This window comes from Parapedobacter sp. SGR-10, assembly GCF_011030405.1.
In the GTDB taxonomy this organism is placed as follows: domain Bacteria; phylum Bacteroidota; class Bacteroidia; order Sphingobacteriales; family Sphingobacteriaceae; genus Sphingobacterium.
The window spans coordinates 115,343-173,013 of sequence record NZ_JAAJTJ010000003.1 but is presented as its reverse complement, the minus strand read 5'-3'; the positions used below and the strand labels follow the sequence as shown (position 1 = coordinate 173,013).

Annotated in this window: 62 protein-coding genes, 1 tRNA gene and 1 riboswitch (2 of these 64 running past the window's edge); of the genes, 25 read left to right on the top strand and 38 right to left on the bottom strand. The window is 41.6% G+C overall.

Annotation, left to right across the window (positions count from 1 at the left end; all coding sequences use genetic code 11):
• From G5B00_RS04830 to G5B00_RS04820, 3 genes are all read left to right on the top strand, one after another.
• Positions 1–1,165: the 3' portion of a RagB/SusD family nutrient uptake outer membrane protein gene (locus G5B00_RS04830; protein ID WP_163872119.1), read on the top strand. The gene continues 323 nt to the left of window position 1, outside the view; 1,165 of the gene's 1,488 nt are visible here — the last part of the coding sequence; its start codon lies off the left edge, out of view; the stop codon is at positions 1,163–1,165.
• Positions 1,166–1,276: 111 nt separating this feature from the next.
• Positions 1,277–2,719: a hypothetical protein gene (locus G5B00_RS04825; protein WP_163872118.1), complete on the top strand. Its 1,443-nt coding sequence runs from the start codon at positions 1,277–1,279 to the stop codon at positions 2,717–2,719.
• A 427-nt stretch (positions 2,720–3,146) separates the two neighbouring features.
• The gene (locus tag G5B00_RS04820) at positions 3,147–3,596 is read left to right on the top strand and encodes an SRPBCC domain-containing protein (protein WP_163872117.1); all 450 of its coding nucleotides are present in this window, start codon (positions 3,147–3,149) and stop codon (positions 3,594–3,596) included.
• Between the two features lie 273 nt (positions 3,597–3,869).
• Here the strand turns inward: G5B00_RS04820 and G5B00_RS04815 are convergent, their stop codons facing one another.
• Both G5B00_RS04815 and G5B00_RS04810 read right to left on the bottom strand, forming a co-directional pair.
• On the bottom strand, positions 3,870–5,666 hold the full coding sequence (locus tag G5B00_RS04815; protein WP_163872116.1) for a chloride channel protein: 1,797 nt from the start codon (positions 5,664–5,666) through the stop codon (positions 3,870–3,872).
• A 347-nt stretch (positions 5,667–6,013) separates the two neighbouring features.
• Positions 6,014–6,214, bottom strand: a complete 201-nt coding sequence (locus G5B00_RS04810) for a hypothetical protein (RefSeq protein WP_205966305.1) — start codon at positions 6,212–6,214, stop codon at positions 6,014–6,016.
• Positions 6,215–6,585: 371 nt separating this feature from the next.
• Here G5B00_RS04810 and G5B00_RS04805 point away from each other — a divergent pair, with 371 nt between their 5' ends.
• From G5B00_RS04805 to G5B00_RS04795, 3 genes are all read left to right on the top strand, one after another.
• Positions 6,586–6,972 carry an OmpA family protein gene (locus G5B00_RS04805; RefSeq protein ID WP_163872115.1) on the top strand — a complete coding sequence of 129 codons (387 nt, stop codon included), beginning with the start codon at positions 6,586–6,588 and terminating at the stop codon, positions 6,970–6,972.
• Positions 6,973–7,007: 35 nt separating this feature from the next.
• A complete protein-coding gene (locus G5B00_RS04800; RefSeq protein ID WP_163872114.1) occupies positions 7,008–7,664 on the top strand; it encodes a hypothetical protein in 657 nt (218 codons plus the stop codon).
• Positions 7,665–8,007: 343 nt separating this feature from the next.
• Positions 8,008–8,394: an HU family DNA-binding protein gene (locus G5B00_RS04795; protein ID WP_163872113.1), complete on the top strand. Its 387-nt coding sequence runs from the start codon at positions 8,008–8,010 to the stop codon at positions 8,392–8,394.
• Between the two features lie 255 nt (positions 8,395–8,649).
• Here G5B00_RS04795 and G5B00_RS04790 read toward each other — a convergent pair whose 3' ends face one another.
• On the bottom strand, positions 8,650–8,961 hold the full coding sequence (locus tag G5B00_RS04790; RefSeq protein WP_163872112.1) for a hypothetical protein: 312 nt from the start codon (positions 8,959–8,961) through the stop codon (positions 8,650–8,652).
• A 10-nt stretch (positions 8,962–8,971) separates the two neighbouring features.
• Positions 8,972–9,313 carry a hypothetical protein gene (locus G5B00_RS04785; protein WP_163872111.1) on the bottom strand — a complete coding sequence of 114 codons (342 nt, stop codon included), beginning with the start codon at positions 9,311–9,313 and terminating at the stop codon, positions 8,972–8,974.
• Between the two features lie 313 nt (positions 9,314–9,626).
• Between G5B00_RS04785 and G5B00_RS04780 the strand changes: the two genes are divergently transcribed.
• Entirely contained in the window at positions 9,627–10,898 is a 1,272-nt protein-coding gene (locus G5B00_RS04780) for a DUF6161 domain-containing protein (protein ID WP_163872110.1), read from the top strand.
• Positions 10,899–10,954: 56 nt separating this feature from the next.
• Here the strand turns inward: G5B00_RS04780 and G5B00_RS04775 are convergent, their stop codons facing one another.
• Together G5B00_RS04775 and G5B00_RS04770 are read right to left on the bottom strand one after the other, a co-directional pair.
• Positions 10,955–11,191: a hypothetical protein gene (locus G5B00_RS04775; protein ID WP_163872109.1), complete on the bottom strand. Its 237-nt coding sequence runs from the start codon at positions 11,189–11,191 to the stop codon at positions 10,955–10,957.
• Between the two features lie 227 nt (positions 11,192–11,418).
• A complete protein-coding gene (locus tag G5B00_RS04770) occupies positions 11,419–11,754 on the bottom strand; it encodes a virulence RhuM family protein (RefSeq protein ID WP_163872108.1) in 336 nt (111 codons plus the stop codon).
• A gap of 311 nt (positions 11,755–12,065) precedes the next feature.
• On the opposite strand from G5B00_RS04770, the gene G5B00_RS04765 reads away from it, so the two are divergent.
• Entirely contained in the window at positions 12,066–12,329 is a 264-nt protein-coding gene (locus tag G5B00_RS04765) for a DUF1456 family protein (protein ID WP_240894388.1), read from the top strand.
• Between the two features lie 22 nt (positions 12,330–12,351).
• Here G5B00_RS04765 and G5B00_RS04760 read toward each other — a convergent pair whose 3' ends face one another.
• Positions 12,352–13,026, bottom strand: coding sequence for a DUF2490 domain-containing protein (locus G5B00_RS04760; RefSeq protein WP_163872107.1), 675 nt, complete (start codon positions 13,024–13,026; stop codon positions 12,352–12,354).
• 122 nt (positions 13,027–13,148) lie between these two features.
• Positions 13,149–13,616, bottom strand: coding sequence for a DUF2721 domain-containing protein (locus G5B00_RS04755; RefSeq protein ID WP_163872106.1), 468 nt, complete (start codon positions 13,614–13,616; stop codon positions 13,149–13,151).
• 234 nt (positions 13,617–13,850) lie between these two features.
• Between G5B00_RS04755 and G5B00_RS04750 the strand changes: the two genes are divergently transcribed.
• A complete protein-coding gene (locus G5B00_RS04750; protein WP_163872105.1) occupies positions 13,851–14,210 on the top strand; it encodes a DUF2200 domain-containing protein in 360 nt (119 codons plus the stop codon).
• 17 nt (positions 14,211–14,227) lie between these two features.
• Positions 14,228–14,761 carry a dihydrofolate reductase family protein gene (locus G5B00_RS04745; RefSeq protein WP_163872104.1) on the top strand — a complete coding sequence of 178 codons (534 nt, stop codon included), beginning with the start codon at positions 14,228–14,230 and terminating at the stop codon, positions 14,759–14,761.
• Positions 14,762–15,137: 376 nt separating this feature from the next.
• Here the strand turns inward: G5B00_RS04745 and G5B00_RS04740 are convergent.
• From G5B00_RS04740 to G5B00_RS04725, 4 genes are all read right to left on the bottom strand, one after another.
• Positions 15,138–15,211, bottom strand: a tRNA-His gene (locus G5B00_RS04740).
• A 137-nt stretch (positions 15,212–15,348) separates the two neighbouring features.
• Entirely contained in the window at positions 15,349–17,238 is a 1,890-nt protein-coding gene (htpG, locus tag G5B00_RS04735; RefSeq protein ID WP_163872103.1) for a molecular chaperone HtpG, read from the bottom strand.
• 125 nt (positions 17,239–17,363) lie between these two features.
• Complete coding sequence (locus G5B00_RS04730; protein ID WP_163872102.1) at positions 17,364–17,795, bottom strand: type II toxin-antitoxin system VapC family toxin; 432 nt, start codon at positions 17,793–17,795, stop codon at positions 17,364–17,366.
• Position 17,796: 1 nt separating this feature from the next.
• Positions 17,797–18,051, bottom strand: coding sequence for a DUF6364 family protein (locus G5B00_RS04725; protein ID WP_163872101.1), 255 nt, complete (start codon positions 18,049–18,051; stop codon positions 17,797–17,799).
• Between the two features lie 108 nt (positions 18,052–18,159).
• A riboswitch (SAM-I-IV-variant riboswitch) is annotated at positions 18,160–18,254 on the top strand.
• A gap of 69 nt (positions 18,255–18,323) precedes the next feature.
• Between G5B00_RS04725 and G5B00_RS04720 the strand changes: the two genes are divergently transcribed.
• On the top strand, positions 18,324–18,590 hold the full coding sequence (locus G5B00_RS04720) for a 5-oxoprolinase (protein WP_163872100.1): 267 nt from the start codon (positions 18,324–18,326) through the stop codon (positions 18,588–18,590).
• Positions 18,591–18,592: 2 nt separating this feature from the next.
• Here G5B00_RS04720 and map read toward each other — a convergent pair whose 3' ends face one another.
• The gene (gene map, locus G5B00_RS04715) at positions 18,593–19,351 is read right to left on the bottom strand and encodes a type I methionyl aminopeptidase (protein WP_163872099.1); all 759 of its coding nucleotides are present in this window, start codon (positions 19,349–19,351) and stop codon (positions 18,593–18,595) included.
• Between the two features lie 156 nt (positions 19,352–19,507).
• Positions 19,508–20,074 carry a Crp/Fnr family transcriptional regulator gene (locus G5B00_RS04710; RefSeq protein ID WP_163872098.1) on the bottom strand — a complete coding sequence of 189 codons (567 nt, stop codon included), beginning with the start codon at positions 20,072–20,074 and terminating at the stop codon, positions 19,508–19,510.
• Positions 20,075–20,220: 146 nt separating this feature from the next.
• Here G5B00_RS04710 and G5B00_RS04705 point away from each other — a divergent pair, with 146 nt between their 5' ends.
• A complete protein-coding gene (locus G5B00_RS04705) occupies positions 20,221–20,685 on the top strand; it encodes a universal stress protein (RefSeq protein ID WP_163872097.1) in 465 nt (154 codons plus the stop codon).
• 119 nt (positions 20,686–20,804) lie between these two features.
• On the opposite strand, the gene G5B00_RS04700 is transcribed toward G5B00_RS04705, so the two are convergent.
• The 4 genes from G5B00_RS04700 to G5B00_RS04685 form a co-directional block, all read right to left on the bottom strand.
• A complete protein-coding gene (locus G5B00_RS04700; protein WP_163872096.1) occupies positions 20,805–21,971 on the bottom strand; it encodes an RsmB/NOP family class I SAM-dependent RNA methyltransferase in 1,167 nt (388 codons plus the stop codon).
• An 8-nt stretch (positions 21,972–21,979) separates the two neighbouring features.
• Positions 21,980–23,224, bottom strand: a complete 1,245-nt coding sequence (locus G5B00_RS04695; RefSeq protein ID WP_163872095.1) for an ABC transporter substrate-binding protein — start codon at positions 23,222–23,224, stop codon at positions 21,980–21,982.
• Positions 23,225–23,227: 3 nt separating this feature from the next.
• Positions 23,228–24,778 (bottom strand): glutamine-hydrolyzing GMP synthase, encoded by a 1,551-nt coding sequence (gene guaA, locus G5B00_RS04690; protein ID WP_163872094.1) that lies wholly within the window; start codon positions 24,776–24,778, stop codon positions 23,228–23,230.
• 161 nt (positions 24,779–24,939) lie between these two features.
• Entirely contained in the window at positions 24,940–25,416 is a 477-nt protein-coding gene (locus tag G5B00_RS04685) for a DUF4268 domain-containing protein (RefSeq protein WP_317168828.1), read from the bottom strand.
• 60 nt (positions 25,417–25,476) lie between these two features.
• Here G5B00_RS04685 and G5B00_RS04680 point away from each other — a divergent pair, with 60 nt between their 5' ends.
• Complete coding sequence (locus G5B00_RS04680; RefSeq protein WP_240894387.1) at positions 25,477–26,019, top strand: lipocalin family protein; 543 nt, start codon at positions 25,477–25,479, stop codon at positions 26,017–26,019.
• Between the two features lie 8 nt (positions 26,020–26,027).
• Here G5B00_RS04680 and G5B00_RS04675 read toward each other — a convergent pair whose 3' ends face one another.
• Complete coding sequence (locus G5B00_RS04675) at positions 26,028–26,327, bottom strand: hypothetical protein (RefSeq protein ID WP_163872093.1); 300 nt, start codon at positions 26,325–26,327, stop codon at positions 26,028–26,030.
• 221 nt (positions 26,328–26,548) lie between these two features.
• Between G5B00_RS04675 and G5B00_RS04670 the strand changes: the two genes are divergently transcribed.
• On the top strand, positions 26,549–27,961 hold the full coding sequence (locus G5B00_RS04670; protein ID WP_205966304.1) for an alkaline phosphatase: 1,413 nt from the start codon (positions 26,549–26,551) through the stop codon (positions 27,959–27,961).
• A gap of 200 nt (positions 27,962–28,161) precedes the next feature.
• Here G5B00_RS04670 and G5B00_RS04665 read toward each other — a convergent pair whose 3' ends face one another.
• On the bottom strand, positions 28,162–28,533 hold the full coding sequence (locus G5B00_RS04665) for a single-stranded DNA-binding protein (protein ID WP_163872092.1): 372 nt from the start codon (positions 28,531–28,533) through the stop codon (positions 28,162–28,164).
• Between the two features lie 166 nt (positions 28,534–28,699).
• Between G5B00_RS04665 and G5B00_RS04660 the strand changes: the two genes are divergently transcribed.
• Positions 28,700–29,062, top strand: a complete 363-nt coding sequence (locus G5B00_RS04660; RefSeq protein WP_163872091.1) for a hypothetical protein — start codon at positions 28,700–28,702, stop codon at positions 29,060–29,062.
• Positions 29,063–29,253: 191 nt separating this feature from the next.
• Here G5B00_RS04660 and G5B00_RS04655 read toward each other — a convergent pair whose 3' ends face one another.
• Complete coding sequence (locus G5B00_RS04655) at positions 29,254–29,700, bottom strand: DoxX family protein (RefSeq protein ID WP_163872090.1); 447 nt, start codon at positions 29,698–29,700, stop codon at positions 29,254–29,256.
• A gap of 191 nt (positions 29,701–29,891) precedes the next feature.
• Between G5B00_RS04655 and G5B00_RS04650 the strand changes: the two genes are divergently transcribed.
• The gene (locus G5B00_RS04650; protein ID WP_163872089.1) at positions 29,892–30,377 is read left to right on the top strand and encodes a hypothetical protein; all 486 of its coding nucleotides are present in this window, start codon (positions 29,892–29,894) and stop codon (positions 30,375–30,377) included.
• Positions 30,378–30,648: 271 nt separating this feature from the next.
• Here the strand turns inward: G5B00_RS04650 and G5B00_RS18270 are convergent, their stop codons facing one another.
• Both G5B00_RS18270 and G5B00_RS04645 read right to left on the bottom strand, forming a co-directional pair.
• The gene (locus G5B00_RS18270) at positions 30,649–30,774 is read right to left on the bottom strand and encodes a hypothetical protein (protein ID WP_255453778.1); all 126 of its coding nucleotides are present in this window, start codon (positions 30,772–30,774) and stop codon (positions 30,649–30,651) included.
• Between the two features lie 121 nt (positions 30,775–30,895).
• Positions 30,896–32,116, bottom strand: a complete 1,221-nt coding sequence (locus tag G5B00_RS04645) for an MFS transporter (RefSeq protein WP_163872088.1) — start codon at positions 32,114–32,116, stop codon at positions 30,896–30,898.
• Between the two features lie 154 nt (positions 32,117–32,270).
• Between G5B00_RS04645 and G5B00_RS04640 the strand changes: the two genes are divergently transcribed.
• From G5B00_RS04640 to G5B00_RS04610, 7 genes are all read left to right on the top strand, one after another.
• Positions 32,271–32,699: a transposase gene (locus tag G5B00_RS04640; RefSeq protein ID WP_163872087.1), complete on the top strand. Its 429-nt coding sequence runs from the start codon at positions 32,271–32,273 to the stop codon at positions 32,697–32,699.
• A gap of 17 nt (positions 32,700–32,716) precedes the next feature.
• Positions 32,717–33,355, top strand: a complete 639-nt coding sequence (locus G5B00_RS04635; RefSeq protein ID WP_163872086.1) for an SCO family protein — start codon at positions 32,717–32,719, stop codon at positions 33,353–33,355.
• Between the two features lies 1 nt (position 33,356).
• Positions 33,357–33,785 carry a c-type cytochrome gene (locus G5B00_RS04630; RefSeq protein ID WP_163872085.1) on the top strand — a complete coding sequence of 143 codons (429 nt, stop codon included), beginning with the start codon at positions 33,357–33,359 and terminating at the stop codon, positions 33,783–33,785.
• 34 nt (positions 33,786–33,819) lie between these two features.
• Positions 33,820–34,587 (top strand): sulfite exporter TauE/SafE family protein, encoded by a 768-nt coding sequence (locus G5B00_RS04625; protein ID WP_163872084.1) that lies wholly within the window; start codon positions 33,820–33,822, stop codon positions 34,585–34,587.
• Positions 34,588–34,678: 91 nt separating this feature from the next.
• On the top strand, positions 34,679–35,803 hold the full coding sequence (gene mqnC, locus G5B00_RS04620) for a cyclic dehypoxanthinyl futalosine synthase (protein ID WP_163872083.1): 1,125 nt from the start codon (positions 34,679–34,681) through the stop codon (positions 35,801–35,803).
• 131 nt (positions 35,804–35,934) lie between these two features.
• Positions 35,935–36,495: an SMC-Scp complex subunit ScpB gene (gene scpB / locus G5B00_RS04615; RefSeq protein ID WP_163872082.1), complete on the top strand. Its 561-nt coding sequence runs from the start codon at positions 35,935–35,937 to the stop codon at positions 36,493–36,495.
• Positions 36,496–36,610: 115 nt separating this feature from the next.
• The gene (locus G5B00_RS04610) at positions 36,611–36,769 is read left to right on the top strand and encodes a hypothetical protein (RefSeq protein ID WP_163872081.1); all 159 of its coding nucleotides are present in this window, start codon (positions 36,611–36,613) and stop codon (positions 36,767–36,769) included.
• 348 nt (positions 36,770–37,117) lie between these two features.
• Here the strand turns inward: G5B00_RS04610 and G5B00_RS04605 are convergent, their stop codons facing one another.
• The 14 genes from G5B00_RS04605 to G5B00_RS04540 all read right to left on the bottom strand — a co-directional run bounded on the left by G5B00_RS04605 (position 37,118) and on the right by G5B00_RS04540 (position 52,975).
• The gene (locus G5B00_RS04605; RefSeq protein ID WP_163872080.1) at positions 37,118–37,453 is read right to left on the bottom strand and encodes a helix-turn-helix domain-containing protein; all 336 of its coding nucleotides are present in this window, start codon (positions 37,451–37,453) and stop codon (positions 37,118–37,120) included.
• A gap of 72 nt (positions 37,454–37,525) precedes the next feature.
• A complete protein-coding gene (locus tag G5B00_RS04600; RefSeq protein WP_163872079.1) occupies positions 37,526–38,899 on the bottom strand; it encodes a Mur ligase family protein in 1,374 nt (457 codons plus the stop codon).
• Between the two features lie 3 nt (positions 38,900–38,902).
• The gene (prmA, locus tag G5B00_RS04595; RefSeq protein WP_163872078.1) at positions 38,903–39,742 is read right to left on the bottom strand and encodes a 50S ribosomal protein L11 methyltransferase; all 840 of its coding nucleotides are present in this window, start codon (positions 39,740–39,742) and stop codon (positions 38,903–38,905) included.
• A 2-nt stretch (positions 39,743–39,744) separates the two neighbouring features.
• The gene (gene tpiA, locus G5B00_RS04590; RefSeq protein ID WP_163872077.1) at positions 39,745–40,512 is read right to left on the bottom strand and encodes a triose-phosphate isomerase; all 768 of its coding nucleotides are present in this window, start codon (positions 40,510–40,512) and stop codon (positions 39,745–39,747) included.
• 136 nt (positions 40,513–40,648) lie between these two features.
• Positions 40,649–41,086: a GNAT family N-acetyltransferase gene (locus G5B00_RS04585; RefSeq protein ID WP_163872076.1), complete on the bottom strand. Its 438-nt coding sequence runs from the start codon at positions 41,084–41,086 to the stop codon at positions 40,649–40,651.
• Between the two features lie 148 nt (positions 41,087–41,234).
• Positions 41,235–41,483, bottom strand: a complete 249-nt coding sequence (locus G5B00_RS04580; RefSeq protein ID WP_163872075.1) for a type B 50S ribosomal protein L31 — start codon at positions 41,481–41,483, stop codon at positions 41,235–41,237.
• Positions 41,484–41,584: 101 nt separating this feature from the next.
• Positions 41,585–43,189: a DUF4434 domain-containing protein gene (locus G5B00_RS04575; RefSeq protein WP_163872074.1), complete on the bottom strand. Its 1,605-nt coding sequence runs from the start codon at positions 43,187–43,189 to the stop codon at positions 41,585–41,587.
• Positions 43,190–43,340: 151 nt separating this feature from the next.
• Positions 43,341–44,336 carry a DUF5017 domain-containing protein gene (locus G5B00_RS04570; RefSeq protein ID WP_163872073.1) on the bottom strand — a complete coding sequence of 332 codons (996 nt, stop codon included), beginning with the start codon at positions 44,334–44,336 and terminating at the stop codon, positions 43,341–43,343.
• A 17-nt stretch (positions 44,337–44,353) separates the two neighbouring features.
• The gene (locus tag G5B00_RS04565) at positions 44,354–45,313 is read right to left on the bottom strand and encodes a DUF5017 domain-containing protein (protein ID WP_163872072.1); all 960 of its coding nucleotides are present in this window, start codon (positions 45,311–45,313) and stop codon (positions 44,354–44,356) included.
• A 25-nt stretch (positions 45,314–45,338) separates the two neighbouring features.
• On the bottom strand, positions 45,339–46,946 hold the full coding sequence (locus tag G5B00_RS04560) for a RagB/SusD family nutrient uptake outer membrane protein (protein WP_163872071.1): 1,608 nt from the start codon (positions 46,944–46,946) through the stop codon (positions 45,339–45,341).
• Positions 46,947–46,958: 12 nt separating this feature from the next.
• Complete coding sequence (locus tag G5B00_RS04555) at positions 46,959–50,342, bottom strand: SusC/RagA family TonB-linked outer membrane protein (protein ID WP_240894386.1); 3,384 nt, start codon at positions 50,340–50,342, stop codon at positions 46,959–46,961.
• Positions 50,343–50,540: 198 nt separating this feature from the next.
• Positions 50,541–51,662, bottom strand: coding sequence for a FecR family protein (locus G5B00_RS04550; RefSeq protein WP_163872070.1), 1,122 nt, complete (start codon positions 51,660–51,662; stop codon positions 50,541–50,543).
• A gap of 103 nt (positions 51,663–51,765) precedes the next feature.
• Positions 51,766–52,344: an RNA polymerase sigma factor gene (locus G5B00_RS04545; protein WP_163872069.1), complete on the bottom strand. Its 579-nt coding sequence runs from the start codon at positions 52,342–52,344 to the stop codon at positions 51,766–51,768.
• A 103-nt stretch (positions 52,345–52,447) separates the two neighbouring features.
• Positions 52,448–52,975, bottom strand: a complete 528-nt coding sequence (locus G5B00_RS04540) for a GNAT family N-acetyltransferase (protein WP_205966303.1) — start codon at positions 52,973–52,975, stop codon at positions 52,448–52,450.
• Positions 52,976–53,112: 137 nt separating this feature from the next.
• Here G5B00_RS04540 and G5B00_RS04535 point away from each other — a divergent pair, with 137 nt between their 5' ends.
• Together G5B00_RS04535 and G5B00_RS04530 are read left to right on the top strand one after the other, a co-directional pair.
• On the top strand, positions 53,113–54,321 hold the full coding sequence (locus tag G5B00_RS04535) for an exonuclease SbcCD subunit D (protein ID WP_163872068.1): 1,209 nt from the start codon (positions 53,113–53,115) through the stop codon (positions 54,319–54,321).
• Between the two features lie 36 nt (positions 54,322–54,357).
• The gene (locus tag G5B00_RS04530; protein ID WP_163872067.1) at positions 54,358–57,402 is read left to right on the top strand and encodes an AAA family ATPase; all 3,045 of its coding nucleotides are present in this window, start codon (positions 54,358–54,360) and stop codon (positions 57,400–57,402) included.
• 67 nt (positions 57,403–57,469) lie between these two features.
• Here G5B00_RS04530 and G5B00_RS04525 read toward each other — a convergent pair whose 3' ends face one another.
• A protein-coding gene (locus G5B00_RS04525; protein ID WP_205966302.1) for a four helix bundle protein crosses the window boundary here: on the bottom strand, positions 57,470–57,671 show its 3' portion. The gene runs 155 nt beyond the window's last position; 202 of the gene's 357 nt are visible here — the last part of the coding sequence; the start codon falls outside the window, past its right edge — the gene reads right to left on this strand; it ends in the stop codon at positions 57,470–57,472.

The window sequence follows — 57,671 nt, the reverse complement described above, 5'->3', positions numbered from 1 at the left end:
CTATAGGGTAGTACAGCAGTGCAACCTCATACTGAAATATGTACCCCTCATGCTGGAGCAGAATATCTATCAAAGTACATCGGCAGCCAGTCTCAAGGAATACAACCGGATAATGGGGCAAGCACACGCTTTGCGGGCATTGTGCTACTTCTATATGATACGCATATGGGGCGAAGTACCGTTGATAACCGAAGCTACAGAAGTGATCGAGGATATCAATGCACTCAAAACTCCCAGAACACCCATGGACGATATCTATACGCAGATAATCACCGATCTGGAGACAGCACGGGAGTTCTTGGCCGATCATGCCTCATATGATGCCAAACTCACGCGCTCGCATATCACCAGAGGCGGAGTAGATGCCCTATTCACGGATCTTTATCTATGGAAGGGTGATGTAGACCATGCGTTGACCTATGCTGGCAATCTGGTCAATGATAGTGGCGAGCCAACAAGTTCTGTGTACGGTTATACGGCATTGACAGGTACGACAGCAGCCGAAAGGTACACTTCTGAATACGCCCAGATGTTCTATAATGGCTATTCCAAAGAATCCATTTTTGAGATAGCCTTTAATATGGACGAAAATTCTACGTCCTCCCTGTGGGGTATATACGGCGGAAGCGGACAGGCACAGTTTGAAGCCAGTGAGATTGCACTGTCAAAATTAAGCGCCGCCGATCCCCGAAGGGACGTCGCTTTCAATACCGGATCCACCAAACGCTATGTACAAAAATTCTTTGAAAAAGATGGATCGTTTGATCGGACGACGATGAATGACAAAAACGTGATCATCTACAGGCTTGCCGATATATGCCTGCTAAAAGCGGAAGCATTGATCAAAAGAGGGCAAGGCAACGATTGGCAGACCGCACTGACCCTATTGAACAAAATAAAACAAAGAGCGGGCGTAGGGCAGATCGGTACAGAAGATTTTATGATCAAGACAGAAGAAGAAGCCATAGAAGAAGTGTTGGAGGAGAGAGCCAGAGAGCTTTCCTTTGAAGGAAAAAGATGGTTTGATCTGGTACGCAACAACAAAGCGATAGAAGTCATGCAACCCCTGAACGGATTATCGGATCCAAGGAATATCCTTTGGCCGATCAATCTTGGGATCATAAGGCAAAATCCAGCCATAGAACAGAACGAATATTATAAATAATTGATTAGAGTTATGAAAAAATTAGGCATTACATCTTTAAAACTTTTATCAATTTCTCTGTTATTACTTTTCATAGGGTGTGAGAAATTCAAGTTATTAAAGGACGAAGATATGGACTTGGTTCCTGCAGGTGAGAACACCAAAAATGCAACGTTTGCCGCATTTATCAAGTCTAATGACTATCAACAGTCAGACCGCTATAGCCAGTTGAAACTATATGCACAGGCTGTAAGACTAGCAGGGCTAGAAGAGTTCCTAGACAATCCGAACGACAATTTTACAATTGTGATTTTTAATGACGACGCCATGAACAGCCTGATTACCGGTTATGGCTATACTTCCCTGGAAGAAGTACCCCGTCCTGTTCTGCGGCATTTTATTCTGAATAATATAATCCAACACAAATATCAGGTGGCGGATTTTGAAGTTGGCAAAGATGAGGGATTTGAGTCCCTTACAGGAGACAGCTTGTTTTTCAGACGCGAAAGCTCGACGACCAATCCGTATGTTCTCCGGGTAAATGCCGTGAGCAGATATGCCTCTGCTTCTGTGACCGTAAGATCGCGGGATCTGCCTTTTAAAAATGCGATTGGCCATGTGGTTCCGATGCCGACCTATACCGTTCGGTCCAGCAGCCAAAAAGATCCCAAACCGGACGACCTAGAGCTCAGTAAAGACAGCGTATTTGTCGAAAAAGATGTCTTGTTACAGTTTGCCAGTTCGCAGGCAGGCTATCAAGTGATCAACCCTACAGGAGATAATTTTCAAACGAAGATGGCATCCACTATCAATAACACGGGAACGAGAAGATTGTACATGCAGTATAAAATCCGAGAACCGGAGTTTGAAGAAAGATTGGGAAGTGCTACGCTAATGCTCTATCATACCAGAACTTCCAATGCTAGTGGTGTAAGCGAAAGCCTCATCAATGTGTATGCCGATGCGTATACAGATTGGGAGGAAAGCACGACCAGTTACAGCGATTTGCCGGCAATGGGAGAACTCGAATCCAGTTTTTCGATACCGAGCACAGGCAACAGCAACAAATGGTTTGCCTCCGATGTGAGCCGTGCGGTATTGCAGGCGTTTGAAAACAATCAGGATTTTGTCAACATCGGTGTATGGAGCCAGTCTTCCCCCAACGTTTATTTCGGACACCTGGGACATGCCAATGCTGCTAACAATAAAAGTTACATCCTTTTCGAAAGTACCCCCGAAACTATTATCACAAACGTCACCGTCAACGCGGTAAATATAAGTTCAGCTGATTTTTTCAAGGTAATAGACAAAACCAACCTGCAAGGTACCGGGGCCAGTGATAAGAATATTTCCTATTTCCTTTCAGAAGACACTCAAAAGGGAGTTGTGTTGGTCAATGGGAGACCGCTTCGAAAGAGAGGCTCATTTACGCAAGAACAGTTACGACAGGGTGTAGTGAAATACTTGCGAAATCTGGATGTACAGCATACTACGGACGAGATTATTCTGGAAGTACAGGACTTTCAGGGAGGCTTCTACCCGGAAATAATCACATTACCGGTACAGATCAATTGATGTTTTTATACCTCCGTGTTGCTCCTTAGGCTATTACGCTACGGAGAGAATGTAACATAAATATACAATCTATAAAAAATGGAAGTGTCTCCTATGTTTGTTTCAAGCAAATGTAGGAGACTCCCTCTTCCATTGCTGCTGCCCGACAATACGGTTTACCTTGTCGAACTATCTTTTCTTGTCCTATGGCAATTTTTTATTCCGGATAAGTTGATAAATTTAGCTATTGAATTTTTTGTGTTTTTTAAAACAAAGTGACGGAGGTGATGATAGTGATGTAGTTATGAGGGCGGAAAGCATACCTTCATAACCTACTTCACCTTGATAACTTACATAACTTTAAAATAAAGTGACGGAGGCTCATGGCCTCTATAACCAATGTAACCTTTGTCACCACCATAACTTCGTAACTTTAAATTAGTACCCCATGGAACGACTGCAATATAAAATCGACATCAATGCTCCTGCCGCCAAAGTAACAGAACTCATGTTAGGCAAAGACACCTACAAACTCTGGACAGCGGAGTTTGAACCTACTTCCGATTTTGAAGGAAGTTGGGGCAAGGGAGATAAAATCTACTTTACCGGAATCGACGAAGAGGGCAAAAAGGGCGGCATGGTTTCTGAAATTGCCGAGCATATCCCCCATCGATTTGTCTCCATTCGCCATTACGGTATACTGGACGACGGCAAAGAAATCACGGAAGGAGAACAGGTCGAAAAATGGGCAGGTGGATTTGAAAACTATACGTATGAGGAAAAGGATGGCGTCACCACGGTTACCGTAGATTTAGACACCACACCCGATTTCATTGCTTATTTTGACAAGACCTATCCCAAAGCATTGAATCGTCTGAAGGAAATTTGCGAAAAGTAAAACTGTAAAAAAGTCACATCCTAATGGGGGTGGGCATCTTTGTTTTGGATTATTTTTGACAACAGACAATATTTTCCATTATAAAATAGCAAAGGTAATTATATACTTACCTACCAAACGGTATAAAACCCTATTAATTAAACCGTCATTTCGACGAGGTACGAGGAGAAATCTATGGTTAAGTAGAACGATTGGCCTTTCTATAGATTTCTCTCTTCGTTCGAAATGACGATAAAACTTAGTTACACCAATATATATCACCATAGCAAAAACTTATTGGTCAAAATACGCAGCTTGTCTCATCAATAAAGCCCTGTATTTATTAAATACCGCAGATTTAGAAACAAATCCTTTATAGATACCATCCCTATCGACAACAGGAAGTATCCATACATCTTCCCGATTCATTTTCTGCATGACATCTTCCATGTTGGCCTCTATAGTCACCATATCGGTAGGTTTTTCCATCAATTCACGCATGCTCTTGGCCTGACCTTCAGGTTTCTCACCGAGCAATACTTCAAATAAACGTTCGCTATAAATAATCCCCAATAATTTTCCTCCATCGTCCACTACAGGAAAAATATTTCTCTTGGTATGGATGATATCGTGCCGACGATCCACAGGAGTTTCCTCAGGCTTCAAGATCGTAAAATTGTTCTCCAATACGTACTTAAGTCTCATCATACTCAGCACGGTACGGTCTTTGTCTTCATGGCTTAGGAGATCTCCTTTTTCGGCCAAAACCTTCGTATAGATCGAATGCTTCATGACCACACGGTTGATCAGGTAAGCTATAGCTGTGACCAGCATCAAGGGAACCATCAGTGCGTATCCTCCCGTGATCTCTGCAATCAGAAATATAGCTGTCAGAGGAGCATGCATGATACCGCTCAATGCTGCCGCCATACCAGCGACCGTAAAATTGGCGATATTCAGCTCTACAAGACCTGTCAAGTTCACACCATACGCAAATGCAAACCCCAACAAGCCGCCCATGACCAGACTAGGTCCGAAGACGCCACCGTTGCCACCGCTATTCAATGTGATCAGCGAAGCAAAAGATTTGGCAAAAACAGTGACAATGACAAAGAGCAAAAGGAATGGCCCCGAATGGCTATACGCCGAAAAAATACTGTTTGAAATAATAGCCTGGTGTTTGCCATCCAAAATCTGCTGGATGGTCAGGTACCCTTCACCATACAATGCCGGAAACACGAAAATCAAAATCCCCAGACCGATACCACCAATCCATACTTTGCGATATGGATTGGTAATCTTGGCGTATATAGACCTTACCCATACCGTAAGACGCGCAAAATAAATAGAAAAACCTCCTATCAAGATAGCCAGGATCACATAAAACAATAGAGCCTGAAACACCCAGTCATCCGTGACCAAATGGAATAACGGCTCACTGTACAGCGAACGAGAGATAGCCGCCGCTGTAGCAGTCGATATCAGCAATGGGATAAAAGCAGGGATAGAAAACTCCGGCAGCAGGATTTCAATCGCAAAGATCATTCCCGCCACGGGGCTGTTGAATGCCCCGGCTATGCCTGCGGCCGCTCCACACGCCAACAATAAGGTAACCTCCCGATAACTTAAGCCAAAAAAACGTCCTGCATTGGAACCTATGGCTGCCCCACTATAAGCAATAGGCGCCTCCAACCCTGCCGAACCTCCAAAACCCACGGTAATAGCACTGGTAATGATCTGCGAATAGACATTGTGCGGCTCTATCTTACTGGAGTTTCTCGATATGGAATACATGATCGGCGTCATGCCGTGTTCAAATTTTCCTTTCCGGACAAACCGACGTACATAGATCACACTCAGCAAGATACCGATCAAAGGAAAAAGCAGATAGATGTAGTACTTATATTGCGACTGTACCTCATCCTGTAGAAAAGCGGCAATAGAATGTGTAAGACCTTTCAGGGCCGCAGCCGCCAGTCCACCGATCACACCTACCAGAACAGCAACGAGTACCAAAAAATTCCGATTGGATATCCGTTGCATTCTCCATTTGTTCAGTCGGTCGATATAACGATAATATTTACCTTGCATTGATTGCTCTTTTAACAAAAAAGCTAAAAACGAATAGTATTAATGTCACAAAGGTAAGCTATGCCTATATATTTTTCCCTATAAAAGCTAATCTATTTGCCTACTTTTTTCAGCTCCTCGATCAGTCAACACGATTCAAAAGTTTTCTAGCCACTGTAAAGCCAACTGTAGTTGTTAGAAATCCACCGCTTTTCCAGATATGAGTTTTGCCACCCACAGCATAAATATCTTTTTGGTAAGTCTATCTGCACGGTCTAATAGGAAAAGAACACAATAACCCTAAGGAATTGTGTTCTTTTCTTCCGTTCTTGCTGCCCGACAACACCGTTTGCCAGTATTTGGTTTTTTTAACGGATAAATCTCGACATGTCTACCACCGGAATACCAAGATACTCTGATGCCTGGTAGATGGTGACATGCTGACCTTTATCCAATCCAAACATATCCCGGATCTTATTGAGGAGACGTTGGCAGGTGCGGACACTCTGCCCCGTTATCCTTTGCAGATCCGAAGGATAAACAGCCAATCTTTTTAGAGATATTTCCATATCCTTAAAAAATCTACCCTAAGATAATTTATTATTTATAAAAAAGCAATTTTTGGTTATACATTACCAAAAACAACAGTTGCTTGCCTGCACTTTATGCGGTGTCTGCAACAGCTTTGTTAAATGCTATCCCTCTCTGGAGAGGGGTGCGCAGGGCGAAGGGATGGACAGGGAGAGGGAAGATTTTCAAAATAATGAAAATAAAACTCTTAATTCACATCCTCCCCCTACCCCCTCACAGAGGGGGACAACGTTCTACAAATGCAATTCGAAAACAAAGTTGTAGAACAAACAACAAGAGGACATACACAATGACGAAAAACTTTTTTTGTTATGTATTAAGTCAAAAATAAACACTCAAATATAAATACATGATACAAGAAGAACACGGCATAGAGATAGAACGCATGCTACATCACACGCTAATAAATCGATTAAGGAAAGTCAATACAGCTTTGTGTTGGCTTTTTTGTATTTTAGCTGTTGAGAAATATTTACAAATGTTTAAAACACAACTGCGAAAATTTGGGCTTGCCAGCCATACCATCAAAAAAATTATATACGGATACACTGACAATACGGGAACTAAAGAACATAACCAAAAATTATCAGAAAACAGGGCAAATGAAATTATAAAAATGGGTATAGGTAAAGACCGTTTAACATCCAAAGGATCTGGACAAGACAATCCGATAGCAGGCAACGATACGGAAGACGGAAAATCTCAAAACCGAAGAGTGGAACTTGTAAAAAACTGAAAAATAGGATAAATATAGAAAACAGAAGATATACGATGATACAAACAATCTTTACCAGACTTAACAAACTATCGGTTTTGTCATTTTCGTTAGGGGTAATTACAGGAAGCATTCTACTGTCTGCATGTAAGAATGACGATAAAGAACCAACGGAAATATCCGGTTCGGGCGTTCGGTTGAAACATCTTGTTACAGCTAATCAAGTTGCAAGCTCGCTTGGAGGATATATGCAGGGCTACGAGATACAGGGAACAGGTGGTTTCACAAATACAGGGTATTATCCCGAAGTACCACATATCTATTATTATACTGTCTATTTTCAAAAACACCTGCATTACGAACAATATGCCTCTCGTTCGATCAGTGCACAGACTGGTATGGGAAAAGACACCAAAGATGAAATATTGGAAATGTTCGATGATATAGAAGAAGTTGCAGACGGAAGATTGGGAAAAGCTCCCTATGAAAACGTATTTGCCCTACGTTACAAGGATAATGAAAAACGCGATTGGCGGTATGAACTACACATTAGGCTTGCCCATATCAATAATCAAGACAATCAGGTAATAACACTATCCGGAACTTTTGGCCCTAGTTCCCATCCAGATACGGAAGCAATCGCTCCGGAACCGATGAGCAGTAGTGAAGCCGTATCGGCTATGTTGACTTTGGTTGAGCAAATTTCTGAATAAAAAACGCTTTTTCGATAGACCAACCAAGTTTGATTGAAGGTGATGTAAAGACCAAATCAGTTATAAAGTAGGCAAATACAGGATTGTCAAGTATTATCTCAACTCTGACTATCAAAAGACAAAAGAAAATTTTAATGTCTATGCGGAGTTTGAAGTTCAGTAAAAATCCATTCACCTTCCCATCCACGATTTTTTCATAGAAAACGACAAAAACGCCAATTGCGACAAAAGCGTCAAAAACGACAGACCTATTTGCAGCATCACCTACCTTTATCCTGTCATCGGAAATGGTACCGTCCGGGACAAAGGACAATCATTTTATAAACGCTTAATTTTTACGATTATGGCAATTAAATTCAACATCCAGGAGATTGGCAATCCGGGGGATCCCAACGCTCCGAAAAAGTTTTACGCACGTCCTGTACATGCAGGCGAAATCAGTCTGGAAGAACTGGCGGAAGACATATCGCACGCTTCATCGATCACCGAAGCCGATGTATATGCCGTATTGCAGAGTCTGGTACGGGAGATCCCGCGCAACGTATCCAAAGGCTACATCGTACGCCTGGGCAATATGGGTTCGTTCCGTCTGAGCACCAAAAGTCAGGGCAGCCAGCTAGAGGAAGAAGTAACGGGCGCCAACATCACGAGCAGCCGATTGTTGTTCCATGCCGGAAAGCAGATCCGGACAGCGATGCAAAACTTAACTTTCAAGAAAAACAGCGTTTAACAGAAAACAGGCTGTTGTCTAATAGCGGATGCCTTATAGGGCATCCGCTATTTTTTTGCCCAAAAAACACGAAAAATAGCCGTGGTCAATTAAAATTTGGCTTCGGCAACTTTCCAAAAAGACTTCGGTGACTTCGGAAAGTCACCGAAGTCTTTTTAAAAACAGCTTTGGCTACTTTGAAAAACGTCCATTTTGGTGAATTCACCCTTTTTGTATTTTCATTTTAGTTAAACACCCCACTCTTTTATCCTCCGATCAGTCCTCTTTGTATACCCGTCTCTCGTGATCCCATGGGCTTTGCCGGGTGATGTGGTAGCCTTTGCAATAGGCACAGCCGTACGTATAACGTGCCGTTGGCTTCCTGCCCCATCGTTTGCGTGTCCGCTCGCCATCCTTCCTACTCAACCATCTCCGATATCGCCAATGTAGCCAGTGGATGAAAAACGTAGCTTCGACTTTAGATCCAAAGCGCACCTTGCCCGTAGCGCGGCATTTGGTACGTTCGACCAGCTCATTGATATCGATCTGCCACATGATGGCATCTACGTCCTTATCTGCTTTTTTCATCTCCTTCTAACTATCTGTAAGCCAATTGCCCCGATGCTCCTCCCAGTCCTCCCCATTTCTTGGTATCCTCCGGACAGAAACTGAGCATCTGCTCCTTCACCCACAATTGTACACCCGAATTACGGATCGCCGCAAATACCTGCTCCCTGTCATTACGATAACAGACGGCTGCCGTGACCACCTTATCCTCCGGTATACAGCGCCAGTCCTTGATCGTAAACCCTTCCCATCGGCTCATTTCCTCGACAAATGCCCTCAAGGGTATGTTGTCATAGCGGCGCACCACCTTGGTCCACACGATGGCCGATTCGAAATTTATGCCCTGCGCGGCGATCAATGTATCACGTACCACACCTGTCTGCCCGGTAGGAACCGTTGCACAACTCCGATTTTTAGAGAATTTTCAAAATATCTGACCTCGTTTAAGCCTTTTTAAGCGAGGTCTGTTGTTTTATGTGATTTGCTAATCTATATTTTGACAAGCTTATATCCAATTATTTGAAGGCTGTAAGCTGCATTTTCGACACACAAACAAATCACCGATATTCTCCGCCCACATAAATTTTCAGTATTTCCGATTAAAACATGAGATATTTTTTTAGTATCTTTATCAATAGGTTGTCCTCCAATAAAGCAAACCATTATCGAAGTAACTTTTATCAATTATGGCCTTACCCCTAAATGAAGCACGAGATATAATTTCAAATTCTCCGTTTGTAAAGGAACTAAGCAATTTGGCTTGTACAATTTCTTATCCCTATTTGAATATCCAATTCGAATTAAAAGGTCTTTACAACATATATAAGTATGTTCATGAACAGTTTGTCGGTTGGGAGAAACTGAAGTCAGAGGCACCAGATTATATAGTCAATCAGAGCCATAGATATTTTAGAAATATATTGATTGCTTTACAAAGGTTTATAAAGGAAGAATTAAATAATGCCGCTACGTCAGAGAATACTATCAATGTCTTATTTAGTAGGAATATATTAACTGCTATCAAAATTCAACCCAACATTTATCCGTTTCCATTTGATGAACCCGAAATCGATTTTTTAACGAAACTTCAGTCCAAGGATGAGAATCTAAGTAGAGCCGCTTTTAATTATTTGATCGGTAACAGTCTAAACATAAATTCGCCATATATTCTAGAAGGAGCTATTATGGCTTATGAATTTCGAAATAAGGAAAATTCAGACATCTTTAACCGCCGGGTAAAAGAAAAAAGATCATTGGACAAACTAAAATCTAAAATTGAGAGTCTTGCCGTTGAATACGAGAACGATTTGACTTCTTATATAGCTAAGTTAAAAGAAGACTTCAAGGAACATACAACGGCATTAGAAGATTTTAAAATAGCCAAAGAAAAATTAGTTATAGATTGGTTCATTACGGAAAAAGGAGAAGTTGAATCTTTTAAGAAAACGGCCAAAGATGATATTGATAATATACAGGCCAGTTACCGTGATAAATTGAAACTGGAAGAACCTATTAAATATTGGGCTGATAGAGCAACAGATTTAAGAAGAAAAGGTGACCAACTATTAGGGGGAATTATTATTACTTCACTCCTCTTTGCCGTTTGTGTATATTTCTTACTATGGCACACGCCAGCTGATATGTTAAATTCTATTTTCAATGGTGATCGCGCCGCCGCCATTCGTTGGTCTTTGGTTTTTGTGATTTTCGTATCTATATTTTTCGTAGTAGTAAGAGCGTTATTAAAATTTATGTTCAGTAATTTTCACTTGGCGCGTGATGCCGAAGAAAGAGAAAAACTCACCTATCTATACCTATCTATGATCGAGAAAGGTGCGCTCAACGAGGAAGAGCGGAAGATTATTCTCCAATCCTTGTTTAGCCGATCTGATACGGGGTTGCTGAAAGAAGATTCTTCACCGACAATGCCAAATATTGGAAATTTGATGAATAAATAATTTACGGTGTTGGTATGAAGATATTGCTAATCAGTGAAGAGATACGGCTGGCCCCTTCATATTTCAAAATGTTTGAGGGCGATAGCCTGCTCGGGATGGTTATGCGTATATGGAAAACGCTTTTCCAGCTTACCGTCTGAAATCATCTTTGCCAATATTTTATTTTTCAGATAATCTACAGATTTTCCGATGATCTTCGCAACCTCATCCATCTTTACATAATCATGCTTGCACGCGCGCATGATCGCTTGCTCGAGATCAGGTTTTGATAAACGATTTACTTTCTGTGACATGGAGGTGTCAACCCTTGTTGAGGTATCAACCTTAGCTGAATATTCTTCACACTCTGCCCCCTATCATACTTACTTTCAAAACGTTTCGAAAAGGTGTCAACCTTTGTAGAGGTGTCAACCATTTGCTTAAGTTTATATATTGTCTAGCGACCGTTATTATCGGATTCCAGATAGTCCAATGCACAAAGTTTTTTGAGCATGCCCGTTATTGCCTGAGCTGTGCATATTCATTGGCGGAACTTGGTACCCTGATGACTACTTACACGATAGCCTACGGAGATGATGACGTCGAGGTTGTAATATTTTACCTCGCGTTCTTGCGTTTTTTCACTGATTGCGCCATGTTGAGTGGTATGTCGGAATTTCCGACATACCACGTCTTCTTCCAATTCTCCTTCTTCAAAAATATGCTTGATGTGCTCCGTAATGGTCGTTCTACCCTTCTGAAAAAGCTCTGCCATCTGTGCCTGTGTCAGCCATACCGTCTCACCCTCCAGCCGGGTCTGGATACGGGTAACGCCGTCGTCGCTTTGATAAATAATAATGTCACTTTGTTGCTCCATAATCCAGAAAGTTTAAAACATCGTGCAATAGACCATATACCTGCTACTCCAAGACATAGACCTCTGCTTTGACTCGATCAATATCTCGAAGGTACTCATCGGCAATGGGCCACTAAAACTAACTGATGTATCATGAGAGGTATGAGTCATGCACTAAATAATCATGGTTTTCTCCGCAAAATAGCGATTTTATGGGGATTAATCAATATGGAAAACCGTAAAGATCAACCTTTTTCTTGATGACGGGAAGTGCTAGTAACAAATGATTATCTAATCCATAATTATTTTCATTCCTATTTGTTTTTGTAATCATGGATATTTCATACTTTTATACCATGAGCAACAATGATATCATGAAAAAGCTCCGCGTAGCTTTAAAATTTACCGATGACGATATAATTGAAGTATTGGCCCTGGTGGATTTCAGGGTGACGAAAACTGAACTGGGTGCAATATTCCGTAAGGAAGACCACCCTAATTTTAAACCTTGCGGTGATCAGTTGCTCCGCAACTTCCTTAATGGGTTGATTATCTATAAACGTGGCCCTAGACCTCGTCCTAATCCGAAGGATTAAATTGAATAAAAAGCTATCTCCCCTATTTCCATTTGATCTGATGATGTACCGATAGCACAGCGTGGTTGGTTCCGCTTGCCGATCCCACATTTTGGTACATATATCCCGCCTGTATGCCCAGAACATCCGATATTTTATAGCCTAATCCCAGATAAGCACGGTTTCTATCAAAAAAATCCATACCCTCATCATCCGACAGGTTTAAGAAAATCTCATCGTACAGGGCTGCATACCATCCCTTAGCACCCAATCCATGCGATGTAAATGGAATATCCACAAATAAGCAATAGCGAAAACGTCCCGAAAAATCCTTGTCTTCTATAAAACGTTCCTCCAGACGGAACCGATGTCGCATACCGGCACGCAACACCTTATGCGAAAAAAGTGCTTCCTGATATATTCTGTTTTCCTGAAAAGGCCGATTAGGACTTCCTGCCTGCTCGTTGTATATAAAACCATAGCCCACCGTTGTCCATAGATACGGTTTGGCCTGATATTGAAGTCCGACACGAAGAAGAGTCTGATTGTGATCGCCCATCAACTGATGATCCCGCAGTTGAAGTTCATGATGGATTGCAAATTTACCTGTTTTGATCCTAGTCTGGCCGAAATATATCAGCCAACCCTGTGGATCCTTTTGGGCAAAAGATACTGATGTAATAAAAATACCGATGAAGGTGGCGAAAAATACTCTCATCCGCTAAAAATAGTAGATGCAGTCCAAAATCTTATCTACTTCCCTGTAACAATACTTTGATACAGTTTTAAAAAGTATGATCCCTCCTATCTGTTGGACAATCTCTGCGCTAAACGAATAGCTTACTTTTCTTGGTTATCAACGGGTTTCTTTCGAGGATCAATTTTTTTCTTTATATACTGCACCAACGAAGGGTCGGGATGTTCTTCCATATCACTCAGCTCAAGCTCTAACGCTTTGTTGCTCAACTGAATTTCTACAAAAGAGATGACTAACGATGTGGTAAAGAACAAAAGGCTTAATGCAAAGGAAATCTCGGCGATCAGCATATTCTCCAGATAAATACCATACATACACAGGATGCAGGCTATAAAGCTCAACACACCCATACCCTGCATATGCCGCAGCAGTTTAAGCCTATAACGTAGATTACTTATCTGGCCTTTTATGACCCCACCTTTATGGTGTTCGAGATATTTGGCATGTAGATTCCGGACCAAAGCAGCCAGAGCCAGAAATCGATTCGTATAGGCCAGCATAATTAAACTGATGGCCGGGAAGAGCAGAGCGGCGGTGTTGTACGTGATCATGAGCTTGACAGTAATATGTTATCTCTTTGTAAAAGCAATTATCAAAGATATTAAGAGCATGTCTAAAATCCATATAATATTTTTGGTAATCGTCTTGCGATCCATAGCTATCGTCCGAAAGTTACTTAATAGAACAACCTAAAGTGTTCAATGTCGCATCGAGGTTGTAGCTTTGGGATATCTATTGATCTTAAAAAGTAAAAAGCCTAAATTTGAGAATTAAGCACAGGCAAAATGAACAATAAAAATATCGAACGTGTATACAAAATGTCTTTTGCAGGCGTCTATCCGCATTATATCGCAAAAGCAGAGAAAAAAGGACGCACCAAAGCCGAGGTAGATGAAATCATATGCTGGCTGACAGGATACAATGAAAAGGATCTGCAAAAGATCCTTGACGACAAAACCAACATAGAAACATTCTTTGCACAGGCTCCGCAACTGAATCCGAATGTTTCAAAAATCACAGGCGTGATCTGTGGTTACCGTATAGAAGAAATAGAAGATCCGGTCATGAAAAAAGTCCGCTATCTAGACAAACTGATCGATGAATTGGCGAAAGGCAGGACAATGGAAAAAATTTTAAGAAAATAAGTAATACACAGAGCACCATGCGAACATTATCACTCTTCATAGCCATGAGCCTGGACGGCTACATAGCAAAGCCGAACGATGACCTTAGTTTCTTGGAATTGGTAGAGAAAGAAGGCGAAGATTACGGCTATGCGGAATTTACGGCAAACATTGATACCATAATTCTCGGCAGAAAAACTTACGATTGGGTACTTAAAGAAATTGGTACGTCCCATTATGACAATGGGGAACGGGATGTATATGTCATCACGAGAAACGAAAGACCAAATGTAGGTAGAACCACCTTCTATACAGGAGACCTACACGACCTCGTGCAACAGCTCAAAAAAGGAACCGGAAAGAATATTTATTGTGACGGTGGCGCAGAGGTAATAAACGAGCTTTTGAAAAACGACTTGATTGACGAATTTATTATTTCGATTATTCCCGTATTGGTTGGCAGCGGAACTCGTCTTTTCAAAGATCACAGACCCGAACAATTACTTGAACTGATAAGCGCAAAAACTTTTGACACAGGATTAGCACAATTGCATTACAGACGAAAGAAATAAGCAAGAAAACGGCGGAGGTAGATCGTTCTTGTCAAAAGACCCGAAAACCGCCATCACAAAATCAACAGGAGTTACAAATTATGGTAATTGTATACTTATCTAACCAAACGACATAAACCCCTATTAATTAAACCGTCATTTCGACGAGGAACGAGGAGAAATCTATGGATAAGTAGAACGATAGTCTATCCATAGATTTTCCTTCGGAGCTGCTTCGCGGTCTCTCTTCGTTCGAAATGACGATAAAACTTGGCTACACAAATATATAATCACCAAAATTCTTTTTAAATATCCATGACTCTTTGAATTGCTATTTAAAACACTGATAATAAGCCACTAAAAACAAAAAAGCTTCTCATTTCTGAGAAGCTTCTTGGGTAAGCAATGGGGCTCGAACCCACGACCCCTAGAACCACAATCTAGTGCTCTAACCAACTGAGCTATGCCTACCGTGATTTTGTGACACAAAAGTAGTATAAAACTACATTAGCTCCAAATATTTTTGAACAAAAAAAGGGTTAAAAACAAAAGGAGTTCATTTATAGCGACATAAAAACACGGGAGTTTTGGACTCCCGTGTTTTTACTTTAAATCATCTCCACACTCCGCTTGATAAAGGAAGTCAGATCAGACCCTGTCAATAGCCCCCTAGATAGAAGTGCCAAGTCGAAAGCCTGCTTGGCCAGCTTCTCCCCTTCCCCATTCTCACTAGCCAATATACGTTTGACCAAAGGATGATTTCCGTTGACACTCACTTTGTAATTGTCCGGCAATGTACCGTAGAAGCCCATACCGCCACCTGTTTTGGCCATATCTTTCATCCGACGCATAAATTCGTCCAAAGTCACCGATACCGGCAATTCATCTTCATGCAAGGCCTCTATCTGCACATTCATATCTGTACGATCGATCGCTTTTTGGAAAAGTTCGCTGACCTTTTTGCTTTCTTCCTCGGTCAAGGTCAGTTCTATTTTTTCATCCTTTTGGATCAGCTTGTCGATCACGTCCGAGTCCACACGTTTCAATTGTACCTTCTCTCCTCCTTTTTGTTCGAGATAGCCTGTAAAGTGGCTATCCAAAGGCCCGTCCAATATCAAAACATCGTATCCCTTGCCTTTCGCTGCCGCGATATATCCATCCTGCTGGGCTGGATCACTGCTGTACAGATATACGATATTGCCATCCTTGTCCACTTGGATATCCTTTACTTTCTCATAATACTCCTTGAGGGTATAACTTTCGTTTTCCGTATTTTTGACCAGGCAGAACTCGTTGGCTTTCTCGGCAAATTTCTCATCACTCAGCATACCGTATTTGATAAATAGACCGATATCGTTCCACTTCTCTTCAAAACCTTTACGATCTGATTTGAAGATTTCCTGCAACTTGTCAGCGACTTTCTTCGTGATATAACTGTTGATCTTCTTGACATTGCTATCCGCCTGTAGAAAAGAACGGGAAACGTTCAATGGAATATCCGGCGAATCGATCACACCATGCAATAGCATCAAAAATTCCGGCACAATATCTTTGACCTCATCGGTAATGAATACTTGGCGGGAATAAAGCTTGATCTTGTTGCGTTGAATTTCCAGTTCGTTCTTGATCTTGGGAAAATAAAGGATACCCGTCAGATTGAACGGATAGTCTACATTCAGATGTATCCAAAACAGGGGTTCGTCCATCGCATAAGGGTACAGCTCCCGATAGAAGGCCAGATAATCCTCGTCTTTCAGTTCTGAAGGTGCCTTTGTCCATGCAGGACTCATATTGTTGATGATATTGTCAACTTCTACAGACTTATATTTTGGTTTGCCCTCCTCGTCTTCGCCATCAGGCTCAGAAGTAGTCTTGGTACCAAAGCGAATAGGTACAGGTAGGAATTGAGCATATTTGTGCAATATATCCTGTAGCCTGGCCTTGTTCAGGAACTCGGTAGAATCGGCATTGATATGCAGGATGATATCTGTGCCTCGTGTAGTTCGTGATCCTTCGGATATCTCATACGAAGTACTGCCATCACAGGTCCAGTGCGCAGGAGTGGCACCATCCTGATAGGAAAGAGACTCGATCTCCACCTTATCGGCGACCATAAATGCCGAATAAAAGCCTAACCCGAAACGGCCGATGATTTCGTTCGCATCTTTGGCCTCTTTAAATTTTTCTACAAACTCCGTCGCACCCGAGAAAGCGATCTGATTGATATACTTCTTGATCTCCTCGGCCGTCATCCCTATACCATTGTCCGAAATGGTGATGGTCTTGGCTTCTTCGTCAAACTTTACATCAACCGTTAGGTCTCCTACCTCGCCGTTGTATTGGCCCAAAGAAGAAAGACGTTTGATCTTTTGGGAAGCGTCTACGGCATTGGAGACCAGCTCCCTCAAGAAAATTTCATTATCCGAATAAAGGAATTTTTTGATGACCGGAAAGATGTTCTCGGTGTGGATCGAAATTGTACCTTTTTCTGTGCTCATATAGTTAGTTCTATTTTACATATTAAAAATCGAACATCCTATAGCAAGACCTGTTCCAATTGGCTTTTTAGGACAGTATGGCAGGGTGATGATGACAAAATATCAATAGGCAGACAGTAAAAAGGTCATAAACCGACATTCGGGCCGGATAGGGTTTGTAGATAACTTTCTGCATTCATTACCGGAATGAGGGCATTTTTAAAATCCTTTTCATTTCGGGTAATGATCAGATCACAGCCCGTAGCGACTGCACTAAAATATTGCATGGCATCCTCAAAATCTTTGAATCCCGAAACGATGGCCTTGTCGACCACTTCATCATCCATAATGGACATACTACAGATCAGTTTAAATTTTCTGATCTTTTCCAATGCAGTTTTTGCATTTTCATATTTGGCAAGGAGATAATAGGTATTAGAAATAGAGTTTGGAGAAGTATATACCTTAATTTTCTTCTTGTCTGCTAAAGTCAAAACTTTGGCTATAGGTTCGTAGAAGTCTACCCTTTCTCCAAGAAAGTCTATGACGACATTCGTATCCAAAAACACACGTTGCATCTTATTGATACTTTTTGTCTAAAAAATCAATATACTCTTCTCTCGCTGTTTTATAATCTGCATCGACAGGGATACTTTTTCCGCTTGAGATACTTTTTACAAAAGGCGAAATCTCGAAATCGTCATTTTGTTCGCGGGTCAACGAATCCAGATAATTTTCTATCAATCTGGATAGGCTTGTTTTTTTGTTCGAAGCATATTTCTTAGCTCTTTCGATCACATTATCATTCAGCTTTAGTGTTAGTTTAGTATCCATACTTCTACTTTTTATACGGACAAATATATCTATTTTATACGTATTTTTTAAATTTAAGGTATGATTTATTACAAAAATTTGTTTTTTCAAAAATACTCTACTATATTTGTAGAGTATTCAGAATTGCATGTGCAATACCAACCGAGTGCAGTCACCGCGGTGGTAAAATAATACGGGTGTAAAAGCCAAAATAAACGTCTGCAAAAACGCTTATTTTCCCTTACGATTTCTGAATACAATTTATGGTTTAACGTTTTAAATTTTTAAATTGTATGTCAACAACAATTCAACTCTACCAACACTTATTGGAAAAGTTCAGCACCTATTCTATCGAGGAATTGATCCAACTCAACAACGAAACCGTTAAAGGTCAAGGTTGGGGTTCGGCCAAAGCAACGTTCCGCACCGCCATCATCGCCGCATTTTCCAAGAAAGGGTTGGACCTCTCGCGCATCGTCCAAAAAGAAGACGGTTTCACGAGCATCAACCCTGTCCCCGTACGATTGGAGCATAATGTACTGGTACCGGCTGTGGATTGATCTTATATCCCATTCATCTCCGTCAAAATAATCGGTTTGTTTTCGGTGATAAGGATCGTATGCTCATGCTGTGCCATGTAGCCTCCCTTGTTGCCGACCATCGTCCAACCATCGTCCTGCGTATCGGCATAGGTTGAGGTCGTAGAGATAAATGTCTCCACGGCCACAACCGACCCTTTTTTGAAGCGGCGGTGATCGTATCTGTCCCTGTAATTCAAGAGATTGTCAGGCTCTTCGTGCAGGCTACGCCCTACACCGTGGCCAGCCAGGTTTTTAATGACTTTGTACCCTTTTTTTGTAGCCTCGGTCTGTATAAAAAGTCCCAGATCCGAAATTCGCACACCGCCCTTGATACGCATTATAGCCCGGTAAAGAATATCCTTGGAGGTATCCACCAATTTTTGATGCCCCTCCATATCTTTTCCAAGCACAAAAGAACACGCATTGTCCGCCCAATAACCTTCAAGTTCTGCCGAAACATCAATATTCACCAAATCTCCCTCTTTCAAAATACGCTGGCTCGAAGGGATACCATGACAAAACTCATGACCAACACTGATACAGGTCCATCCCGGAAAACCATAGGTCAGAAAAGGTGCAGATTTCGCTCCGAACTCCCTTAATATCTGCGCACCATAATCATCCAATTCCTCTGTGGTCATACCTACTTGTGCGTATTCTCTCATTCTTCGGAGGGTATGAGCGACAGCATAGCTCACCTGCTTCATCCCCATCAATTCGGTTTCGTTTGTAATAGACATCTTATAACAAATTGTATTTCCAGGGAAAATCCGGATTCACATCCAGGCACTCTTGCTGTAAGAGCTTATTTCCATATGCCAAAATCGGTAACACCATATCCAGAATATTTTTTGACAAAGTTCTGGATTTGGCCACATCGAGGCAATGAACAAATGTTAATTAATCTCCCGACGGATACGGCTCAGGCCTTGGGGTGTCGTCCCGATATACGAGGCTATATATTTAAGTGGGATATACTTCAATATCTGCGGTTGTTCTTCAAACAGTTTGAGATACCTTTCTTTGATCGTGTGCTTTAGCAGATATATTTCGCGTCTACTTTTTGAGAGGTACAATTGCTCAGACGCGAAGCGTCCCAAATAATTACCTACCTGGGTCTGACTATAAACCCTTTGCATAGCATCATAGGATATCTGCCAACCAGACACAGGGGTCAAAGCCTGCAAAGCATATTGCGATGGAGTCTGGGTCAAAAAAGACTCGTAAACACAGGTGAATTCCTTCGCAAAGGCAAATCCAAAGGTCAGTTCACTTTCTATATCTGGCACAAAAGACCTTACTATACCGGAGTCTATGAACAAGAGTCGACGTTCGGTTTCTCCCTGTGGGGTAATGATCTCATTTTTATCAAAGTGCACTGCTTCAAAATGAGAAGCTATAAATTCCCATTCTGCCTCCTTTAGGGTGACAAACTGTTCATAATATGCCCTGATAAATCCCATTTCTCTTAATTTGTTGGTTACTAAAGTAGCTTATCCTTACTCATACCAAAGGTACAACAATCCAAAAATCCCAACAACATTTTCCAAAAACAAATGCCTATATTCCTTTGTTTTATAAGTATAAATGGACTTAAAATTATCATAAAATGGCTTACTCTAAATTTCAACGTATATTGGTCGCATTGGATGACAGTCCCTGCTCGGAAAAAGTCATCGAATATGCCCGTGATCTGGTATCAGAAAGCACTTCCGTTGCCTTGGTCACGATAGTTCCACCCACCTCGCCTGCAAGCTATGGTGTCGACCCTTTATTGGGTCAGCAACCCATCGTCGTCCCTGAGGTATCAGAGACCCAACTACAGGCGGCACAGGATTACCTGGACAGAATCTCAGCACATTTTACCTCGGCAAAGGAGGTCTTTACCTTCAGCAGGATAGGCAATATCCGTGAAGAAATACTGGACACTTGTGAGGAATGGGCTGCAGATCTCTTGGTCATGGGAACCAACGGAAGAACGGGATTTGATCTGTTTATTTCGGGAAGTGTGTCGACTTCTGTGATCCGTAAGTCACACTGCCCTGTACTGATCGTACCGAGCAAATGTGACTAAAAAAAAGCCGTCATGTTGAGCGTAGTCGAAACATCTTATTCTAGTGAAGCAATACTATAATGAGATCCTTCGACTTCGCTCAGGATGACGAGTTGAATTTAGTTTTTTTTAGCCCACCACTATTGACGTTTAACCAATCTCGCTACAAACATGGTATCGGCTTTCTCACGATAGCCATGGAGGACATGCATCTTGTCCACGGCCATCCCATGGTCAGAGACCAGATAATCGACCACATCCTCATTTTCTGATTTATAGACAGAGCATGTGATATAAGTCAACGATTTGCCAGGCTTTAGCGCCTGAACGACATTGGAGGCAATCGTACGCTGCAATGTGGAAAACTTCCGAAGCTTTTCTTCGGAAAACTGTGCTTTCATCTCCGGGGTACGTCCCCAAGTACCGGATCCGGAGCAGGGCGCATCTAAAATGATACCATCAAATAATTCTCCCTGCAATATGTAATGTACGTCCTGTGTGAGATCAATGATCTTTTTGCGATACGGAACAGTTATGCGTGCCTTTTCAAAACGTTCGTCCAGATTTCTTAAGATGGACAGGCGAATATCCGATACCAACAGATCTATGTGAGGATATTTATCCAAAAACAGCAGAGCTTTGCCTCCCGAAGCTGCACAGGCATCCCACCACTTCTCCCCTTTCAGAGCTTCTATATCATCCAATGTTCGTTGGGAAGAGAGGTCTTGTATTTCATACAATCCGGCCACTTTTGTCATTTCCTGGAGTTTTGTTCCATTGGGTAGTGCGACCGCTTGCTCAGATAATTGTTTGAAAGGGATTTGTCTGTATTCCAGCTCAGAAAGGACGGCTCGTTCATTTCCTCGTTTTAGACGAACAAACAAATCGGGTTGAATGAGTTGGCTTACTAGAAATTCCTGCTTGTCGATGACATCAGAAATCTCGTTGACCAAAGGAAAAAACACATGCATATCAGCATGAATAAGAGCAATTTTTTCTGGTAAGGGTCTTTTTATCGTGGCATGGAGTTCGGGAGCCAATAATTGAACCATGGACGACTCCTGTTCGCATAAGTATTCTGCATGAACGACCCTATCCAATGGAGAGGCACCTTTTTTCCAGTCACCGATCCGAAAATAATTGTAGCATAGACGAGAGGTCATCCGTCGGTCAGATGATCCCATTTGCTTATTTTCCTTATAATATCGGGTTAAAAAACGTGCCAAAGGTTCCTGCCCAGTGTACGCACTGATGGCCTTTTCAAAGTTACGGATCTGCTGCTGTACACGTTTTTCGTTCAATTCCATGTACAATACTATTGTAACTGAAAGCTTCCGTTTCGGTATATCCGGACAGCAACAGCCTCATTGACATACCCCCACGTATTGTTGTGCGAAAATTTATAACGGCTATATAAACCTTCGTACTCTTCTTTCTCCAGGTTATCTTTGAGCTGTGCCTTGTCATATTTAGCCAACAAAGAACCAAAATATAACGCACAGTCATACCCTCTGAAAGAATGGTCTGAAGGTTGTACACCATATTTCATGCTGTAGGCCTCTTTGAATTTCTTTGCCGGAGCAGTCCACTCTTTCAAAACACTCTCCGAAGGTATCCTGGGTTTCAGATCCGCAAATTCCGGATAAATGCTCCAATCAAAGCGATCCCAAAGCGGATGCCCATACAATTGAAAATTATAAATCCCTTCTTTGGCTTTACTGCTTAGGTTATTGATGAGCGTCCGGATCTGCAGCTTGTCCGTCGTGCCGGCAATAACATGGGTAAATCCGGTATTGGACAGTTTTTCATTGAGCTGCGTGATGCTGGATACGGACACAACATTCACATTGGCCTTGACCTGCCTGATCGCCGCCAACATACCGTTGAGAAACTGTCGTCCGTCATTGTCTGCTGTATTGTAGATAATAATGACGTCCCCGCCTGAAAATCCATTGGCCACCTCACGGGCTATCGCTTGGGTATGTGCTTTGATCGGTGGTCTCAGCGATACCAGATTGGGAAGATTGAACTCCGTAGGCATACTCGCTGCCAAGGGATTGATCTGCAAGACATCCTTGTTGGATAGATTGGTGCCAAAAGATTTGATCTCCTTGGGGTACACAGGCCCTACGACTACAGCTGCTTCAGAGACAGTCTCCGACTTGGCCAGTGTGGCATTTTGGAAATCATCATCTCTCGAATCCAGTACATCCAAATAAAAATTTTTCCCTTTACGGGCCAAGTCTTCCAAACCCAGCTGAAAGCCTTGATAAAAATCCAATGCCAAGGCCGAACGCTTGACATCCTTCTCCAAAATAGACGATGTGGATATCTGATTCAGCTGAAAGGGCAGTACTAAAGCGATGTTGGAACCAGCCAAATGTTTTTTTCCGGCCACATCCTTCGTCTCTTTGTCCGAAGCAGCGTCCGACTTCTTAGTATCAGTTCCGCTGCCTACATTGCCTTTATAATCAGGAGAACGCAATACACCCACCTTTGGGGTACATGCCGCTACTCCAAGAAACAAAATTATGCCGTACAGAACTGAAATATATTTCATTGTTTACTCCCATTCAATAGTTGCGGGCGGTTTTGAACTGATGTCATAAACGACCCTGTTAATACCTTTTACATGATTAATGATTTCATTGGAAATCTTGGCCAGCAGCTCGTAAGGTAAATGTATCCAATCTGCTGTCATACCATCCAATGAGCCTACAGCTCTCAATGCCACTACATGTTCGTAGGTCCGCTCATCACCCATCACACCCACAGACTGTATCGGCAAAAAGATCGTGCCGGCCTGCCATATCTTGTCGTACCATCCGGATTCCTTCAGATTTCGGATATAGATATCATCAGCTTCCTGCAAAATCCGTACCTTTTCTTCGTTGATATCACCCAAAATACGGATTCCCAATCCTGGACCTGGAAATGGATGTCTATTTAGAATGTTCGGATCGATCTCCAAAGTCTTGCCTACACGTCGCACTTCATCCTTGAACAAGGTTTTCAACGGTTCGATGACCTTGAGTTTCATATAGTCTGGCAGTCCACCTACATTATGGTGTGATTTGATGGTAGCCGAAGGTCCTTTGACCGATACCGACTCAATGATGTCCGGATAGATCGTACCCTGCCCCAACCATTTGGCTTCAGCTCCTGCCGGCAATTCTTGTTGGATATCTTTCGACGCTTGGTCGAACACATCGATAAATGCGGCACCGATAATTTTACGCTTTTGCTCGGGCTCTGTCACGCCTTTTAATTTCTCAAAAAAGAGATCTTTCGCATTGACTCCCTTAATGTTGAGCCCCATATGTTTGTACGATTCCAATACCTGCTCGTACTCATTCTTGCGCAGCAAGCCGTGATCGACAAAGAAGCAATGCAAGTTCTTACCTATGGCATGATGCAACAACACAGCCGCTACGGTAGAATCAACACCGCCTGATAAGGCCATGATAACATGATCGTTGCCCAACTCTTCTTGAAGTGACGCTACGGTAGATTCCACAAAAGATTCGGAGGTCCAATCTTGGCTACAGCCACAGATATCCACGACAAAGTTTTTGAGCAAAATCTGCCCATCCGTACTGTGTGTTACTTCGGGATGGAATTGTATACCGAAGGTATTTGAATGGCCGACTTGATAGGCAGCGACCCGAACCTTGTCCGTACTGGCAATAATCCTAAAATCTGAAGGTACTTCCTTGATCGTATCCCCATGAGACATCCACACCTGTGACTGTACAGGTACACCTTTCAACAAAGGGTTTTCCTGGTCTACAAACTGTAGATTAGCACGACCGTACTCCCGTATCTCGGACGGTAACACCTCACCTCCATTATGCTGTGCAAGATACTGAGCACCGTAGCATACAGCAAGCAATGGACATTTATCTTGAAAAGCCGCATAGTCTATCTGAGGTGCATCAACTTGTCTCACCGAATAAGGGCTTCCGGAAAAAATGACTCCCTTGACACTATCGTCTAAATCAGGAACTTTGTTAAATGGATGAATTTCACAGTACACATTGAGTTCACGGACACGTCTTGCGATCAACTGCGTATATTGTGAACCAAAATCAAGAATGAGTATTTTTTCAGACATGCCGCAAAGTTACATATTCATCGCGGAATTCGGCAATGTTAATTTGCTAAGGGACTAAGTTTTTTTAGTCTAAGCGGCTCTACTTTTATTTTGCCAGGAAGAAACAAAATGTTGTGCATTTTTTCATGCTTTGTGCAGGTCTGGTACTAAAAACTTCTATTTTATTTAAAAATATCAAAAGAATATCTGGCCATAGACCAGAAACCATCCAGCTCAACAATCCTTGACTTAAAAAACGAGATCAGATCCGGCCAATCACCCGTATTGAAAATACTGACTTTTTCAATCTGTGAGACAATTCGGGACGTCACCTTGTCATAGTCATCGGAATGATCCTCATACCAGAGCCATTCCGCATCTGAAAAACTTTCGAATACGATTCGCAGTTCAAGAAACTGTTCATACATCAAATGGCGGATCCCATCGTCAGGGTGAGCAATTTCAATAGAAATCCGGGCGGTTTTATTATCCGCATCCATTCGAAAGAAAAGATATTTGACCCCTGTTTTATAGTTTACCCAATTGACCTTTTCCCCGTCTGCCGAAGGAACTACAGACATATACTGCCCGAATGTCGTCCAAAATTTTTCTTTCAGCCGTTTGGCTTCTTCTTTTGTGTACAAACCTACTTTTTTCACAAAACTATATACTTTGGCTAAACTTTTATGGATATATTCTGTTAAAATGTAAAGCGTATAATGATGGACAAGAAAAAATCCTTACTACTTTTGACGGCTACTGCTGCCGGGGCAGTCATCTACAACATTTGGAAACCTGTAAAATCAGATCTACCTGTGATACAGGACTTCGATCTGGAAAAGTATCTCGGCAAATGGTACGAAATCGCCCGTATGGACTTTTTTTGGGAAAAAGGACTAAAGAATGTAACCGCTGAATACACAAAGAACGAAGATGGTACAATCAGGGTAAATAATCAAGGCGTGAAAATAAAGAACAATAAACCCAAACAAAGTATAGGCAAAGCCAAAATGATAGCAGAACCCAATATCGGAGCTTTGAAAGTCTCTTTTTTTGGACCATTCTACGCCGGATACAACATCATGCATGTGGGTGAGGACTATCAATATGCACTTGTCTTTGGGGAAAATCTCGATTACATGTGGATACTGTCCCGTCAAAAAAGCATCCCCTATGAAATAAAAAAGATGTATATGGATTATGCCGAAAAATCAGGCTATCACACACAAGATCTTGTATGGACTATACAGGAAGATATTTAGAAGAACTATCAACCTAAGATCTTACCTAGTATCCGCATATCCAACGAGTGGTCTTGGGCAATGACACGAGCGATTGTTGACATATCCTGCTCGGTTATTCTGTTGCCTATCCCCCTATTGTACAAAGTGGTCAAATAATAAGCAGCTTCCATTTTGTCTTGCGGATCGATGATCTGCGCATTGACATAATAATTCAACAAAGTCGTCGCAAAATCACCAAACTCCTCAAACGTAAAACGTTTGTGCACCTGATAAAAATCAAGCACATATTTGTCAAAATCTCTTTTTAAAACTGTCTTATCAAACATAAATATTTACCGATACACACAAATAGAAAAACAAAAGTACAAATATCCAGTGTATAACAATTTAGCCCCCCATCCATCTCCCCCCTTATCAAACCCGCCTAGAGACTTCCAACAACAAAAAAGTGACAACACTGTTTAGTATTTTCTAATGCCTTTTTAATATTTAGTTCATACGAATGGTGTATATTTGATCGATTTAATACTAAATACAATTAAACATAATGATGATAAGAAAAATTAGTTTCCTTTTTATTTTTCTTGTTGCACAAGCTTCCTTTGCTTTCAGCCAACAAGCCAAATATATCTTTTACATGATCGGTGACGGAATGGGACTCAACCACGTCAATCTGGCCGAAGTGTACCAAGCCCATCTTCAAGGACAAAACGGGATAGTACCGTTGGTCTTTTCCCAATTCCCCTATTCTTCGTTTGCCACCACGTATTCCTTATCACATGGTATTACAGATTCAGCCGCAGGTGGAACTGCTCTGGCCGTAGGTAAAAAAACCAAAAACGGTGTTATAGGTATGGATAGTACGGCAACTGTACCTTATAAAAGTATTGCTTATTCGGCAAAAGAAAAAGGCATGAAGGTAGGTATCACGACCAGTGTAAGCATAGACCACGCTACACCCGCCTCTTTTTATGCAAGACAGGCCTCCAGAAGCATGTATTACGAAATAGTGCAAGACCTTATCAAATCCAACTTCGATTTTTTTGCCGGATCGGGTTTTCTAAAACCCAACACAACTTTTGATAAGAAAGACGCACCATCCATATACCCACAATTGGAGCAGGCCGGATACAAAATCGTAAAAGGATATGACGAATTCAAAAAACAAAACGATAAAAGTCGAAAACTGGTATTGACCAATGTAGACGGTTCTGCATCACAATCTCTCCCCTTTGCCATCGACCGTAAGGATAATGAAATGAAGCTAGCAGACATCACTTCTGCTGCTATAGAATCTCTTTCCGCAAACAATAAAAATGGATTTTTCTTAATGGTTGAGGGAGGAAAGATAGACTGGTGCAGCCATGCAAACGATGCCGCTACAACCTTACACGAAGTATTGGACTTTAACGAATCTGTCAGAGTAGCTTACGAATTCTATAAACAACACCCTGACGAAACCCTGATCGTCATTACAGCCGACCACGAAACAGGTGGGTTGACCATCGGCAACAAAGGTTCGAAGTTGAACACAAAAATCCTGCAAAACCAAAAGATGTCCCAAGCTGAACTGTCTACATTGATAGCCAATCTACGGGAATCTAAACCCGATGCTACCTGGGAGGAAGTTAAAAATTTACTAGCGGACAACCTCGGTCTCTGGAAAGACATCAAAGTATCCGAGAAAGATGCTAAACCTATATACGAAACTTATCTGGCCAATTTCGTAAACAAGGAAAAGTTAACGCAGAAAACACTTTATGCCAACGACGACAAGATTGCATCCCAGAGCATAGCACTGCTCAATCGCCTGGCATCATTGACATGGGGTACTAAGGGTCATTCTGCAGCTGCAGTTCCCGTTTTTGCTATTGGCTCGGGAGCAGAAAGATTCAGTCATAAAATGGAAAACACGGATATTCCCAAGAAAATAGCCGAAGCTGCAGGACTGAGCCTGTAACATTGTGACAAGCAATACAGAAAAGCCCTTCCTTGATTTCAATATCAAGGAAGGGCTTTTTTGATTATGCGCATAGTATCTGCACACTTTTAGGGCAACGAACATGAGTAAGACAATCCTTTAGTCGGCTCTCTTGATTCAATGTTCTAATGAATCTTCTAATTATGTCCAAAATCATACAGAAGATACAACGGCACCTCTTATGCACTCTCCACTACAGAAGAAGCGCTTTCGGCATAATGGTTTTTCAACACGAGGATCTCATTTACCTTTATTTCGGGGATGGTCCGCTTGATCCCCTCCGAATCGGTATAGATCCGATAATTCAAGGAGCCACAAACCATCAGTTGATTTCCTTTTTTGCCAAATTTCTCTACGACGTTGTTCAGTGAACCCCATACAACGCACTGATGCCATTGGGTAGTTTCCTTCCATTCGCCATTACTGCGTTTGGTCTTCTCATTTGTCGCAAGACGCAAAGTCGACAATTTTGTTCCTTGAGCTGTTGTTTTGATTTCCGCATCGGCACCTAAGCGTCCAATTAATTGAACTTGATTAATTAAAGCATTCATGTCTGAAAAATTTAATAATTTAAAAAATTTTGTTAATTTAACCTAAACAACAAAAGCCCTAGAGCTATTTGCTGAAACAAAGTTGCACACACTTCAAAAGTTTAGTCGGTTATTAAACATTTGTAGTCGACTATAACCATTTGTAAACGTTTACAATCGGATAGTTATGGAAGATAAAGTTTGTTTAGAATGCGAAAATCCCATCAAAGGACGCTCGGATAAGCGTTTTTGTGACGATGCCTGTAGAAATGCCTACAACAACCGCCGGAACAGTGATCACAATAACTTGACCCGTAAGATCAACAATGCGCTGAGAAAAAATAGTCGCATTCTCGAAGAGGTTCTGGGCAATGAAAAAATGACGAAGATACAGGGAGAGGCGCTTAGAAAAAAAGGCTTCAATTTTGAGTATCACACACACCACCTCCATACGAGCAAAGGACAAACTTATCTATTCATTTACGAATATGGTTATTTGCCTTTGGAATCGAATCAATACCTGATCGTCAAAAATAAATTGGAAAAATAAAGCAAAAGGGGCTGTCTTAAAAACCAATCATACCGTCATTTCGACGAGGTACGAGGAGAAATCTATGGTTAAGCAGTTTTTCAACTTGTTGAAAATTAGTTAATTTTAATTCACCCATAGATTTCTCTCTTCGTTAGAAATGACGATTATATGAATTGCCAGACCTTTTTTAGACAGCCTCCGCACCAAATTTAAATACGCCTTCTATATCCAGGCTTGTTCATCATATTATCCAGTGAGTACGTGCCCGATCCCACTACAGAAAACAAGATCAGCAGAAACAGCACCAGAATAGACAACCAAAGCTCTGAATTAAGGTAGCTGAACCCTTTAGTGATATTGACAAAAAATACAGCTACAAAAAGTATGGGCAATTGTATGATTGCCGCCAGTCTGGTCTGGAATCCCAACAAAATAAACAAGCCGCCTACCACATGTGCAAACACGACATAGTGTACTGCCGAAACCAAAGATAGCCCAAAACCGGTAGACTCAATAAGACGGGCAACAGTCTGGTTGTCCATCACAAAACTAATTCCTCGTGCAAAGAGTAATATACCCAATGCAATCCGTACAATCGAGAGCCAATGACTGTGATGTGTGTCTCCCCAATGTTCGATACGTTTTACAAGGTTCATAACAACCTCCTTTTTTATAATTGGATATATTATAAACGTATTTTTTCAGATTTTGTTTTATCGTACACTATAATCCTTTAACAAATTTTAACATCGCAACATTAAACGTTTCCATTGCTTCTACATCTATAAAGATAAACAGGCTGTTTATTACATAATTAATTGTTCATCAACTAAAAAAACGAGATCACATGAAAAAGATATTATCATTCGCAGTATTATTTGCAGGACTAGGTTTCCTCGCTTCTGCCCAAGACAGTACTTCCATCCAAAAGAGAGACGGAAAACACCGCAACAGAGCAGCACAAACTCACTTTGAGAAAAAATCACCCGAAGAAATTGCCAAAATCCGGACCGAACGCTTGGACAAGGAATTGAAATTCTCTGATGCTCAGCGTAAGGAAGTATATGCTTATAACCTAGATCAAGCCAATAAGTTCAAGGAAAGAGCTGAGATCCAAAAAAAGGGCCGAGAAGCCTTACGCAACCAAATGAAGGCTGATCGCGAACGTTTCAAAAATCTTTTGACTCCTGAGCAGCAAAAAATTCTAGCTGAAAAATCAGAAAAAAGAATGCAAAACAAAGAGCATAAATTTAAGGGGAAAAAGAATGGGGAACGTCCAATACGAAAGCACTTAAAAGATAAATCCACAGATACAGAAAATTCCAATAGTTAGTGTTAGTGTAGTTTTACATGTTTGTGCCAAGCCTATCCCTCGATTAAGGGGTGGGCTTTGGTATATCATAGAAGATCTATCCGGACAAAGCACATACAAAACCATTTGGATATCGGGAAAAATTTCTCGCTTTATTAATTTTCAAATATTTTTTTGAAATATCAAAATTAATATTTACCTTAGAATCGATAAAGCACCTAGTTCCATAGGTCTTTTTTATATTAATAGTTAGTGTGATTTTAAGGCGTTTCTCTCCGATTCGCCTTAAATTTTATTTCAAAAAATAAGCTAACAGTGCAACGGCTATCCCCAATAGAATAATCAGCCATTTCAGCCATTTTCCACTTTCAGCACCCTCCGTACTCCTATACTTATAGTCTCTTTTATATTTGTTCATATCCATAGTAAAGCACCTCCTTTTCTTTTTAAAGTTATGTGAGTTAACCATCGTAACCACCATCACCTTCGTCACTTTATTTATAACGACGCAAAATTCATGCTAATTTCACAGTCTAATTTTATTCTTCCAAATAATTCAAGTCTTTATCAAAACTTTCTTCAAGTTGTGTCAATGCAAAAACAGCTATTGCCGTCAACAAAAGCAACGTCACCATAGCTGCCGCAATGATTCCCCACTGCTGTACAAAATACCCGTAGAGCAAGGTCGATGGGATCAATGCACCTCGGACAAAGTTAGGGGCAGTAGTCGCCACCGTCGCACGCAAATTGGTACCGAACTGCTCTGCCGCAATGGTTACGAAAGTAGCCCAATACCCCACCCCAAATCCCATAAAAAAGGCCAACCAATTGAATTGAGCCTCGGTTATCCCTTGACTTGTCAGATACCACACCGACGAGACAATGATCATCACTTGACACAAGAACACAACCTTTTTCCTGGACTTAAGCCATTGTGCCAACAAACCTGCAAAGAAATCACCCAACGAAATCCCCAAATAGGTAAACATAACTCCCTTGCCTGCACTGAGCACAGTCTCCGCTCCCAAGGCCTTGCCTATTTCCGGAGCCTGCGTGACCAATACTCCTACCACAAACCAAATGGGTAGGCCGATACATAAACAGTAGACATACCGTAATACCCGCTTTCGATCTGAAAAAAGCATAGCCAGACTACCCTTGGCCACCTGCTGTTCCGTCGCTTTGTGAAACAGGCCAGATTCAAATGTACCTATCCGCAACAGCAATAACAGCAAGCCCATACCCCCTCCTACAAAATAAGCTGTCCGCCAATCAAACCATTCGGAGATATAGTAGGCCAGAATGGCCCCTAACACCCCTACACCCGCCACGATCATCGTTCCGTAGCCACGCTTTCCCCTGCCCATAGTCTCGCTGACCAAGGTGATCCCCGCACCCAATTCACCGGCGAGACCTATACCCGCTATAAAACGGACGACCCCATAAGTTGTCACATCCTGTACAAAACCATTATAGATATTAGCTAGAGAATACAGCAAAATAGAGCCAAACAATACTCTCAATCGGCCAAACTTATCCGCAATAACACCCCATACTACCCCTCCGATCAACAAACCGCCCATCTGCATATTCAGCACATACTCCCCTCTCGTTCGCATCAGCTCCTCCGGCACGCCAATATCCCTAAAAGACTGCACACGTACGATCGAAAAGATGATCAGATCATAGATATCCACAAAATATCCCAAAGAGGCTACAAAAACCAATAGCCATACCTTGTCAGACTGTTTTCTTACCATGGTTTAGATTAAAAGCAGGTCAATTTAGTATAGTTTTTCAATTTATACAACATAGTGACAATTCTTTCCATATTTAATTTTTGAAAAATCCGTATTTTCGTACAGGAAATCAAAAAAGAGGAGATTCATTAACACCTCAAAAAAAATAAAAACAATGAAAAAATTATCCTTCGTAGCAACCCTATCTGTTTTCATAGCTGTTGCCTGTCAATCCCCGACCACAAAAGAAGCTGTCAAAGGCCAGCAACTGGCCCAAGAAGCCATAGCTGTACATGATGAAATCATGCCGCAGATCAAAGTATTTGACCGTACGACCATAAAGATAGATTCTATACTCAACAATCTATCCGGTATCGCCAATACACACAGCGATATCGACACGGCCGTACTGAAAACCGAACTACAGACGCTAAAGACCAATCTAGAAGACGCTACGGAAAATATGATGACCTGGATGCGTGAATACGAAGCAGACAATGAGGACATCGAATACCAAAAGTCCGAAGTCGAAAAGGTCAAAGCCATGAAAAAACAGTTTGACAAAGTGGCCGAAGAAAGCAACAAAAAACTATCCTCGTTCTGATAGAAAATTAAAACACCATGCTAAAAAACAAGCTTACGACCCTATTTATCCTGGGGCTATTACTGTCTGCCTGTCAATCCGGACAGGAAAGGCTACCCTTTATTGGAGAGCCTGACATTGTAGAGAAAGTTGTAGATGGAAAAACTATAGCAGATACAATTTACCCTACTATACCGCCTTTTCAGTTCTTGAACCAGGACAGTACATTGGTCACGGATCGATTCTTTGACAATAAGATTTACGTGACCAACTTCTTTTTCACGCATTGTCCCAGTATCTGCCCGACCATGCAACGCAACCTGTTGGAAGTCTACAAAAAATACAAAAACGATGATCGGATCGCCTTCCTTTCGCATAGCATCGACTTCAAGTACGATCAACCATCCGTGTTGAAAAAATATGCGACCAATCTAGGTGTGGACAATGACCAATGGCAATTCGTGACAGGAAGCAAAGCCGATATCTACGGCATGTCTGACAGATACCTGGTCTTTACCAGTGAAGATGCCAATGTACCCGGCGGATACGACCATGCGAGTTTTCTGGTGTTGATAGATCACGACAAGCACATTCGGGGAACATACGACGGAACCAATAAAGAGCATATACAGCAATTGTTAGGGGATATTGAAATATTACTGCAAGAGTACAAGTAAAATGAAACACTTTGCTCTTTTCGTCATCTTGGTGTTGGTCACCTTCTTGGCCTATCTATCTTCCTGCCAGTCCAACGTCAGTATACAGACAGCTCAATATGCCGTCAATGGGCAAAAAATCTATAAAACCCATTGCGAAAACTGTCATGGCGGCAAAGGAGAAGGTTTGGGCACACTGTACCCTCCATTGACAGACCAAAAATTCTTTGCCGAAAACAGAAAAAAATTAGCTTGCATCGTACGCCATGGCCTTCAAGAAGAGATAGAGGTCTCCGGGCAAAAATACGACCAACCCATGCCCGCAAATACTGTACTCACAGATTTGGATATTGCCTATGTATTGACTTACATCACGACCACATTTGGGGGTATCGACAGCACATATACCCATGAAGAAGTAAAAAGCGCTTTAGCCGAATGCCGTCCTTAGCATACTATCTAACGACACAACATCACCTATTAGCATGTTAAACGAAGCCTTACAATTGCTACACTCCCCTATCGCATGGATACTTTATTTTTTCTGTGCCTTTTTGATGGGATTGGCAAAAACAGGCATACAGAATATAGGCAGTATAGCTGTACCTATCTTTGCCTTTCTGTTCGGAGCCAAGGAATCGACAGGCATAGTTCTTATCCTGCTCGCCATGTCCGATCTGATGAGCGTCATCTATTACCGCAAGCAATTGATTTGGAGTGAAGTGCTCAAACTATTGCCCATGGCACTGTTCGGTCTCGTATTTGCAATCATTATCGGAAAATACATAGATGACAAGACCTTCAAAATCGTTATGGCTTCCTGTATATTGTTTGGTGTAGGAATTATGTTTTGGACAGAACACGTCCATGAAAGCCAAAAAGAGACCCTATCGAACGGAAAATGGTACTCTCCTGTTTTCGGCTTTATCATGGGCTTCTCGACAATGATCGGCAATGCCGCCGGCCCGGCTCTCTCGGTCTACCTCTTGTCCAGAAAAATGGACAAATTTACTTTTGTTGCGACAGGAGCATGGTTCATCATGATATTGAACTATGTGAAGATACCCCTACAGATATTCGTATGGCACAATGTGACCTGGGCTGGCCTACTGTTGAATCTGATGGCTATTCCCTTTATTATCCTCGGTGGGATAACAGGAATTAAACTGTTAAAGAAACTTCCCGAACGACGCTTCAAACGCATCATCCAAATCCTGGTCATTATATCTTCGGTGCTGATGTTCTTTTTTTAAAAGAAGACACAAAGTCACAAAGAAGAAAACTTGGTGCCTTAGCATCTTCCTGACAAGGAATAAATCAAAAAAACTACTTACCTTTGTAGTAATGGATATAAACTCTTTATTGGAACGGGCATTGAATTTTGACTTTTTGTCAAAGGAGGAAGGCATTTTCTTATATCGACATGCTGCGACGGCAGATTTGGCTTATGTAGCCAATGAACTTCGCAAGATCCAGGTTCCCCACGGAAAAGTCACTTGGCAGATAGACCGAAATGTCAATACGACAAACGTCTGTATCGCCAATTGCAAGTTTTGCAACTTCTTCCGAAGACCGGGCCATGAAGATAGTTATATCACAGATATAGAGACCTATAAACAAAAAATAGAAGAAACCTTTAAATACGGAGGCGACCAACTCTTGTTGCAAGGCGGCCACCATCCCGATTTAGGGATCGAGTTTTATGCTACCCTTTTCAGACAGCTCAAAGAGTTGTATCCCACGCTCAAGCTCCATGCTTTGGGCCCTCCCGAAATTGCCCATGTGGCCAAACTGGAAGGCATGAGCCATTTGGAAGTCCTTAGTACCCTGAAAGAAGCCGGCCTGGATTCTCTGCCAGGAGCCGGGGCAGAGATACTCAATGACCGTGTACGTAGACTGATCTCCAAAGGGAAATGTGGAGGCCAGGAGTGGTTGGATGTCATGCGCGCAGCACACAAGATCAACCTACCTACTTCGGCCACCATGATGTTTGGACATATCGAAACAATAGAAGAACGATTCGAGCATTTGGAATGGATAAGACAGGTTCAAAGCGAAAAGCCTGCGGATAATCATGGTTTCATAGCCTTTATACCCTGGCCTTTCCAAGACGATGGTACGCTATTGAAACGTCTTCGTGGTATTTCCAACAATGTGACAGGTGACGAATATATCCGTATGATCGCTTTGAGCAGGATCATGTTGCCCAATATCAAAAACATACAAGCCTCCTGGCTGACTGTAGGAAAACCCGTCGCACAACTCTGCCTACACAGCGGAGCCAATGATTTCGGCTCTATCATGATTGAGGAAAATGTCGTTTCGGCGGCAGGAGCTCCCCATCGTTTTACTTCAAAATCCATTCAACAGGCCATAAGCGAAGCCGGATTTGAATCGCAACTTCGTACGCAGACCTATCAGTTTAGGGAGATACCAGAAAGTATAGTTGAACAGGTCATTGATTATTAAAATTAAAAAGTAAAAAATTGAGAGTAGTTACGGGTTACGTAAGTTATGAGTTACAAAGCAATACCGGTAACTGATAACTTATTAACTAAACAATACGCAATACTCAATACGCTCTACTGAATACTAACATAATGAAAGATATCCTATTAAATATAGAAGCCTTGATCTTTGCCTCCGAAGAAGGTATCTCTGCATTGGAAATCAAGCAGATTCTTCAAGATGCCTTATTGATCGACATCAACAAAGAAGAAGTGCTGTCATTTATACACAAAATCAAAACCAAATACGAGCAGGAGGACATGGTCTTCTCTTTGGTACAGTACAACAATAAGTATCAGTTTTTGACCAAGGAAATATACCACGATGCTATCAACCAATTGCAGGCACACCGAGACAAAAAAAAACTGAGCCAGGCGGGTCTCGAAACGCTGTCGATCATCGCTTATCGCCAACCCATCACCAAACTGGAGGTTGAGCAGATACGGGGGGTCAACTGTGACTATTCCATCCAGCGCCTTTTGGAAAAGGATCTCATCAAGATCGTCGGAAAGGCAGATACGATTGGCAAGCCATTATTATACGCCACCAGTGAGCAATTCATGAACCACTTTGGCATCAATAGTGTCAAAGACTTACCGCAGCTCAAAGACATCATCAATGAGGAAAATACCATAGGGGAAAATGTAGAATAAAATTCAAAACTACAACACACTGGTTAACAGCAAAATAATTTTGAAAAAAAATTTTTAGTATTGATTTTCTTATCTAATTTTACCCTTGGATTAACAATAGCAAGAAAAAGAAATTATGATGAACGCCACAGACGAAAAGTTGGAAATTGATGAGAAGTTAATCAATTTTAACGGGCCAGAAGATGATGCAGATGATGATTTTGATGAGGATGATTTCGATCTGGAAATTGATTCTATTGAGGATTTTGATGATTTCGATGATGACGACTTTTAGTCTCCAAATCACAATCCTTCCAAAAGGACGAAGAGCATTGGTTTAAAAAATCATGATAAAGGCAGAATCTTGAATTCTGCCTTTATTGTGTTTTGTATTATTGCCGATGCTCGTCTGAGCATTGTCGACATTGCGAGGTACATTGTCGTAAGGTCGGTTTTTGATCTGAGATCATCCTCTTTGTCAACATTGACAAAAGCAGAAGAACTTGCCCAGGAATATTGATCTCATCCTTTACTTATATAATCATAAAGGACTGGTCGTAAGCTTATTAAAAAACTTTTCGTTGATGAAAAAACTATCACAAAAAAAGGAGCATCTTTATCATGCTCCTTTTTTCATTGGCAACTATTGTTGACTATTGTGCAGTTTTTCGTACAGATCGATTACTTTTTTCTGCAGTTCAATCACTTCTACTTCTCGAGCCTGAAGTTTTTTTGTCAACTCCGCCACTTCATCTGCTTTTGCCTTTTCCTCTTCACTATCGGTAGTAGCCATTAGCTGTACTAATGTTAGACCGAAAAGCTTCGAAATCTGGTTCAACCTTGAAAGATTGACATCAGTAATACCTGTTTCAATTTTTGAAAACGCCGGAATGGATATGTCCAATCGCTTCGCTACATCTTCTTGGCTCCACCCTCTTTGGTGCCTCAATAATCTAATCTTTTTTCCTAGTGGGTTCATAAGGTAAATGAATATTTATTTACCTCAAAAGTAAAATAAAAAAAGTCTTTCAACAAATTTTTAAGCAATTTTTTACACGTATTCTTTCAAAAATTTGTCTGCAAACGTGAGCATATTCAATTCACTATAATGATGAGAGCTCATAAATAACATATTAAAGTGCTCACTATCAAAATTTTCCAAAAACCTATACAGATCCTCTATCTCTGTCAATACCAGAAAATTGCTATGATTAAAGATGCTTTTAACCTGGTCAATGACATTATCCAATAGAATATTTTTCTCCTTTATACTTTTCCTATTAATAAACACCACTGCCCAGTCTGATTCCTGCATACTATCCTTATATGGAACCATAAATTCATCCTGCACAACCTCGTATGGATTCAGTTCAATAATAGTCAGTAATTTTGCTGTTGGAAACTGTTCTTTGACGGCATGAATACTGGTTCGCAATTTGGATGGGGTATGTGCAAAATCCTGGTATACCACACTTCCATTAGCACTGGCCACAAATTCCAAATAGCGTATAGAACTCCTGAAATCACTGACTGCTTCATAAAATTCATCCCTTTTGATCCCAAGCCATTCACACACAGTATATGCCCCTGCAATATTGGACAGGTTTTGCTTGCCAATGATACGCAATGGAACCTCTCTATCTCCCACGTGGATATAGGTCACCCCTTTGTTTATCGTATATTGGGACAATTTGTAACCATGTCTATTGATTTTACAATCCCTGGTCTGCTCCACGATATTGACCACATTCTGGTCGTCTTTATTGTAGATCAATGTTCCCTTAGGAACGATTGTATCGATAAAACGTTCGAATTGTCTATTGTATTCCTCTTCCGAAATAACCATCTTAAAATTATCCCATTGTATATTGCTTATCAAAGCAATATTAGGTTGATAATAATGGAATTTTGCATGGTCATCGATAGAAGATGCGTAAAATTCATCCCCCTCTATCAACATGATGGGAGCCGTAGAAGTCAATCTGATCAACGAATCGAACCCCTCCAATTTGGATCCGATCAGATAATCAAAATCTCTTCCCAGCTTTTTGAGCACATGCATGATCATACTGATGATCGTCGTCTTGCCGTAGGTTCCAGCGATAACGACCCTTATTTTATCTATACTCTGTTCATAGATAAACTCCGGAAAGGAATAGATCTTTACGTTCAGCTCCTGTGCACGCAGCAGTTCGGGATTGTCTGCTGACGCATGCTTACCGAGAATAACGGCATCCAGGTCGCTCGAAATCTTGTCTGTATCCCAACCTATACGAGCAGGCAGCAATCCCGCTTCATGCAGTTTGGTTTTTGAAGGTTCGACGATCTGGTCATCCGATCCTGTGACCTGATGTCCCAGCTTAGCCAGGTTAATGGCCAAGTTACTCATCACACTACCCCCGATTGCAATAAAATGGATTCTCATGTACTATCCTTTCATAAACTTTGCAGCACACCAACCGTCCAGCACCTTACTTTCCACATACCTTAACCCTACCTCTGCACACTTTATCCGTAATGTATCCAGATCCTCTCCAGCGTAAAAGCCACTGAGATACAATTCCCCACCTACCTGCAGGCAAGCTGCATAAGTTTCCATTTGGTCTAACAATATATTGCGATTAATGTTTGCCAGAATCGTATCAAAACACGAACCTGCAAGGATTTCCTTTGAGCCTAATCTTTCTGTTATATTCGAGATAGTGTTCAACTGTTTGTTTTCTACGACACTGTCCACACATACAGGATCATAGTCTACCGCCATTACATGTTTAGCCCCTCTCATGCTTGCCAAAATTGACAAGATACCGGTACCACACCCCATATCCAGTACACTCTTACCTTCAAAATCATTCGCTAAAATAAAAGACAACATCATCGAAGTTGTTTGATGATGACCTGTACCAAACGACATCTTAGGGTCGATGATGATTTCATAAGGGTACTGTCCGTGTGATTCGTGAAATGTCGCCCGTACATAGCAGAGCCCGTCCACAAGGATCGGATTGAAATTGCTTTCCCACAATTCATTCCAGTTTTCCTCTTTCAGATCTTCAACCTTGTAATCCAAATGATATCCCTCTACCTCTCCCAACAGTACAGTTTCCAAAGCCGCTATATCCAGATTGGCTGACGGGATATAGGCATCAAAACCCTTATCCGTATCTTCGAAAGTATCGAAACCTATCTCCCCCAGCGAATCGATCAGCAGGTCTTTCTGCCAATCTTGAATATCTGTCGTACTAAAACGTACAGCCGAATATTTCATGGTTAATTGAATACTTTGGCAATATCTATAAAATCGCGCGACTTGAGCGATGCACCACCGATAAGACCACCGTCGATATCCTTTTGCGCAAACAAAGTGGCAGCATTCGATGGATTACAACTACCGCCATACAATAGGGTGGTCTGTCCGGCAACCTGCTCACCGTAGTGCTGCGTCAAGGTTTCCCGGATAAAAGCGTGCACTTCCTGTGCTTGTTCGGGTGAAGCGGTCAGACCGGTTCCAATGGCCCACACCGGCTCATATGCCAATACGATATTCGAAAAATCTGTCGCATCCTGATGAAATACCCCCTGCTCCAATTGCGTCTTAATGACTTCAAAAAAACGGCCCGATTCACGTTCTTCCTTCGTTTCACCGATGCAGAATATAGGTTTTAATTGATGTTTCAAGGCAACATCAACCTTTTGGGCCAACAAAGCATCCGTTTCACCAAAATAAGCCCGGCGTTCTGAATGTCCCAGTATAACATATTCAGCACCTACCGAACGCACCTGTGAAGCTGAAATTTCACCTGTATAAGCTCCTGCTTCAGCTTGATGTATGTTTTGTGCTCCTACAGAAACTTTATTTGATGTCTCGGCCAATTTCACGATACTGCTCAAGTGGATAAAAGGACTGCACACCACAATCTCTTGATGACCGATGACCTCATCCTTTGCCATATTGGCGATTTCCGAAAAAAGACTTAATCCTTCTTCATAATTCAAATTCATTTTCCAGTTACCTGCTACGATATTTTTGCGGCTCATTGTGTATTGTTTTGTTTTAAAAAATCTATTTAAATATTTTTTCTATCGTCTTGTAACCACATTCAAAGATACCACACGACAAGACTGCTAAGATATTATTTTTATTTTAATTAAGCTGTAAGCCATAGGCTATAGCTTATGGCTTAAAAATCATCCTATATACATTCGTCTCTCTCTGCTCAAAACCAAGCTTCTGATACAATCGATTGGCTGCAATACGAGACGGATTTGAGGTCAGCATAAGCGCTCCTACCCCCTGCTCTTTGGCAAACTGTACAGCATGCTCAGTCAATGCCTCGCCTATCCCTTGTCCTCGGCTTTTCTGTGCCACGACCACGTCTTCTATCCAAGCCTTCCTACCCGTAGGCGACAGGTAAATTCCTACCGTAACCATGCCAACACAACTTCCCTCCCTATCTAACGCACAAAACAAATGGCTATTGTCCGAACGGAGCAATTCCTCCAATAAGGAAGTAGTCACATCTATCTCCCTGTTGACCAATTGTTCCAAGAGATCTGTGACAGTTTGCTCCAATTCAGGCGTGTAAGTTGTGATTTTTTTTATGGTACACATGATACTATAATTTTAAGGGAATACAGTCTGAAAACAGTCATTCCGTCTGTCTCGGCCGGAACAACGGCTTTTTAGACAATTTCCCATTCACAAAAAATCCCAACAATGCACTTGTCGGGATCCTGTATATTGAAAATTACCTTCGCAACTATTTCTTTTCGTAGCGGCTACGGAATTTATCGATACGTCCTGCGGTATCGACCAATTTCATCTTACCGGTATAGAATGGGTGTGAAGTATGCGAAATTTCCAATTTTACCAATGGATATTCGTTACCATCTTCCCATGCGATTGTTTCTTTTGTTTCTACACACGATTTAGTCATGAAAGCATAGTCATTTGACATATCTTTAAATACAACTAACCTGTAGTTTGATGGATGCAGATCTTTTTTCATTTCTTATCTTATGATTACTAATATTCAACAATTCGAGGTGCAAAGATAAATCATTAAAGCTATAATTCCAAAATATAATCTATCCTTTTTTATTAAAACAGTTACTTTAACAGTTGTCTTCTATAGTCATCAAATGCACCCACACCGGGACGGAAGGAAGCCCAGCTAAACTGGGATATATTTTTCGTGTACATTCCTGCAATATTTACCAATAGCTTTAGCTCTTCCCAACTTTTGGTACCATACGTGGTCTTGCAGTTTCCCTTTGTAAAAGACTCTATATCCACGCCAAACTGCACACCCGTTTCGTCACACGCCTTCTTGACCATAGCAAAATAATTAGACAGGTCCACGACAAGGTCATCATTGATGATATTACGTCTTCCGGCACAATCCTGAAGATACAGGATATCCACACTCGGTGTTTTTTCCAATATCCGCTTGTAAAACGTATAGGTCATGTCCGCAGGACGACCACGCCACAGTGCCGGAGCGATAGCCACAAGAAATTTTTTCGGCTTTGCTTTAGCATAGGCTGCCACTCTTTCATTGTAATCTGCAAGTAGATAAGCATCTTCGGGTTTCCACCAACCTCTCCATGAACCATCATGAAATTCTTCAGAAATATACCAACCTACCATCATCCTATCATCCGAGAATTTCTCATAGAGTTCGTCAACAATGATTTTATTGGTTTCCAACAACTTTTCATATACAGCGGTATCACTCTTTTTAACCGGATATTTACCCGCATTAAGACCCAGTACCACTTTCATCCCGGTTTTGTTGGCTGCTTCAAATACATTTTCAATCATCCGATGCTGCTTGACAATATGTGGCAATTTTGTCCCTTGGTAATTGGTGATAGAACCTGTCTTATCGTGACGTGTGGCCTGCTGTATGATCACGGTATCGATCCCCACTTCCTTGTACGCCTTAAAAGTCTCCGTCCAATCCAAATGCTCATGTGGCTTGGCATGTAGCTGAATGAATATGCTGCTAAACTTTGCACTTTTAGGAAAAACAGGTTTAAATGAAGTTAGCTGTTGAAAGCTGTCAAAATTTACGGTAAAATCATGCGGTTTCTTAGACGTATTTTCTATTCCAAATTCGTAACCGACAATACGGCGCAAATTGATATCGGCATTTCCATCCTGTCCTTTGAACCAACTGTAGGGGATGACAACCTGTTGCCAATCCGTTTTGCCTAGATCGGCTGTACTTGTAAAAGTGTACACTTTCAAGGACTCATTGGACAACGTATAGTTTTCGTTTTGTTGAAGAAGATTGATGATCAACTTGTTACCACTCGGTGTACTACTCTTTACCCATAAGGAAATACCCAAAGGATGAAAACTTAGGTCTGGACGATAATTCCCCCAGGTTTTAGACACTGTGATTATTTCAGCTTCTTCTTTATGAGGGCTGCCCACAAAACCAAATTTACATTTTAGGCTTCCGATCCCTTGATATTTTATCTCAGGGTCAATAGAAAGCACCGTATTTGCAGCCATATATCCCATACCTTTTTTCATCATGAAATAATCACAGTCGTAATCAAAGGTATTTATAAATTTGGTAGAGACGGTTTTTGCTTTTATCGTTGCCGGTTCTTCTTTGAGGATTGCCGACTGCGAATTGCCCGCAGATGGATTCACCAAAAACGCAATCGCCAAAATGTATATTCCTATGCTTCGTATTCTCATGGTATCATCTATTTCTTAATTCGTTGAATTTATTCTTTCTTGCATCGATAGGACTTTGATATATACAACTTCAATCCTCTTGCGCACTTGCAGTGAAATGGATAAGAATGAACAACACCCATACTCCAAAAACGTTTTTCACCTGTAGTCTCTATTCTGTTACCGTAATTTCCAATTCTTTGATAGTTTCCTTATGTTCTTTCACCGAAGGATCAGTTCCGATGAATTTCACCTTGTACACACCGGGCTGGGTAAAAGTATAGCTAAAGGTTGCTATCGTAGGTCTAGAATGGTTTGTCAGAATGATCGGTTTATCCGGTTCTAGCTCTGTCTCCCCAACATGATACGGAACACTTACAAAATACTCCTCTGTATAAGTTGTAGTAGTATAGCTGACCCCATCTACTGTTGCAGTGGCATTGGGCTGTATAACCAAAATATTTGATGATTGGTCAGGATCATAATATCTATTCAGGCTTCGTATCGGATTTTTATGGACACTGACCGCCGCATACCTTGGAAAATCACTAGTGAGATCACCGTTCAGAAAAAAACTGTTGCCATCGTCCGTTACAGCTTCTATCCACACATTCTGAATCTGCGGCCAAGAACCTGTACCAGTCCCTCGGTCCGGATCAAAAACATATTTGAAAGCAACGTACAGGGGCTTGCCTTCTTCCCGTAAGTCCGTTATATTAATCTTCTCCGTATTCGTCTGGGTGGCATCGTTAAACGCGCCTAATCTGTCCGTGATATCCGTCCAGGTAGCTGCATCCACTTGTTCAAAAGAAGATCTGTCGCCATCGAAATCCGTAGACACCAATACTTGAAAAGTCGAAGCTGTCCGGGTATCTTTATATTGATGCCGTATCTTTAACTGCATTAGGATTTCGTCCGGGGCAGGCATAAACCGCCTTTCTCTATATTCATAATCGTTGCCAACCTCTCCCGACCAAAAATCCAACATACCGGCATCCCCGTCAATAGTGAAAGTCACTTTCTCACCTATCTTGTAGGTGTCTTTTGCTGTGCTCACCTCAAACTGTGGCGCCACCTTATCACCCCAGGTCACTTCTTCCAAGATAGCCTCCCTATTACAGGAAACAAAAAGCGTAAGGCCTAAAATGGTATATAAAATCTTTTTCATAATTATAAGTTTAACGTTTAATCATTGCTTTCCACTACCGTAATTTCCAACTCCTTGATAGTTTCCTTCATTTCCTTGATGGAATGATCCATTCCAACAAATCGAACCTTATAGACGCCGGGGCTAGAAAATACATGAACGTAAGAATCCACTCTTGAGTCCGAATGCGATTTTATAGTTATTGGCTTATCGGGACCTACATCCAGAGGTTTGGAAACCTCAAAAGGGGAAGTCACAAAATATTCCTCAGTATATTTCGTATTCGTATAGGTTACGCCATTATGCTCACTGGTGCTCGCATTGGGCCACATAATAAGAGCACTTCCTCTATTCTCGGATTTCACCGGATTTTTGTCAGCATTGCACGCAGGGTTCAGCAAAAAATCATTGGTCAGATCCGTACTAAAAACATAGGGACCTACATCCGTCACAGCCCTGACGAGGACATCATTAATATACATGATCACCCCGGTAGACCCCTTATCCGGATCAAACTCATACTTGAAGGCAAAGTACATCGGCTTACCTTCTTCCCGTAAATCGGTGACATTGACAATACCGGAAGAAACATAGGGATCCGATGTTCTGTCTAAATGGCATCGATCGGTAATTTCGATCCAGGTCGCAGCTTTGACATCTTCAAATGAACTTCTATTTCCGTTAAAATCGGTAGAAACCCATACCGTCATCAATCCGCCTGTGCGGTTTGGGTAATTGTGTCGACACTGAAATGAAAATTCAATTTCTCCGGGACGGATAATCCTACCTTCTTTATGACCATAATCGTTGCCGAGTTCTCCAGACCAAAAATTCAACATCATCGGACTTCCTTTGACATCAAAAATCACCTCCTCCCCTACAGCATAAGTTGTTTTTTTCGTAGTCACCTCAAAATCAGATGCCGCCCCTACATCCAGAGAGGTTTCACATGAAGTAAAAATCGCAGCACTCAGTACCGCATATATAAACCTTTTCATATTACAAATTTTGGTTTCCATAATTTTACCAGTTAGGATTTTGAACCATAGCACTATTCATCGTAATCTCTACAGACGGAATAGGCCAGATCAAATGCCGCGGGTAAAGGGCATTCACAAATCTATCCCGGCTATAGATATTATCAGCTTTTGGTGGATTAGCGTCCATCATATTCACGACTTTCTTCATTTCTGTGATAAAGATCCCCCAACGGATCAAGTCAGCCTTTCTCATTTGTTCGAATGCAAACTCCCGCATTCTTTCATCACGGATTTCCTGTTCAAACGTTGCTGCATCGGTGGAAGCAGGCAAGTCATACTGGTTTATATTTGTCGCTCCATCGACCAATTTTCCATACGCTCGTCGACGCACCTGATTGACATATTCCAAGGCCGATGTGGTCACCTGCTCGTCCGAGGCGTAAAAATCAGCTTCAGCATACATTAACAAAATATCAGAATAACGCAACAACGGAAAATTCTGTGGGGTTGCACTTGTGGTTTTGGGCAGAAGGGCTTCATATTCCCTTCTCCATTTGGCAGGTTCCCTATCATACAATGAAGATTCAGTCGTAGTCGTTATATTTGTTTTTGCACCGTTTGCACCACTACTTCTATATGTAAAATTGGCTATGGTCCAGTCCCTTCTCACATCCCCCGAACTGTATGTCTTGTACAGCTTTGCCGTCACCTTCAATCCTCCAAAGCCATTACCGGTCTCCGGGTTAGAGCAAAAAGGCCCGTTGTTGAAGCCCACAGTCCCAGTCTCGGTATATGAATCCTGCCTATTTCCCCAAAATTCTACTTCAAAGATACTCTCCTTGATATCATATTCGTCTCTGGCATATTTGATGAAAACATCCGTAAAATCGGGATTCAAAGCATGACCCGCCTCTGCATCCTGAATGACTTTTTCGGCCCAATACCGGGCTTCTTCATATTTAGGTTTTCCTATCTGCAATGGATAGCCTGCCATATACAGGCATACTCTTGCCAGCATACCCCTTACGGCAGATTTACTCACTCGCCCGCCATGACCGATTGCAGTAATGGGTGGAACCATTTCTTCTGCCATCTTAAAATCATCCAATATCTGTTCATACACTTCTGCTACGGTACTTTTGGGTACATTCATATTGGCCGCCCCGTCCTTAGTTGGTTTGAGGAGCAAAGGGACTCCTCCATACATTTGTACGAGTACAAAATAATAATGACCCCGCAGAAATAAGGCCTCTCCTCGTATTCTGTTCCGGCTTATACGAGGTATGTCCGGATTCTTATCAATATTCTCTAACAAAAAATTTGCTCTGTATATACCCTCATAGCAATTTCGCCACACGGTTGCCACATAGCTGTGTGAAGCCGAAAAATTAAAATTCTGGGGCCCTAGCGGACGATTTGCCCTGGCATAATACCCTTCATCTGCCTCATGCCCCATCAGGTACAGCCAAGTGCTTCCATATAAGGCTCCCAATTTGTCGTAGACCCCGATAATGCCTGCCGTGAGCTCTTCTTCTGTATGGTAATAATCAGAAGGCATAATATCGTAAGGGTTTCTTTCTAAAAATTTTTCGCAAGATGTCAGACACAAGACACACAAGCTTACTATCGTGTATTTAAAATATCTTTTCATAGCTTTTACGTATTAAAAGGTTGTATTCAATTTAAATACTACTGTCCTCGCCAAAGGATAGGCTATATAATCAAATCCAGGCATCAAATTTCTGCTACGGGTCGAAACCTCCGGATCCATTCCCGAATAATTTGTCCAAGTGAGCAGATTCTGTGCAGCAACACCGACAGTGACTTTTTTCATATATGCTCTCCTGATCAAGTTGAGTGGCAGATTGTAATTAAGTGCGACGGTTTTCAGCCGCAGGTACGACCCATCCTCAATGACACGTGAAGAATGCCAACCGATCACGCCTTGTCCTTTCGTTCTGAAGATATCCGAGTCGGGATTTTCGGGAGTCCATCTGTTTGCATAGGAAGCGTATTGGTTAAAGTTTGCACGGGTATTCCCATTTCCTTCGAAGCTCAGCCTGTTCGCATTATAGATATTATTTCCATAATTCCATTGCAAGAATACATTGAGCGAGAAATTTTTGTATGTAAAATTATTATTGAAACCTCCCGTATGTATGGGCAGTCCCCGGCCTATAATGGTGAGATCTTTCTCGTCAATGGTCAGATCACCATTCAGATCACGATATTTGATGTCACCAGGCTGTACAAGATCTGAGCCATTGCCTGTCACGTTATTCTTCAAGACATACACACCTTCTGCCGGATTGTCAAAGTCCGCATATTTATAAGTCCCCTCCCATACATACCCGTAAAACAAACCTACGGGCTTGCCAACCTCCGCTATATAAAGCGGATTGGTACTGTATTGGCTGATGAAAGATGGATAACTGAACAGTTTATCCTCCTCTCCGTTTAATGCCAATATTTTTCCTCTGTTGAAACTGATGTTAAAATCTGAATTCCAGGAGAAATTCTTCTTCTTAATATTTTTGGTATTCAAGGTGATCTCTATACCTTCATTTCTAACGGAACCTATATTTTTCATAGCTGTCGCAAATCCTTGACTCGTCGGGATCCGGGCATTCATTAATAAGTCCCGCGTATTTTTTCTATAAAAATCGATCTCTAGGTTTACCTTCTTTTTTAGAAAGCCCAACTCTAAACCCAAATCCATATTTTCGGTGGTTTCCCATTTGATATCCGGTGTAGGCAGGTCGACCACTGCTCCCCACTCCGGAGTACTGTTGCCCCAGGAATATGCTGCAGCATTCGGAAGCGTAACAAGTGGGAAACGGGTATATTCACCGATTCTATTGTTGCCATTCAGACCATAACTAAATCTCATTTTTGAAGAAGTCACGAATTGCTGTTTCTTAAACCATTTTTCCCGATCCATATTCCAACCCAAGGCCATCGCCGGAAAATATCCCCACCTGTTTGCCACTGAAAATTTTGAAGACGCGTCTGCCCGCATCGTTGCAGTAAAGATATATTTGGACTTATAGCTATAATCTGCCCTTCCAAAAACTGAAAACAGCGCATAGTCCCTCCAGGTAGATCTGATGGTCAAAGGTATGCCTTGATTCATACCGGCCATCCCCAAAGATTCGTTGGGTATTTTCTGCGCAGCGTAGCCATACGTTTTATACATAGATTCCTGTACCTCCAAACCTCCCAAAGCCGTTATTTTATGGGACCGCTTATACGTTTTGTTAAAGTTCAACGTCGTATTGTTGGACCAGGTGATCCGCTCCCCATTATTGACCGAAGCATTGATACCTCTGATATTTAGAATACTTCTTAAATTCCCCTGTGGTGTCTTTGAATTATAGAATGCCTCTGTCCGGGACATACTGGTAAATAAAGTACCTGTACTTCGTAAGGTCAAACTAGGAATAATCTTGTAAGACACGGAACCATTTGCCGAAATATCCGTTGTATATTTAGGATTATATATATTGGATTGGGTAACAACTGGGTTGAGCCTTGAATCGTATTGGGTGATCATATCCTCATCGGCTTCCTCTTCCCATACATCTTCATCTTCATCAAATGCCTTTCCTGTCGTCGGTCTGTATGCCCAGGCTCTCGCCAATAATGCCGAAGTAACCGTACCCCCGTCACCTTCTCGTATGGTCCCTCCCCAGGCTTTACGTTTGCTGATCGAGACATTGATACTGGCATCTATTTTTTTACTGATATTCTGATTTAAAGATACCCTGCCGGCATACCTGTTATAACCCGTGTTGAGTATGATACCTTCCTGATTGTATATATTCCCAGAGATAGCGTATCGTGTCGATGAATTCCCTCCCCGTACGGCGATGTTGTGCCTCCTGTTTAATGAAACTCTGAAAATTGCACTCTGCCAATCCATCCCTTTGACATTCTTATAATCCTCAACCGTTCTGTTGTTGCTCAGGTACCTGGTGGTTGCATTGGATGGATTCCATTCATATTGATACTTTACAAATTCATAAGGACTCATCAGTTCTACAAGATTTTGCACCTGCTGCACACCCAGTGTATTATTGAAAGTCACGACTGGAGCACCTATCTGCCCCTTTTTGGTTTCGATCACAATAACCCCATTGGCACCTCTGGCTCCATAAATGCTCGTCGCGGAAGCATCCTTTAGTATATTAATGGACTCGATATCGTCCGGATTCAAACTTGAACTTGAATACTCTTCCACCGGAAAGCCATCAATGACATAGAGCGGAGAGTTATCCTGTGTCAGCGAATTTCCTCCACGGATCACGATACTTAGTTCATCTCCGGGTTGACCATCGTCAGCAGATATATTCACACCGGCTATACGCCCTTGCAAGGCTTCGGCTATATTGCCAACCGGTGCCTTTTCTACGTCCTCCATATTGACTTGTGAGACAGCTCCCGTAAGGTCGATCTTATTGATTTCCTGCCCATACCCTACGACGACCACATCCAGATTCTGCTCGTTGAGGCGCATGTTGATATCTATGTTTTTTCTATTGCCGACTCTAACTTCTTGACTTTCATAACCTACATAAGAGAAAACCAGTATGGAATTTTCGCTTTTTACAGTGATACTGTAGCTACCGTTTGCACTAGCGGCTACTCGACGGTTCTCCCCTTTGGCATAGACCGAGGCCCCGGGCAAAGGTTCTCCATTTTCATTGACGATCTTACCGCTGATCCTAACCGTTTGGCTTTCTATCGTCTTAGGGAGCTTCTCTTTGACAACCACTGTTTTTTCTTCAATCTGGAAATAAAGGGCTTGGTTTTCAAAACACGTGTTGAGCACGTCCACCATTTCCTTATTTTCTACGTCAATACTGACAGGGTTTGACTTTTTGAGCATTTCTTTGGTGTACAAAAAGTTATACCCTGTTTGCTCTTTTATCTTGAACAATACATCGGCCAAAGAGGCATTCTTCAAAGACAACGTAATTTTTTGTGCGTACCCTAAAGCACTGACTTGCATTAATCCGGCAATTAGAAATACAATGGTTAGTTTCATGACCAGCAAGGGTTTAATTATGGCACGAGGGATGACATGCCATACATGATTACAAAATTTCATACATTTGAAAAGTTTGGATATAAGTTTAAGTTTATAATGTAACTACATAATCTAAAGGCCTATCCAAATACTCTACCGGAAGTGGTTCCAAGCACTTCCGGTTATTTCTGACAAACCTTGGATTGATTGGACAAATCAAGGCATAACGATAATCCTCCTTCCTTTTATTTCAAAATGAACAGTTCCTGTCAATTCCAACATTCGAAGTACCTTAGATACATTTTCGAATCTGGAAATCGTACCGACATAACCTTGATCGACAAAATCCTTGTGATAATCAATCTCCACATCATACCAGCGACTAATCTTATTCATAATTGTTGTTATATTTTCGCCGCTGAAATTAAAATAACCATTTTTCCAAGCAATTACGTCATCTTCAAGGCCTATCTTCAAGACTTTCAGTTGTCCCTGGGACAATATGCTCTGTTGGCCAGGCTTGAGGACGACCTGCTGGCCAAAGGCAGATATGCTAACCGAGCCTTCCAACAGGGAAGTCCGTACAGTGGATTCCTCTGGATAGGCATTGACATTAAAATGTGTACCCAATACCTCTATAGCCTGATCGATAGTTTTCACTGTGAAAGGCTTGTTTTTATATTTGGCAACTTCAAAATAAACCTCTCCGGTGACCTCTACCAAACGCTCCTTAGCACCGAATAACGCCGGGAATTTCAAAGAGGACGCCGCATTCAGCCACACTTTAGTTCCATCAGGCAAGTTGATTTGGTATTGTCCTCCTTTTGGGGTTTCTATGGTATTATAGGACTCCAGCTCAATCGTCGAAGCCCCCGGGATAAGATCGTACACCAACTGCCCATCTTCGGTTTTTCGGATGTACACACCAGCTTGTTCCGCCAGTAGTCCGTAGTTTGAGTTATCCAGATCTATCTTGGATCCATCCGAAAGGGTCAGCACCGCTTTATTACTGCCGGGTATGATGTCACTTTTATAAACAGTGACTTGATCTTTGGTTTCGAGCTTGGTATAAGAAAGATAAAAAAGAAAGGTAAAGCCAGCAACCACTGCTGCCGCAGCTGCTCCATACCATACGATTTTCGATTTTCTACGTTTGACCGTTCTCAACTCATGCCAAATCTGATCTTCTGTTTCAAAAAAATCTATAGGACTGCTTTCTACAGTATCTCTTTCTATACTTTCTTTCAGATACCAACTTTCTATGACTGCCTTTTCTTCGGCGGTACATGTCCCGTTCAGGTATTTTTTTATGAGTTGTCTGGCCTTTTTATATTCCATTTATAATCGATCTCTTATCGTGGGTTTATATATACGTAGGTTTGCTCCATCAAAAGTGGTAGATAGAAAATATTTTTTTTGAATAAATTGTTAATGGGACTCCTTAAAAACGGAAGAGATCATAAAGCATAAGCAGGTATAACCCAAACTTCGGGCGAAGTATCTTCATAGCGTTATATATCTGCTTTTTGACCGTTTGATTCGAAATATTGAGTTGTTCAGCTATTTCTTTATACGAGAGGTCCTGCTCTCTGCTCAAGACGAATATTTCACGCATTTTGGCAGGCAGGGCATTGGTTTCTCTTTCGATTTGCAGCGCCAGTTCCTTTTGTAGCCAGATATTATCTGTCGTGTACTCACCCTGATCTATAAACTTTTCAAGAGATTGCAGGTAGTTACCCTGCACCTTCCCTCTATCTATAAAATCGAATATCTTGTACCTTACTACACCATATAGATACGAAGACAGCTTGGTATGGATATCGAGATTATCTCTTTTCGTCCATAAAGCCGCAAATACATCTTGTACGATATCCTTTGCCGCTTCGTCATCCTGGAGCATTTTGCGGGCATGTTGAAATAAGATACCCCAATACCTTTTGTAGATTTCGGAATATGCAGACTCATCTCCTTGTTTGGTGAGTTGAATCAATTCATTATCGCTAGGCGCCTTGCGGATCATCGTTTATTTCTGGTATAAAATTAGGTTCGTTTTCAAAAACGGTTACGTAACCGTAAACGTACGAAAGTTATTATAGAATGACAAAAAAATAAATAAATAAATTTTAAGCTAATTCAAGTTTCATCATGACATCGGTCTGCTCGTCATCGCCTAACTTGAAAATATGCTTGTCGAACGCTACAAAACCGTTCTTTTGGTAAAAACGAATGGCTCGCTGATTCTCTTCCCAAACGCCTAGCCAGACATAAGGAGTTTTTTTCTGTTTGGCGATTTCAAGCGCTTTTTCGTAGAGCATTTGTCCGACTTTCTTACCATGAAACGCTCTCAACACGTAAATCCGTTCGATTTCAAGAGCTTCTTCATCTTTGAGCTCAGTTTGGGATGCTCCAAAGTTGATTTTCAAATAACCAATCACCTTGTTTTTGAAGAGGGCGAAGTAAAACTCAGAACCTACATTGCTCAACTCATCCATTAGTTTTTCATGGGAAAACCCTTCATCCAAATATTTTGACATATTTTCTTCCGTGTTGCTTGAAGAAAATGTTTCCGAAAACGTCTCTCTACCTATGTATTGCAATTGATCTATGTCGTTTAGGGTTGCTTTTTTTATGTTTATACTTTCCACTTCCATGCTGTTTTCTCTGTATCGCCAATTTACAAATTTTTCAGTTAAACAATTAACACTTAATCCCAAAACCCGCATCCAAACATTAAATCTCGAAAACCCCACAAAATGCTATATTTGTCTTATCATAGTATCATTGACCCATGCGTATACTTCACACTGCAGACTGGCATCTTGGTAAGCGATTGGACAACTTCTCACGCTTGGACGAACAGGTATTGGTTATGGACGAAATTGTCGAAAAAGCCGATCTCTATCAAACAGACCTTGTCATCGTCGCCGGAGACCTCTTTGATACCTTCCACCCGGGTACAGAAGCGATAGATCTGTTTTACAAGACATTGAAAAGGTTGGCAAAAGGAGGTGCACGTCCCGTCATTGCCATCTCTGGCAATCATGATTCTCCGGCTCTTATCGATGCACCCGACCCTTTGGCCAGGGAATGCGGCATTATATTGATTGGGCACCCACAAGCCGTGGTAAATCCAATAAAGTTACCGGATTTTGAAATCACGCAATCCGCACCGGGCGTCATCGAGATCAAACTGAACCGTTTTTCGTACCCTATACGCATTATACATACGGCCTACGCGAACGAATTGAGATTAAAACAATACCTAGGTGAGGACAAAAGCGAAGCCTTAAACACAGTATTGGCCAAGCACTGGAAAGATATCGCCGATACATACTGCGACGCTAATGGCGTCAACATACTAGCAGCCCATCTGTACATGAACAAAAGAGGCACTCCGCTATTGGAAGAGCCCGAGGGTGAGAAACCTATCAAAATTGGAAACGCAGACCTGATCTATACCGATTGTATCCCTCCCCAAATACAGTACACTGCATTGGGCCATATCCATAGGTATTTTCCGGTCGAATCTACTGAAAAACCGGTCATCTATAGCTCTTCGCCATTAAGCTACAGCTTCAGTGAAGCCGGACAGACCAAATACATCGTACTCGTAGACGCTGTACCCAACCAACCTGTACATCACGAAAAGATAGCTCTGGAACGAGGAAGGACACTTCATCGTAAAACTTTCCACGACACCGAACAGGCACTGACTTGGCTACAAGAAAACCCATATACATTGGTCGAACTGACGTTGGTATCGGACACCTTTCTCAAAGCCGAAGAACGTAATCTACTCTATAAGGCCCACGACGGCATTATCCACCTTATCCCCGTGATCACGAACAAAGAGGAAAAACAAGACAGTAGCACGGTGATCAATCTGGATCAAGACATCAAAAGCCTATTCAAGGATTACTTCAAGAGCAAGAACAACCAACTGGAACCCAACAATGAAATAATGGATATATTCAACGAAATAGTACATAAGGTATAATCAATACAATCGTAAATCCACAATCGTAAATCGTAAATGATCCCCATTCGCCTGACCATAGAAGGACTTTACTCGTACCAAGAGAGACAGACCATAGACTTTGCTCATCTGGTCGATGCAGGACTGTTTGGCATATTCGGTGCCGTAGGCTCTGGCAAATCTTCCATATTGGAAGCCGTGACCTTTGCCCTATATGGAGAGACTGAAAGACTCAATCTGCGGGAAAAACGATATTACAACATGATGAACCTCAAGTCCAACCGTGCCTATATCGAATTTGATTTTATCAATTTTGAAAATAGATTGTTTCGGGCGACAAGAGAATTCAAACGAAATTCCAAGAATTTTGAAGATGTCAAAAGTTCCGTTGTACAATTCTATGAGTCGAGAGGTGGACATTGGATACCCATCGAACATACCCAGGCCTCGGACATCATTGGATTGAGTTACGACAACTTCAAACGTACCATTATCATTCCACAAGGACAATTCAAGGAGTTTATTGAATTGGGACCTACCGACAGGACCAAAATGATGAAAGAGATCTTTCATCTCCAAAAATACGACCTGCAGGACAATGCCAGCAAACTGATCGCAAGCAACAAATCCGAATTGGATCAGTTGGAGGGAAAACTATCCGGCTTTGAGGAAGTTTCCGAAGAGGCCATTGTGGACATACAGCAAAAACTATCGATCGAGAAGGAAAATCAACAAAAGATCACCGAAAATTTCAATCGTATCAATGAAGAATTCCAACAGATAAGAACCCTCAAAGAAGAAGCCGATATACTGGCACAGAATTTAACAGCATTCAAGACCCTAGAGCAAAAGAAGCCCGATATTGAGCAAAAAAAACGAGAATTTGACAAATACGAAAGAGTATTTCAGCTTTTCAATGCCTCAATGGCAGAAAAAAGTATAATTGAAAAGGGGATTGCCCAAAAATCTTTCGAGAGTGAGCAACAGCAAACGGAATTTGACGAAACAAACCGAACGATAAAAGAACTGGAAGATAAGGTCAACGCCCTAAAACCCGAATATGACACCCTTGATCAACAAAAGCAGCAAGTGGCGGATCTAGCCATTATCATCAAGCTCAAAGAACTCGAAGAAAAGATAAAAGAAGCACAAAACAGAACCGCAAAAGGCAGAAATGCCGTCGAAGATTACCAAAATAGAGCATCAGAAGCCGACACGGTACTGAAATCCAAAATACAGGAATTGGAAGAACTGAAAAAGCGGCGCACGGATGCCGAACTATTGATGACCGTCTCCTCTTGGTATCAGACATATAGATCGCTATCAGATTCCCTTTCCAAGTTGCAGATCGACCTCTCCAAAAACAAGGATGAGATCAAGGCACTGGATACCCAATTGCAGGAATTGGGTGTAACCCCCAGTAATTTGGGCACATTCTTTGACGAAAGAGCCAAACTCTTGGTCAGCAACATCAAAGAAGCCGAAAAAACAGAAAGACAGCTTTTGGTAGAGGATCGTCTGGCACAATATGCCCATACCCTGCACGACGGCGAACCCTGTCCACTGTGTGGCGCTTTAGAGCACCCCCACATTGCTTCGGGCGAAGATGCCTCCGCCAGAATCCAGGAAGTCAAAGCGCAATTGACCGCACTGAACAGGCAAAAGGACGAACAGATCCAGCTCAAGGCCAAGGCCGAAAACATCGTTCATACCCAAATACGTTATCAAAATCAGATCAACCTACTGCAATCCGAAGCTGATCAGATCAACCAACAGATCAGCCTGCACAAAGAAAAATTCATCTGGCCCGAATTTGACATGGAAAATACGGCTAGCTTTGAGAAAAGAGCAAAAGAAGCAAAAGAGGTAAACAACGCTATTTCGGTTTTGGAAGAAATCATCCACGCAAAACGCCAAGAACTGGATAATATTCGAAAAGATTTGGAGAAATTCGACAAAGCTTTACAAGACATAGAACTGATAGAAGCAAGGAGTACAGCCGAATTTGACACGACCATAGGTCATCTGAAAACATTGGTCTATGATGACTTTGCGACAACGACAAAGGAAGAAATCAATATGCGCCATGCGCAACTCATACAAAGTACAGAAAGACTAGAACGTATCTATAAAGAAACAGAACGGGCTCTAAACACGCAAAACATACGTTTTGCGGCCCTTAAAGCAGCTCTTGATTCGACAAAAAAGGCTTTAAACGATTACCGTAGTAAGCTGCAAGACATCAACGACCGCATTGCACATGATATGCATCAGAATGGTTTCCAGCAATTCGATGAGATTGTAGCCATTCTACATAAAAAAATCGATGCCAAACAAGTCCGCCAGGAATTTGAACAATTCACTGTCGCGTACGAAACATTGAAGAACAAGATTAACGAGCAACGTGCGAAGTTCGAGAAAACACCTTTCAATCAAGAAATATTTGAACAGAAACAAACTACTTTGAACAATGCCCGGCAAGAATGGGACAGCATCAACAGCACGGTGACCAAACTGACTGTAGAGCACAGCCGTCTCCAACAAGCCTACCTCAGCAAAAAAGAATTGTTGCAACGACAGGGGGTATTACAAAAACGTGCGGAAAACCTAAAGACTATTTTCAACATGCTCAAAGGCAATGGCTTCGTACAGTATGTTTCCTCCATATTTCTCCGTCAGCTCTGCGACAATGCCAACACGCGTTTCCACCGCATGACCCGCAATCAGCTCAGCCTAACCTTGAACGAGAACAACGATTTCGAAATCATCGATTACCTCAATGAAGGCAAAAGTCGAAGTGTCAAGACATTGTCCGGCGGACAAGCCTTCCAAGTATCACTAAGCCTGGCACTGGCATTAGCAGAGAGTGTGCAATCCAACGCCAAGGCAGATAAAAACTTTTTCTTTATCGACGAAGGCTTTGGCACACAGGATAATGAATCCATCAACATCGTCTTCGAAACTTTGCTATCCCTGCAACGCGAAAATCGTATTGTCGGCATCATATCGCATGTGGAAGAATTGAAAGAACGCATACCGGCATCCATCACCGTGACAAAGGACGAAAAAAAGGGAAGTATTATTGCAACGAATGAGAATTGACGATTGTAGATTGCGGATTGACGATTGTAGATTCAACAATCGTCAATCAAAAATCGTAAATCGTAAATCATTTCTTCCCTCTCATCGTTTTAATTTTAATAGAAGAGACAACTATTGCTAAAATTTCATTTAGCTCACATTTTAACATCGCAACTCTTTTTGCCTCCACAAGTTTACTTTCTTCTAAAATTTCCAACCAAAATATCGTTTCATCCGTTTCTTCTTCCACTATTTTGAGCTTATTGATAAAATCCGCAGGAGATTTAGCC

Coding starts and splice junctions, on each gene's coding strand:
- G5B00_RS04770 (WP_163872108.1), bottom strand. CDS start 11,754: ATGGAGCAACAAAGTGACATTATTATTTATCAAAGCGACGACGGCGTT.
- G5B00_RS04550 (WP_163872070.1), bottom strand. CDS start 51,662: ATGGAATATAAAAAGGCCAGACAACTCATAAAAAAATACCTGAACGGG.
- G5B00_RS04560 (WP_163872071.1), bottom strand. CDS start 46,946: ATGAAAAGATATTTTAAATACACGATAGTAAGCTTGTGTGTCTTGTGT.
- G5B00_RS04575 (WP_163872074.1), bottom strand. CDS start 43,189: ATGAGAATACGAAGCATAGGAATATACATTTTGGCGATTGCGTTTTTG.
- G5B00_RS04815 (WP_163872116.1), bottom strand. CDS start 5,666: ATGCAAGGTAAATATTATCGTTATATCGACCGACTGAACAAATGGAGA.
- G5B00_RS04545 (WP_163872069.1), bottom strand. CDS start 52,344: ATGATCCGCAAGGCGCCTAGCGATAATGAATTGATTCAACTCACCAAA.
- G5B00_RS04705 (WP_163872097.1), top strand. CDS start 20,221: ATGGCTTACTCTAAATTTCAACGTATATTGGTCGCATTGGATGACAGT.
- G5B00_RS04650 (WP_163872089.1), top strand. CDS start 29,892: ATGAAAAAGATATTATCATTCGCAGTATTATTTGCAGGACTAGGTTTC.
- G5B00_RS04670 (WP_205966304.1), top strand. CDS start 26,549: ATGATGATAAGAAAAATTAGTTTCCTTTTTATTTTTCTTGTTGCACAA.
- G5B00_RS04750 (WP_163872105.1), top strand. CDS start 13,851: ATGAACAATAAAAATATCGAACGTGTATACAAAATGTCTTTTGCAGGC.
- G5B00_RS04795 (WP_163872113.1), top strand. CDS start 8,008: ATGGCAATTAAATTCAACATCCAGGAGATTGGCAATCCGGGGGATCCC.
- G5B00_RS04530 (WP_163872067.1), top strand. CDS start 54,358: ATGATCCCCATTCGCCTGACCATAGAAGGACTTTACTCGTACCAAGAG.
- G5B00_RS04570 (WP_163872073.1), bottom strand. CDS start 44,336: ATGAAAAAGATTTTATATACCATTTTAGGCCTTACGCTTTTTGTTTCC.
- G5B00_RS04710 (WP_163872098.1), bottom strand. CDS start 20,074: ATGGGATTTATCAGGGCATATTATGAACAGTTTGTCACCCTAAAGGAG.
- G5B00_RS04580 (WP_163872075.1), bottom strand. CDS start 41,483: ATGAAAAAAGATCTGCATCCATCAAACTACAGGTTAGTTGTATTTAAA.
- G5B00_RS04625 (WP_163872084.1), top strand. CDS start 33,820: ATGTTAAACGAAGCCTTACAATTGCTACACTCCCCTATCGCATGGATA.
- prmA (WP_163872078.1), bottom strand. CDS start 39,742: ATGAAATATTCGGCTGTACGTTTTAGTACGACAGATATTCAAGATTGG.
- G5B00_RS04700 (WP_163872096.1), bottom strand. CDS start 21,971: ATGGAATTGAACGAAAAACGTGTACAGCAGCAGATCCGTAACTTTGAA.
- G5B00_RS04760 (WP_163872107.1), bottom strand. CDS start 13,026: ATGAGAGTATTTTTCGCCACCTTCATCGGTATTTTTATTACATCAGTA.
- G5B00_RS04555 (WP_240894386.1), bottom strand. CDS start 50,342: ATGAAACTAACCATTGTATTTCTAATTGCCGGATTAATGCAAGTCAGT.
- G5B00_RS04610 (WP_163872081.1), top strand. CDS start 36,611: ATGATGAACGCCACAGACGAAAAGTTGGAAATTGATGAGAAGTTAATC.
- G5B00_RS04790 (WP_163872112.1), bottom strand. CDS start 8,961: ATGAAAAAAGCAGATAAGGACGTAGATGCCATCATGTGGCAGATCGAT.
- G5B00_RS04820 (WP_163872117.1), top strand. CDS start 3,147: ATGGAACGACTGCAATATAAAATCGACATCAATGCTCCTGCCGCCAAA.
- guaA (WP_163872094.1), bottom strand. CDS start 24,778: ATGTCTGAAAAAATACTCATTCTTGATTTTGGTTCACAATATACGCAG.
- G5B00_RS04535 (WP_163872068.1), top strand. CDS start 53,113: ATGCGTATACTTCACACTGCAGACTGGCATCTTGGTAAGCGATTGGAC.
- scpB (WP_163872082.1), top strand. CDS start 35,935: ATGAAAGATATCCTATTAAATATAGAAGCCTTGATCTTTGCCTCCGAA.
- G5B00_RS04730 (WP_163872102.1), bottom strand. CDS start 17,795: ATGCAACGTGTGTTTTTGGATACGAATGTCGTCATAGACTTTCTTGGA.
- G5B00_RS04645 (WP_163872088.1), bottom strand. CDS start 32,116: ATGGTAAGAAAACAGTCTGACAAGGTATGGCTATTGGTTTTTGTAGCC.
- htpG (WP_163872103.1), bottom strand. CDS start 17,238: ATGAGCACAGAAAAAGGTACAATTTCGATCCACACCGAGAACATCTTT.
- tpiA (WP_163872077.1), bottom strand. CDS start 40,512: ATGAGCCGCAAAAATATCGTAGCAGGTAACTGGAAAATGAATTTGAAT.
- G5B00_RS04755 (WP_163872106.1), bottom strand. CDS start 13,616: ATGATCACGTACAACACCGCCGCTCTGCTCTTCCCGGCCATCAGTTTA.
- G5B00_RS04605 (WP_163872080.1), bottom strand. CDS start 37,453: ATGAACCCACTAGGAAAAAAGATTAGATTATTGAGGCACCAAAGAGGG.
- G5B00_RS04720 (WP_163872100.1), top strand. CDS start 18,324: ATGTCAACAACAATTCAACTCTACCAACACTTATTGGAAAAGTTCAGC.
- G5B00_RS04800 (WP_163872114.1), top strand. CDS start 7,008: ATGATACAAACAATCTTTACCAGACTTAACAAACTATCGGTTTTGTCA.
- G5B00_RS04680 (WP_240894387.1), top strand. CDS start 25,477: ATGATGGACAAGAAAAAATCCTTACTACTTTTGACGGCTACTGCTGCC.
- G5B00_RS18270 (WP_255453778.1), bottom strand. CDS start 30,774: ATGAACAAATATAAAAGAGACTATAAGTATAGGAGTACGGAGGGTGCT.
- map (WP_163872099.1), bottom strand. CDS start 19,351: ATGTCTATTACAAACGAAACCGAATTGATGGGGATGAAGCAGGTGAGC.
- G5B00_RS04585 (WP_163872076.1), bottom strand. CDS start 41,086: ATGTGTACCATAAAAAAAATCACAACTTACACGCCTGAATTGGAGCAA.
- G5B00_RS04665 (WP_163872092.1), bottom strand. CDS start 28,533: ATGAATGCTTTAATTAATCAAGTTCAATTAATTGGACGCTTAGGTGCC.
- G5B00_RS04635 (WP_163872086.1), top strand. CDS start 32,717: ATGCTAAAAAACAAGCTTACGACCCTATTTATCCTGGGGCTATTACTG.
- G5B00_RS04675 (WP_163872093.1), bottom strand. CDS start 26,327: ATGTTTGATAAGACAGTTTTAAAAAGAGATTTTGACAAATATGTGCTT.
- G5B00_RS04780 (WP_163872110.1), top strand. CDS start 9,627: ATGGCCTTACCCCTAAATGAAGCACGAGATATAATTTCAAATTCTCCG.
- G5B00_RS04725 (WP_163872101.1), bottom strand. CDS start 18,051: ATGGATACTAAACTAACACTAAAGCTGAATGATAATGTGATCGAAAGA.
- G5B00_RS04805 (WP_163872115.1), top strand. CDS start 6,586: ATGATACAAGAAGAACACGGCATAGAGATAGAACGCATGCTACATCAC.
- G5B00_RS04695 (WP_163872095.1), bottom strand. CDS start 23,224: ATGAAATATATTTCAGTTCTGTACGGCATAATTTTGTTTCTTGGAGTA.
- G5B00_RS04630 (WP_163872085.1), top strand. CDS start 33,357: ATGAAACACTTTGCTCTTTTCGTCATCTTGGTGTTGGTCACCTTCTTG.
- G5B00_RS04775 (WP_163872109.1), bottom strand. CDS start 11,191: ATGTCACAGAAAGTAAATCGTTTATCAAAACCTGATCTCGAGCAAGCG.
- G5B00_RS04640 (WP_163872087.1), top strand. CDS start 32,271: ATGAAAAAATTATCCTTCGTAGCAACCCTATCTGTTTTCATAGCTGTT.
- G5B00_RS04825 (WP_163872118.1), top strand. CDS start 1,277: ATGGACTTGGTTCCTGCAGGTGAGAACACCAAAAATGCAACGTTTGCC.
- G5B00_RS04540 (WP_205966303.1), bottom strand. CDS start 52,975: ATGGAAGTGGAAAGTATAAACATAAAAAAAGCAACCCTAAACGACATA.
- G5B00_RS04745 (WP_163872104.1), top strand. CDS start 14,228: ATGCGAACATTATCACTCTTCATAGCCATGAGCCTGGACGGCTACATA.
- G5B00_RS04810 (WP_205966305.1), bottom strand. CDS start 6,214: ATGGAAATATCTCTAAAAAGATTGGCTGTTTATCCTTCGGATCTGCAA.
- G5B00_RS04765 (WP_240894388.1), top strand. CDS start 12,066: ATGGATATTTCATACTTTTATACCATGAGCAACAATGATATCATGAAA.
- G5B00_RS04660 (WP_163872091.1), top strand. CDS start 28,700: ATGGAAGATAAAGTTTGTTTAGAATGCGAAAATCCCATCAAAGGACGC.
- G5B00_RS04600 (WP_163872079.1), bottom strand. CDS start 38,899: ATGAGAATCCATTTTATTGCAATCGGGGGTAGTGTGATGAGTAACTTG.
- G5B00_RS04655 (WP_163872090.1), bottom strand. CDS start 29,700: ATGAACCTTGTAAAACGTATCGAACATTGGGGAGACACACATCACAGT.
- G5B00_RS04565 (WP_163872072.1), bottom strand. CDS start 45,313: ATGAAAAGGTTTATATATGCGGTACTGAGTGCTGCGATTTTTACTTCA.
- mqnC (WP_163872083.1), top strand. CDS start 34,679: ATGGATATAAACTCTTTATTGGAACGGGCATTGAATTTTGACTTTTTG.